A 57,671-nucleotide genomic window follows, 5' to 3' on the forward strand; every position below is an offset into this window, starting at 1 on the left:
TTGGCTTTCCGTTTCTGCTTCTATTAAATCAGCAAGACCTTCTGCTTGAACAAGATCTAATTTTCCTTCCATAAAAGCGCGACGTGAAAATTCACCTGCCTCTGCAATACGGCATCCAGAAAATGTTGACAATTCATCGAGAAAACGATTAACGACTGCTTTTCCTCCATGTAAATGGAATTCTGCACAATCCTCCCCCGTAAAACTATGAGGAGCAGGAAAAAAAACAGTTAAACCAGAATCTAAAAAACTACCATCACAAGCAGTAAGATTTCCATAATGCATAAAACGTGCTTTAGGTAAACGACCACAAAGCGTTTTAACTATATCCACAACATGAGGACCAGAAAGCCGAATGACTGCAACCCCTGAAGGTAACAATCCACTCGAAACAGCAAAGATTGTATCCACAGGTTTTATCCTAATAAAAACTTTAATGACTCTACGTATTCATTGAATCAAAAAATTCACTATTATTTTTTGTTTGCTTTAATTTATCAATCAAAAATTCAATTGCATCAGTTACATTCATAGATGCTAAAATACGACGAAGAACAAAAATTTTGTGTAAATCTTGTCGTTCTACCAGAAGTTCTTCCTTACGCGTTCCTGACTTTAAAATATCCATAGCAGGGAAAATACGTTTATCAGCAACTTTACGATCAAGAACAATTTCCGAATTACCTGTTCCTTTGAATTCTTCAAAAATAACCTCATCCATACGACTTCCTGTATCAATCAAAGCCGTTGCAATAATGGTTAAAGATCCGCCTTCTTCAATATTACGTGCTGCACCAAAAAAACGTTTTGGACGCTGTAGGGCATTTGCATCCACACCACCTGTTAAAACTTTACCCGAAGAAGGAACAACTGTATTATATGCACGCCCAAGACGTGTAATAGAATCGAGGAGAATAACAACATCACGCCCATATTCAACGAGACGTTTGGCTTTTTCAATGACCATTTCTGCCACTTGTACGTGACGTATTGCAGGTTCATCAAAAGTAGAAGAAACCACTTCTCCTTTTACTGAACGCTGCATATCAGTAACCTCTTCTGGTCGTTCATCAATTAAAAGAACAATGAGATAACATTCAGGATGATTAGTGGTAATAGAATGAGCAATATTTTGAAGTAAAACTGTTTTTCCCGTCCGTGGTGGTGCAACAATTAGTCCCCTCTGTCCTTTTCCCAATGGAGATATCAAATCAATCACACGTGATGACATATCTTTCTCTGTAGGATCTTGTATTTCCATTTGAAAACGTTCATTTGAATAGAGGGGAGTAAGATTATCAAAGTGAATTTTATAACGGATCTTTTCAGGTTTTTCAAAATTAATTGTATTAATTTTAAGGAGAGCAAAATAACGTTCTCCCTCTTTTGGACTACGTATGGGGCCTTCAATTGTATCGCCTGTTTTTAAAGAAAACGACTGTATTTGTGCAGGTGAAAGATAGATATCATCAGGTCCAGGAAGATAATTAGCATCAGCAGAGCGCAAGAATCCAAATCCATCTTGTAAAACTTCGACAACACCTTCTCCTATAATTTCAACGTCTTGTAGAGCAAGTTTTTTCAAGATAGCAAACATTAATTCTTGTTTGCGCATAAGGGAGGCATTTTCAACTTCTAATGTTTCAGCAAAAGAAACAAGCTCAACGGGATTTTTGCTTTTAAGTTCTTGTAGTTTCATTTTTTGCATGAAATATGCTCTTTGTAATTAAGGAGAAGATTGTTCTAAATAATTTATGGAAATTTATGAGTGAAATATTCTTTAAGAAAAAATATCCTACACTCAATTTTTTTAATCTGCAAGTACCATTTATATGAAATTTGTTCCTGTAATATTAAGTAATTATATGAAAAACTTGAAAAAATATAAAATCCAAATAGTATTTAATTATTTTAATAACAAAAATATGAGTTAAAATTATAGCATCAATGAAATGTTATTCAAAAGTATTTTTTACAGAAATTTATATTAATAAATTTATATTAAAGAAAGGATTATTCTTATTTATAACTGTGTTTAGTGTGGATTATTATTTATCCTCAATTTTATCCACAAAAGGAACTGAAAAAAGAATAAAAATAACACTATCTTAAAGATATTATCCCCTCTTTTTTATAAGAGGGGATAATATTATCACAAGCATTTAATTTGTGCATAAAAAAGGAGAATTTTTCATAAATTTTAGTTTTATAAAAAACAGTGAGGATATATACACATGTCTTAACAAGGAGTTAAAATTTTTGTGACAAAAGAAAAAAAATTCTTTCATTTACACATGCTTTCTGATGCAACGGGGGAGACATTAATTTCTGTTGGAAGAGCTGTAGCATCCCAATATGCAATGTGTCAGGCAACAGAGCATATCTATCCTATGATTCGTAATAAAATACAGTTACAAAAAGTTCTTGATGAAATACAACAAGAGCCAGGTATTGTTCTTTACACAATGATTGATGAAGAACTTAAACTACTCCTTCAAAAAAAATGCAAAAAAATAGAAGTTCCCTGTATTGATATATTGTATCCTGTTCTAAATGCTTTTCAGTCTTACCTTGGAATGCCAACTCATTTACGTGTTAGTGCACAACATGATCTTAATGCAGATTATTTTCGTCGTATTGAGGCACTGGATTTTACAATAGAGCATGATGATGGACAGTCTTCCAGTAGCTTATCTGAAGCGGATGTAATTCTTGTAGGAATTTCAAGAACCTCTAAAACGCCAACAAGCATCTATTTAGCAAATCGTGGAATCAAAACGGCTAATGTTCCTCTTATTCCAGGAATTGATTTGCCAGAATCTCTTTTAGAGGTAAAAAATTCTTTAATTATTGGTTTAATTGCTTCAGCTGAAAGAATCTCACATATTCGTCAAAATAGAGATTTAGGAGAAGGTTTTGCTCTTGATAATTATACTAATCGTATCAGCATAGCTGAAGAATTAATCCATGCAAAACGCATTTGCGAACGTTTTGGTTGGCCTATTATTGATGTCACGAGGCGCTCTATTGAAGAAACTGCTGCTGCAATATTTGAACTTTTATCACGATTTCGTGAAGGAAAGTGAGAGAAAATCCTCATGGACGCAGATACGTTAATATTAGCATCTCTTAGTTTTTATCGTGCACAGTTGTTGAAAAAGGCAGGTTTAAATTTTTTAATTGAAGGCGCTTCTTTTGATGAGAGAGAAGTAGAAAAAACAACAAAAGAAAAAACACCTAAAGAACTTAGCTGTTTTCTTGCAAGTGCAAAAGCAAAAAATGTTTCAGATCGTTTTCCTGATGCTTTCGTTATTGGTTGTGATCAAGTTCTTGATTTGGAAGGTAAAGTTTTTCATAAAGCAAGAAATATTAAGGAAGCACATCAACGTTTATGTGAGTTATCAGGAAAAACCCATTCTCTTCATAGTGCGGTAGCTTTATTTAAAAATGGTCAAAAAATTTGGGTTGAAGCTTTTAGTGCACATATGTCTGTACGTTTACTCTCGTTAGAATTTATTGAACGTTATTTAGCACGCGTAGGAAAAGATGTTCTAAACAGCGTAGGAGTATATCAAATTGAAGGAGAAGGGATTCATCTCTTTGAAAAAATTGAAGGAGATTTTTTTACCATTGTTGGTTTACCTTTGCTGCCTCTACTCATAAAATTGCGCCACTTAGGAATTATTGATGGTTAACTTAATAATAAAAAAGACAAATTATCCGCGTGCTTTTGTTGTTGGTTCTCCTATTCATCATTCAAAATCGCCAAGAATTCACAATTTTTGGCTTAAACAATATAGTTTACAAGGAGAATACCTTGCACAGGAAGTAACATCCGAAGAATTTAGTCATTTTATTGTTTCTTTACAAAAAATGGGCTTTTGTGGAGGAAATATTACTTTGCCTCATAAACAGGAAGCCTTTCGTTTAGCAGATTATAAAGACGAGAGAGCAACAATGATAGGTGCTGCTAATACACTTTGGTATGAAGGAGATAAACTTTGTGCCACAAACAGTGATGCCTATGGTTTTAGTGCTAATCTTGATGATTTTGCATCTGATTGGGGAGGGGAAACGGCTCTTGTTTTTGGGGCTGGGGGCGCTGCACGCGCTATCCTATATGCTTTAAAAAAACGCGGATTTGAACAAATTTATTTAATTAACCGTACAAAACAGCGCGCTGATAATTTAGCTCAGCATTTTGGAAAAATCATTAAAGTTTACGATTGGCATAAAATCCATGAAATACTTCATCAAGCTGATTTGATTGTTAATACAACCTCTATTGGCATAAAAAGTCCAGAAGAAAAAAGTGATTCTTTTTTTTGCGATTTTCATAAAGCAAAAACAACGGCATTAGTAACAGATATTGTTTATACACCATTGATAACTCCTTTTTTACAACAGGCAAAGGCTTGTGATCTCAAAACGGTTGATGGGCTTGGGATGCTTCTACATCAGGCTGTTATAGGATTTGAACGGTGGTTTGGAATAAAACCACAGGTAACAAAAGCGTTAAGGACAGCCATTTTAGAGGATATGAGTGAAGAAAGAGAATGAAAATTATAGGATTAACTGGATCAATAGCTATGGGAAAATCAACAGTTGCTGATTTTTTCAGACAAGCGGGTATTTCTGTTTTTAGTGCTGATGAGGCGGTACAACAACTCTATAAAAGTGAGCCAGTTTTGTTACTCATAGAGCGTATTTTTCCTAGTGTTGTTGAAAACGATGAAGTTAACCGTTTGAAACTTTCTGAAATTTTGATTGATGATAAGGAAAAATTACAAACATTAGAAAAAATAATTCATCCTTTGGTGCAAAAAAAAGAACAAGAATTTATTGATACAGCGCGCAATCAAGGGGAAAAATTAGTTATTCTTGATATTCCACTTCTGTTTGAAACAAATGGTGAAAATCGTGTAGATAGCGTTATTGTTGTTTCTGCTCCACCAGAAATGCAAAAAGAACGTGTCATGATTCGCCAAGGTATGAATGAGAAAAAATTTGCCTTTATCAATGCCCAACAAATGCCAGATGAAAAAAAACGAGAACGTGCTGATTTTATTATTTATACAGGGAAAGATTTAGAAAATACACGTAAACAGGTTTTTGATGTGATAAAAAAATTGCTAAAGAATTAAAATCATGCGTGAAATTATTTTTGATACAGAAACAACAGGTTTAGATAAAGAGAAAGATCGCATAATCGAAATTGGTTGTGTAGAAATGGTTGATCGTTATCTTACAGGGCGCCAATTTCATGTTTATTTAAACCCTGAAGGCGTTATTATTCCTGATGAAGTTGTAGCAATTCACGGATTAACCAATGAACGCTTAAAAAACGAGAAAAGTTTTAGTGATATTGTTGATGAATTTTTGGAATTTATTAATGGTGCGATAATGATTGCGCATAATGCGAGTTTTGATATTGGTTTTATTAATGCAGAATTAAAACGCGTCAATAAGCCGCTCATCAGTGTTGATAATATTCTTGATACATTGGCTATGGCACGGCGTAAATTCCCTATGGGTCCTAATTCTCTTGATATTTTATGCAAACGTTTTGGAATTGATAACAGCCATCGTGTTCTTCATGGTGCTTTACTTGATGCAGAGATTTTGGCCGATGTTTATATTGAATTGATTGGTGGAAAGCAGGGCATATTGGGTTTTGATAACAGAAAGAGTGTTGATGAACATACTCAAAGTGACAAAGATATGCCTTATGCAGTTAAATTTCGCCCACAGGCTTTACCTTCAAGATTGAGTGCGCAAGAAAAAAGATTGCATGCTGATTTTATCAATAAAATGGGTGAAAAAGCTCTGTGGAATAACTTCAAAGTTTATGAATAATATTCTTATCTTTTCTCTAAACAAGCTATTTAAGGTTAAAAATATAAAATATGGATACCAAAAAAACGGTCGTTGTGGGGAGGGGAACACCACAACGACCTTGTCGTCACATTGTACCTCAGCTATCATAGGAGGAGCAAAATGAAAGCTATTAATCCTGTAACAGCAAAGAAAAGCTCTAGGTACTTAATATAAAGTGCAACGACTTCATGTCTTATGGAAAGAAAAAATGGCTTTTTAGAGGCAAAGTAAAAAAATAAAATAAAAATGAAAAAAATATATACAGGTAATTTGTTTTTTAGCTGAAATGGAGAAATAAAATTGTCATGAAAGCAACAGATCATCTTTTGTTGGTTGACGGATCAGGCTACATTTTTCGTGCTTACTATGCTTTGCCGCCTTTAAAACGTAAAAAGGATGGACTCCCTGTAGGAGCGGTAGCTGGTTTTTGTAATATGTTATGGAAATTACTTTGTGATGCTCGTAATACAGCTATGGGTATTGTTCCAACACATTTTGCTGTTATTTTTGATTATTCATCTGATACTTTTCGGAAACAAATTTATCCTCAATATAAAGCGAATCGCGCTGAACCTCCTGAAGATCTAATTCCTCAATTTTCTCTGATACGCCAAGCAACAAAAGCTTTTAATTTGCCTTGTATTGAAAAGGAAGGTTTTGAAGCGGATGATTTAATTGCTACTTATGCAAAATTGGCAACGAAGGTTGGAGCAAAGACAACCATTATCTCTTCTGATAAGGATCTTATGCAACTCGTAAATACACATGTGTCCTTATATGATGGAATGAAAGATAAGCATATAGGTATTTCAGAAGTTATAGAAAAATGGGGTGTTGAACCTGAAAAAATGATTGATTTACAAGCTTTGATTGGAGATTCAACGGATAATATACCGGGTATTCCAGGCATTGGTCCCAAAACTGCAGCCCAGTTGTTAAATGAATTTGGTTCTCTTGATCTTTTATTGCAACGCGTAACAGAAATTAAACAAACAAAACGGCGTGAAAACATTCAAGCTTATAGAGAACAAGTTAAAATTTCCCGTGAGCTTGTTAGGCTTAAAACAGATGTCCCTATAGACAGTGATTTAGATGATTTTATTTTGGAGCCACAAAATGGTCCGCGTTTAATTGCTTTTTTGAAAGCGATGGAGTTTTCAACATTAACGCGTCGTATAGCAGAGGCAACAACATGTGATGCAGCTGTTATTGATGCACTTGATATAGATGTTGAATGGGAAAAACTAAGCTATGGACATGATTTAGATATAAAAAATACTGAACGTGCATCTTTTCATAATTTTTCTGAAAATTCTCCACAAGTTTTTGCACAAAAACGTAAAGATCAAGCACTGTCTCAAAAAATTACAAGAGATACTTACACAACGATTCTTGAGGAGGAAACTTTAAAAGAATGGTTATGGCAAGCACAAGAACAGGGCTTTTTTGCTTTTGATACTGAAACAACCTCTCTTGATCCGATGCAAGCAAAGCTTGTTGGTTTTTCACTCGCATTACAACCAGGAAAAGCAGCCTATATACCACTTGAACATTTTGAGGAAAAAGAGGACCTTTTAAGGGATGGGCGTATTGCCTCGCAGATTGAGACCCAAAAAGCTTTGGCACTTTTAAAACCGCTATTAGAAGATTCAGCGGTGTTAAAAATTGGTCAGAATATAAAATATGATTGGTTGGTGATGAAGCAATACGACATTGTTATACGTTCTTTTGATGACACTATGCTTTTGTCATATGCTTTTGATGCTGGAACTTTAACCCATAATATGGATGATTTGTCTGAACGTTGGCTTGGACATAAACCAATTGCCTATAAGGATTTAACGCATAAAGGAAAAAAAATTACTTCTTTTGCACAAGTAGATTTAAAACAAGCTACCCTTTATGCGGCGGAAGATGCCGATATAACGCTACGCCTTTGGCAAGTTTTGAAACCGCAACTTGTTGCTCAAAAAATGGCAAAAATTTATGATCGTCTTGATCGACCACTCATAGAAGTTCTTGCAAGAATGGAAGAACGTGGGATTCTTGTTGATAAGCAGATTTTATTGCGCCTTTCAGGAGAATTGGCGCAAGCTACTTTGATTCTAGAAGAGGAAATTTATAAACAAGCTGGTGAAAAGTTTAACCTTGCTTCACCAAAGCAATTGGGGGATATCCTTTTTGGCAAAATGGGATTACCTGGAGGCGCTAAAACCAAGGGCGGACAATGGTCAACTTCTGCACAGACCTTAGAAGAGTTGTCTGCTGAAGGTCATCTATTACCGCGTAAAATTATTGAGTGGCGTCAACTTGCAAAGCTAAAATCTACCTATGCCGATGCTTTGCCTTCTTATATTTTACCAAAAACAGGGCGTGTTCATACGAATTATTCTTTGGCAATAACATCAACAGGGCGATTGTCATCATCAGAGCCAAATTTGCAAAATATTCCAGTACGAACTGCTGAAGGACGTAAAATTCGAACAGCTTTTATTGCTCCCAAAGGGCACGTGTTGCTTTCTGCTGATTATAGTCAGATTGAATTACGCATTCTTGCACATATTGCGGATATAAAAGCATTAAAAGAAGCTTTTGCTAAAGGACACGATATTCACGCTATAACGGCGTCACAAATGTTTGGCGTTGCAATAGAGGGAATGCATTCAGATATACGACGGCGTGCAAAAGCGATTAATTTTGGTATCATTTATGGTATTTCAGCTTTTGGCTTAGCCAATCAATTAGGAATTTCACGCCAAGAAGCGGGTCGTTATATTCAATTGTATTTTGAAAGGTTTCCAGGAATTAAAGATTATATGGAAAAGACAAAAAACTTTGCACGTGAAAATGGTTATGTAGAAACAATTTTTGGACGTCGTATCCATTATCCAGAAATAAAAGCAAAGAACGTAAAAATTCGTTCCCTTAATGAACGGGCAGCTATTAATGCCCCGATTCAAGGCTCTGCTGCAGATATTATTCGCCGCGCTATGATACAGATGGAAGATGTTTTAAAAGGAGAAAATCTATCAGCAAAAATGTTGCTGCAAGTACATGATGAACTGATTTTTGAAGTACCAAAAGAAGAGAGTAAAAAAACCATGGACGTTGTTAAAAATGTTATGGAAAATGCTACAATGCCGGTTTTATCTTTATCTGTACCCCTTGAAGTAAAAGTCATGACAGCTCAAAATTGGGATGAGGCACATTAACTTTTTTTATTTATTTTATGTTCAAGAACATTCATGGCGTTGGCAAGATTAAGGTAGGCTTTTATAGGCAAATGATCTGAGGCAATACGTGCAAGTGGTGAATGATGATTTTCAATATTTGTTACCAATTGGTGGGGAAAAGCAAAAACGCGATCAAGGGCTAAAAGAGGAAAACGCGAAGGAAAGCTTGGCACAACTTCAAGTGTGTTATCAAAATAGGGAGAAAAATGGTTCAAAGATGAGCCTTTTCCTATCCGCCATTCATTAAAATCTCCAATGAGGAGTGTAGGCATAAGGGAGCGTTTTTGCAAAATTGCAAGGAGCATTTTTGTTTGTTGTTTACGAGAATAACGTAATAAGCCAAAATGAGCCGCAATAATACGAATAGGGCCTGCTTGCATTTCCAATTCTACAATTACAGCCCCACGTGGTTCAATACCAGGAAGAGTGACTTGTAAAGTTTCACGTACATATCCCTTTCGCAAAAAAAGAGCGTTCCCATGCCAACCATGACCATGAGGTGACATGGTATTGAGAGGCACAGGAATCAAGCCAGTTTCAGTTTTTAATAGCTGAAGATTAATCAAACCAACGCGCTCTCCAAAACGTTTATCTGCTTCTTGAAGAGCAAGGATATCAACTTGTAATTCATTAATAACACGTACAATACGTGTAGGATTAAAAATTTTATCAATACCTACACATTTATGCACATTATAGGAAGCAACGGTTAGATCATAATTATCATTTGGCTTGATGATGTTTGGTTGATGATAAGAGCGGCTATAGATTGCCTTTAAAAGGGAATTATGGAGCTTTTGTTGGATAAAACCGGTAAACCAAGGAAACTTTTGCTTATAAGGTATTTTTGTCATTTTGCGAAAAGAATACAATCTCTAAGAGGCAAAGGGTAAAAACTTACACTAAAAACAAAAGAACCTTGTTTCTTTTGGAAACAAGGTTCTTTCATTAAGCGATGATCTTTTAAAATCAATCACGGTTTGAACCAAGAAATTGTAGCAAGAAGACAAACATATTGATGAAATCAAGATAAAGATTCAATGCACCCATAATAACTTTACGTCCTCTTGTATCACCTTCATCTCCTTCGTAATACATCAACTTAATGTTTTGAGTATCGTAAGCTGTTAAACCAGCAAAGATAAAAACACCAATAACGGAGATAGCAAATTGCAAAGCACTTGATCCAAGAAAAATGTTCACAATCATAGAAAGTAACAAACCAATCAATCCCATAAATAAGAATGAACCGATTGCTGTAAGATCACGCTTTGTTGTGTATCCATAAAGTGAAAGAGCTCCAAAAGTTGCAGCGGAAATAACAAAGGTTTGTACAATACTTTCTGTCGTATAACGCAAAACGATTGAAGATAGTGAAAGACCAACCAGAGCAGCATAACCAAAAAAGAGGCTACGAGCAGTATTTGTGCTCAGTGTATTAATTTTAAAACTGAGAAATAAGACCGCTATGAGTGGTGCAAACATAACAATATAAGAGAATGGTGATGTATAAAATGTTACTCCAAAAGATGTTAAATAAACACTGCTATTGATTTGAGCTGCTGCTTGACTCATATCTGTTGTCGTTGCTAATGATACAATTGCATAAGCGGCAGCAGCTGTAATAAGCAAACCAATGGCCATTGTATTGTAGACACCCAACATATAGTCGCGCAATCCCAGATCAATTGATGCATCGGCATGAGAAGCAGGCGCCGAACGTAAATTTTTAAAATTAGCCATAATATAAAATCCTTTAGCATATGTTCCGTCAGATATTGGGGTTTAAAAGTACCTCTGTCATTACAGATAAACACTTCGTATAAGCCCTAAATTGGCTAACACAAAAACCCTAAGAATCACTGGCGGAATTCCAGCACATCTGCTCTTATTATGGAGATTTATTTAAAAATTACAAGAGATTTATCTGAAGAAGGAACCTTACAAATTGGTAAGGAAATAGTTTATTTTGATGAAATAATATTTCCATTTTTTGCCATATTTTTGCAAGATAAAAAGACTATACTTAAAATTTTTTTACTGTTCATAGAAATTGTGTAATATAATTCTCTGTAAGGTATCAACTGTCTTTGCTTTGATGAAGAGAGAGGCAAATGTCGTCGCACTGTTTTTCAACTTACAATATTGCATCTGCTCTATACGGTTAGAAGACCTATTGAATTGAATCTTTTTATATAAAAACTGATATATAATAATAAATTATCGTTTTGTATGCTAAATTCTTCTCCGAATATCGTAAGATTCTCTGATGACAAATTTTCTTATATTAAATCAATCAAGGTTATTTATTTGCTTGCTCCACACAAGCAAGATTGGTGTGTAAAAGACATGGTTTTAATTAATTCAACATGCGAAAGTTCGAAATAAAAGAAATTTAGGGTTCTCATTCAATATACAAAATGGTAAACTATCATTATATATCAATATGTTGTATTATAAATAAAACATTGAAAATAGTTAAAAGATGTTGCTTATTAAGCAATATAAATAAAAGAGGGGTGTTTTTACACGAAGCGCTTAAGAAAAACACTGTAAAAATGACGCCTGTAAAAACTAAAAAACATATGAAAAGTAATTGTTTTAAGCAAATGAACAGAATTTAAATGCTGTAAAATATTTCCTCTCAGAATGGGATATAGGACATATGAATAAAAAATTATTGGTTTCTATTTGAGTTCATTCCTTTTACACGGATCAAGTATATAAAGATCAAGTGAAAGTAAGGTCTTATAATTCCATGAAAAGAAATACATGAAATTATTAGAAACAAGAATTGATTGAGAAAAATCAATGCGTAATCAGACTTGTGATGATTAATAACCTCTGGTTTTTAAGGCGCTGAACATATCAATGAGAAGATGTGCTGTTGGAATGACGTTTTGCCTTCATCCAAGTACGCAATTCTTCAATAAGGATGGCAATAACACCAAGAGTGATAAAACTATCTGCAAGGTTGAAAATAGCAAAATGAAAGATATCATCAATATGAAAAAGGATATAATCAGTGACATGATGAAAGCGAATACGATCAATAAGATTGCCTATTGCTCCTCCAATAATAAGGATAAGACCAAAGCGCATTAAAGACTTATTATATTCAGTATTTTTCCATAACCATAGAAGAAAGATAATCACAATGATCGTGATGGCGATGATTCCCCAGTGAGAAAAGGAAGAAAAAAATGAAAATGCAATGCCAGAATTGCGCACATGATAAAGGGAAAGAAAAGGAATAAGCGAAATTTCTGTTCCTAAAGGCATATTGTGCATAATCCAGTATTTGACAGCTTGATCAAGTACTACTGTAAAAGCCAAGCCCAAGAGAAGAAAAGGGAGTGATTTACGAATCATGTTTTTCCTCACATGGTTCCAGTATTAAATAAGGGCGACGGATTTCATAAAGCATAACAGCTGTTGCTACTGCTAGATTAAGCGAATCAGCACGTCCACTTTGTGGAATACGCGCGAGTTTATTACACCGCCTTGTAAGAATATCTGATAATCCCTGTTTTTCATTTCCCATTAAAAGGATAACAGGACCATTTTTGAAATCAAGTGTCCGATAATCCAGAGATCCTTTAAGATGCGTGCCAACGATCATGCCTTTAAAGTGAGCAGACCAGTTTAAAAAGGCGCTTTCATCAAAACGATAAAGCGGTATAGAGAAAATTGATCCCATAGTTGCACGAACTGTTTCAGGCGAGAAAGGGTCTGTTGTTTCGCCAATTAAAATAACACCTTTAGCACCTACGGCATCGGCAGTTCGGATAATGGTACCAAGATTTCCAGGATCACGCACACGATCAAGCGCGATATAAACATCTTTAGTCTGTTCAGTTATCATTTCAAGAGGTTGCCATTTTTGTTTAAAAATACCAATAACTGTTTGTGGATTATCGCGTCGGGTAAGTGATTCCATAACCTTTTGTGAAGCTTTAATCACAAAACCACCATTGGCTACAACGCGTGCAGCAATATTTTCGATAGCAGCATTACCGATTTTGCTTTTAGAAAAAATAAGCGTCTGTATTGTCCAGCCGAGATCGAGAGCATCAATGACCAACTTCAATCCCTCTGCCATGAAAAGACCTTCTTTATTACGATTTTTCTTTTGGCTGAGCGCTTTAAGATCTTTTATAATGGGGTTGCTAAGAGAAGTAATTTCTTTCACTTTGCCAGTTTTAGGTCTAAACATATTCAAGCAATCCAACGGCTAAAAAGGGAAGTAGAAAGAGCGCGTCCTGCAACTTCTTCACGCAAAATAAGTTCTCCTGATTCGACCTTACCACCAAGATTTACAAATGCATCACGCATTAAAGCATGAAGTGCAAAGAAGGAAGCACGAATAGAGTAAGCTGTAAGCACAACAGAGAGCGGTTTATCAGAGAGAAGTTTACGACAATTTGTGATCATATCTGGTAAATGATCAAACAGTTGCCAAACTTCACCATGGGGTCCACGCCCATAAGCAGGGGGATCAAGGAGAATCATATCATAGCTTTTCTTACGACGCAGTTCACGCTCGACAAATTTCATAGCATCATCGCAAATCCAGCGAATAGAATGATCTGGTAATCCTGCTCTTTCTTGATTAGCTTTTGCCCACGCAATGGCTTTTTTAGAAGCATCAACATGGGTAACATTCGCACCCGCTCGTGCTCCAATCAAAGAGGCAATACCTGTATAGCCAAAAAGATTCAACAATTTTATAGGGCGTTCGGCTTTAACAATTTGTTCTTCCATAGAGCGCCAATGGGCATCTTGTTCAGGAAAAACTCCCACATGACGAAAAGAAGTAAAACGGCCTAGAAAAGACAGTCCATTCCAAGAAAGTGGCCATGTCTCATTAAGTGGCTTTTTAGGAAAATGCCAACGACCAACCCCTTCTTCATCACGATTTCCCGTGAAAATAGCGTCCACATCAGCCCATTGTTTCTGTGATAAAGCGGGTTTCCATAGTGCTTGACCTTCTGGTCGAATAATGCGGTAAGCTCCATAACGTTCTAATTTTTGTCCATGACCAGAATCAATGAGAGCATAGTTTTCGCTTATACCCGTTTCTAAAATAAGGGGCAGCTTTTCCTGCGGATATCTATTATTATGGGAGGATTGAAAGCATTGTGGGGGCATGTTTTGTATCACGGTATATGAGGTATAAAAATATATTATAAAGCTCTTAAATGTTTCGTAAAAGTGCAAAAAAGCTAAAGTCAATTAAAACATGTATAAAAAAAGAAAAAGAGCACTTTTAACTCTGTACTGAATATAGAATACAGAGAGAAAAGATTTCATTTAAATACCATTATACCAGATTTGTGATAGATGTTTTCAATTTTTCAATCTCGGCTTTACTTTTTTTGAGAGCTTTTTTGTATTTGTGATAGGAAAACCAACTGATCAGATTTCCTAATAAAATACCAAAACCAAAGAAAATAAAGAGCCATATAAAGAGGGGAGCATGATAAGTAAAACTTTCAGGATTTGCTCGAAAAGGATCAAGGGTTAACGGAACCATTTGACGATTAGCCACGATAAAAACAATCAAAACCGCTGCGAGAATCACACTGATACTTGTTAGAAGAATACGTTTAATTATCATAAGTTTCTCACTGATTAAGACGGTCGCGTAAATCCTTGCCAGTTTTAAAAAAAGGAATCCACTTTTCTTCAACAGAAACGGCTTCACCTGTTCGTGGATTACGTCCATTACGGGCTGAACGGCTTTTTACAGAAAAAGCTCCAAATCCACGAAGTTCAACGCGATTGCCATTTGCAAGTGCTGTTGCAATTTCCTCAAAAATAGCGTTTACAATATTCTCCACATCCCGTTGAAAAAGATGCGGGTTATGACGAGCAATAATTTGCACAAGCTCTGATTTTACCACAATAGCCTCACTTTCACACAAAAAAATTTCGTAATTGTGCACTCCATGCATAATATTACAATATATAAACGGATAAAAGCAAAATAAAATCAAGAAAAAACAAATTGCAAGAAACAAAATTTGAAAATACCTTCTATAAAGGGTATACAGATTAAAAATGCGGAGTATTTAAGAGATCAGGAGAGTATGTCCGTACACAAACATTATGAAGCCTTTTCAACGCAATCATCTTTTGGAGATGTTTTAAAAAAAGCATCCCGTCATTCGCGTCGCATTAGCGTATTAAAAATTTTTTTGCCTCTCTTAGCGTTGCTTTCAGCGCTGGTTTTTTGCTGGTTTACGTTTTTCTTGGTTCCCGTTACTTCTGATTCTATGCCTTTGAATAATGGAGAAAGTGGCGTGATGAATTTGACGATGCTTAATCCAAAATTAGAAGGGTATACGCGTGCTCATGAACCTTATTGGCTTAAAGCAGAAAAGGCATTTCAAGACCATACACACGCTGGAATGATTGGGTTGCAAAACATTACAGCTAGAGCATTTATGGGCCAACAAAGACAGGTTTTTCTTTCAGCACAAGGGGGGGTTTACGATAACATTAATGGTTTTTTACAGTTGAATAAGCCATTCACCATTACAACGAACGATGGGATGATGGTACAATTTATGTCAGCTAGTATTAACTTATCCGAGGGACAGTTAAAAACAGATCAACGTGTTAATATTCAGCAGGCCGGTTTGCATCTTGCTGCAAACGCCTTACAAATTCGAGAAAAAGGAAAAAACATATATTTCCATGGTGATGTGCATTTAGTGCTTCAAAAGCAATGACGGAATATCAATACAAATCTTTAAAGGATATTTATAAAGAGAAGTATGTGTATATACAAACAGAAGAATTGAAATAATGAAATCGTACAAAAGATGGATAGGTGTGATGTTAGCTTTTAGCATGGGAATGTTAGGAGAAGGAGCAGTTTTAGGATATGCTGAAGGGACTCATTTTGGAATAAGTCTATCAAACGACAAAGAACCGGTAGAACTTCATGCAGATTCTTTGGAAATACGTGATAAAGAAGGGATAGCACTTTTTAAGGGTGATGTTTCAGTGGTGCAAGGTGAACGTCTTTTAAGAACGGCAGAATTAGTTGTTTACTACGATAAAGCATATAAAGAAATTGATAAAAACAAGGAAGATACAAAGGCATCATCTGTTTCTTTATTTGGTTCGTCGAGTATACAAAAAATGGAAGCTTTAGGAAAAGTTTATATAAAAATTGCTACGCAAGTTGCTACGGGTGATAAAGGTGTTTTTGATGGAAAGTCAAAAATGATGAGTTTGACAGGGAATCATGTTGTGTTAACTGATGGTGATAATGTGGCAACGGGGTGCAAACTAACGGCAAATATGGAAAGCGGAAAGGCTTTTTTAGAAGGTTGTGAGACGCCTAAGAAAAAAGGTCGTGTTTCTATTATTTTAAAACAAAATCAAAAGAATGGCCATTAAGATTTCATGTTTGGAATCAAAAGAAAAAAACAGACTGATAGGTATAATCTTGAAAGTGAAGCTTCAAAAAATCCCTTAAAAGGGACCTTGATTGCCAGTAATTTGATTAAAGTTTATCGAGGAAGACGAACAGTTAATGGTGTTTCTTTTGGCATTCGTACGGGAGAAGCCGTTGGCATTTTAGGACCCAATGGGGCAGGTAAAACAACTTGTTTTTATATGGTGACAGGGCTCATAAAATCTGATGGAGGCTCGATTAAAATTGATGGATTTGATATTACGCATCTTCCGATGTACCGACGTGCGCGTCTAGGTATTGGATATCTTCCACAGGAAGCGTCTATTTTTCGTGGTCTTTCAGTAGAAAATAACATTAAAGCTGTTTTAGAGGTCGTTGAAAAAGATCGTCTTAAACAACGTGAAGAGTTAGATAGCCTTTTACATGAATTTAAAATTGATCATTTACGTAAAATGTCTGCGCTTTCGTTATCTGGAGGTGAACGTCGGCGACTTGAAATTGCGCGCGCTTTAGCTTCTCGTCCCCATTTTATGTTACTTGATGAACCATTTGCAGGAATTGATCCTATCGCTATTTTCGATATTCAACAACTTATTCGTCATTTAACGAGGCGTGGCATTGGTGTTTTAATAACGGATCATAATGTACGTGAGACATTAGGGCTTGTCGATCGCGCTTATATTATTCATACAGGGCGGGTGTTAGTTCACGGTTGTCCTAACGATATTATCAACAACGTTGATGTACGCAGAATTTATTTGGGAAATCAGTTTTCTCTTTGATTTTACAGCTTTCACAAGTTTCCATTTAAGTTTAACCAAACATTATTACTGAAAATCTCCTTATTTATGCCAAAACTTCTTTTATGACTATAACCTTAATGTTGTTATTGAGTGGTGAAAAAGGTTTTATCATTAGAGGTTAGTTTGTTGTTTTATAAGTTTAGCTTACTCATAATTATATCATAGAAAAGATATCACTAGATTAACGTGATAATGAGTGATAAATGAAGCTCTCAATAAATGTATGTATTATTGAAAGGTAAGAGATATTCACCATATTTTTTCTGTCGAATCAAATAACATATCGATAATGCTGTTTTAGGTATTTTGATGGGAGCACCGGTTATATATTGCGGTTATTCAATAGGAGTTGTCGTATTTTATTGGTTTATATCGCCTATTTGAAAATAGGAGCTTGGCTACAGATATCAGGCTAAATCTATAAATCTTTTAAAATAATCATTAAATTTCTAAAAATCTTTATATTCTTGTTATAAGTCGATGTTCAAGCTATACAGTAATTTTCAAAGTAAAGATCCATTTTGCTCAGTATGCTTTTCATCTTAATTTAAGGGCTCATTTTTAAAGAAAGAAAAACTCTGATGGCGGATTATACATCAACTCTTATGACAAGTTTAATAAATTTATGAATAATGGCCTTTTTTAGAGTCGTAAGGAAATTAACTTTATGAACAATTTCATTTCTTTGGTTTCTTATGCCGTTAATGATGATCCGAATACTATTTATTGTTGTTTTAGAAGTGATATGAGATGTATTGAGCTATCACCCATTATAAATTGAAAAGTAAAAACACATGCGATGTTGCGAAAAGTGAAAGAACATTAAGTATCTATAGCGTTTATAGGTTTATTGATGAGCATTTTAGCGTGTAAGAGGAAAATTAAAGTATGAATTTGAGTGAGTTAATAGCACCGGAAGCGATCATTCCGGCTCTTAATGCTAATTCGAAAAAACAGGTTCTGCAAATTTTAGCCGAAAAAGCTTCCAAGCTAACAGGTCTTAGTGAGCATGTGATTTTTGATGTTGTTTTACAACGCGAGAAGCTTGGTTCAACGGGTTTAGGTGGAGGTATTGCGATTCCTCATGGAAAATTACCTGATATTAATCGGATCATTGGTATATTTGCACGTCTTGAAAGTCCTGTTGATTTTGAAGCTCTTGACGACGAACCTATAGATCTCGTTTTTCTCCTTTTAGCACCTGAAAATGCTGGTGCAGATCACTTAAAAGCTTTATCACAGATCGCACGTGTTTTGCGTCACACTGATGTTGTACAAAAGTTGCGCAGTACGCATAATGCCAATGCGCTTTATGCTTTATTGATTCAGACTTCAGAATCAAATGCAGCTTAAAAGGTATTATGAGCGTATAAATTGCGAGCTATGCACTACAGAGCGTAGGAAAGAATATAATTTGCATCTTAAGACTAATAACAAAAGGTTGTGTCATGAGATTTAAGAAAATTACTTCTAAATGAACCTTCTTTTTAAAGAGCAACCAACAAAAACGAAGGGCTTTTCCTTTCTTGTTCTCGTATATTAAAGCATCTAATTATTATGTTCGTGGATTCTTTTATCCTGTTATACTGTAAAAACACTGTCATTTGAGATATAGTGAGATAAATTCTGTAAGTCTTCTTAATATATTAAGTGCTTTTAGAGTGCGTGGTAAATATTTTTAAGCAGGACTTGTCTGTAGAGCCTTTAGTTAAGTGAATCACATGAGTGGGAAGAAAAGAGGAGACCGCTCGACAAGAATCCAAACTTTTTCAGTCCAAATTGGATTAAGAATCTTCGTCCTTTGAAAGCGAGAAAGAAATCAACAGAAAAGTTTATTTGTGCATTGAATTTTTTTGTAAGTTGAGTTTGAGTGTTTAGGGATAATATTTTAATGCTCAAGAAGAAATAAGAAATATATTGTATCTTCAGTATAGCAAGATATTGATTTTAAATATAATTCACTATTTCGCATGTTAGATGAGAGATCCGAATATTGTAAAATTCTCTCATTCCAAACTTGTTTATGTTGAATCAATCAAAACCATTTCCTTGCACGTTGTAAACGGAATTAGCGTGTGGATAAAAACTGTACAAGAAAGGGGTAAAGATGCTTCTTATGAATCGTCTCAAGTATTGAGGGTTGCAGCAAAACATTGGGAGCTGGAAAATAGTGTTATGGTGCCATCTTTCTTCTTCACAAGTGGAGAGATCAACTATTTTATAGATATGATTTAGATGTCTGCTGTTGTATAGAGCTCATGCTAAAAAACAATTTTGTACGGTAAGAATGAAAATTATACCTTTAGGTTGGGTGAAAGAGTTTTTATACATAGGAAGATTTATTTAAGTGTCTTTAATTGATTAAAATATTGTTTAAAAAATGGTAATGTTAGAACTGCTATAGAAAAAAGTTTTATATTTCTTTTTATAAATTACTTAGAAATAAGATAAGGAGACTTTCCAAAAGAATTCTTAAGAAGTTTTTTATAACAGAAAGAAAAATATCGTCTGATACATTAAAATAATACGATTAAGCTATTATAAGCTACTAAAATCATTTTAGAAATTAATAATTGGAGATGAAATATATAGGGAAATAAGATCAAAAGAAACAAAGTTGTATGTGATTATTGAGATAGAATCTAAATTCTTTATGTTTTATTATTAATATCTTGATAATATTTTATTATTTTTACAAGGTCTTTTGAAGGTTGAGAAAAAGTGTTATCGGGACGATGTTGAATACGAAATATGAATGCACTATAATGAGTAAAAGGTGGAGTATTTTGCGAACATAAATGTATTGAATGCATAAAGTCGAGAAGTGATATTCGTAAGGCGATTAAGCTTTTTTGCGGGGAGTCCGGGGTGTATTTTCAAAATTTTGCATCAGATTGCTTGTGATATAATCAAAATTTTGCATCAGATTGCTTGTGATATAAAGAGTATGGTTTATTTCTTAATAGTGTGATGGTATGTTTTCATCTCGTTTTGAGGTTCTATAGCTTAAAGAAATCGTTTTTTATACAAAAACGAAATAAGTAGCGTAAAATGAAGATGTTATTTTTTAATGTGGTTATTGAATAAGAAGTTTATTTTTTGGTAACGATTAAAAGGTCATAATGAAACGTAGAAATCTATTTTGATTAGTTTGAAAATATTTCGCTTATTGAAGGAATTAGGACAATAACACATGAATATCGAGGAGTTTTTGTTGAATTTTTCCAATGAAGAAAATCTTGTTAGAGACTAAAGAAGTGAGCTAAATGAAGATGTTTGAAAAGACTGTTATTGCTGCATCTGTAATGGTTCTTGTTACAGCAGGAGTGGCATATGCACAAACGCCAAGCCGTTTAAATCAATTTGAAGCGTGGGGAGCCTATTCTTATAAATCGCCCAAAAATACGATTTGCTATGTGTTATCGGTACCTTTGAAGGCTCTTCCAACGACAGTTAATCATGGTGATAACTTTTTCTTGGTTACCAAGCGTTCTCATTCACCTATTTCGTTTGAACCGCAGTTCATGGCTGGTTATTCCCTTCAAGAAGGGTCTAGAGTGACAGTGACCATTGGAGGTAAGGATTTTGATTTTTTCACTAAAGATTCCTCAGCTTGGTTGGCGTCATCAGAGCTAGAAAAGCAGCTTGTTTCTGCTATGCGTGCTGGAAGCAATATGACAGTGAAAGCGATATCAAAACGAGGAACGCATACCACTTATACTTATTCCTTAAAAGGGGTCACTGCTGCATTAAATGCAACTCAAAAGTGCCATTAAGGTTTCGATAACTTCTAAAATAGTGATGTGAATTAGAAAGCAATGGCCATTTCCTATGACCTTAGACCAGTTGGTTCATGTTTTGCACGAAAAACAGATAATGTGGTCGTGAAGGAGAGTTCTAAGCTCTCTTTAATTGGTTTGTCGCAAGACGAAATGATGCAAGCTTTAAAGACAGTTGGTGTACCAGAGCATCAAACGCGTATGCGTGTGCGTCAGCTTTGGCATTGGCTTTATGTACGTGGTGTTTCAAATTTTGATGAGATGCTGAATATTTCTAAAGCAATGCAAGAAACACTTAAGTGTCATTTCTCCATTGCGCGCCCAGAAATTGTTGGAGAACAAATATCAAAAGATGGTACGCGTAAATGGCTCTTACGTTTTCCTGCACGTGGAGCTGGAAGGCCTGTTGAAATTGAAACGGTTTATATTCCTGAAGAAGGGCGTGGTACTTTATGTCTTTCATCGCAAGTAGGGTGTACGTTAACCTGCTCCTTTTGCCATACAGGAACACAGATGCTTGTTCGCAATCTGACTGCAGAAGAAATTTTGGCACAGTTATTGGTTGCACGTGATTGTTTGGGTGATTTTCCTGATAAGAATACTCCTGATGGGGCAATTGTTCCCATTGAAGGGCGCAAAATTACCAATATTGTTATGATGGGAATGGGAGAACCTCTTTATAATTTTGAAGCTGTTAAAAAAGCTTTATTGATTGCTTCTGATGGCGATGGACTTTCTTTATCAAAACGTCGAATTACGCTTTCAACTAGTGGGGTTGTTCCTGGAATTATCCGAACCGGAGAAGAAATTGGTGTTATGTTGGCGATTTCACTCCACGCAGTACACGATACATTAAGGGATATGCTTGTTCCCATTAATAAAAAATATCCGCTTTCTTTACTAATGGATGCTTGCCGTAATTATCCTGGTCTTTCTAATGCAAAGCGAATCACATTTGAATATGTTATGCTAAAAGATATCAATGATAGTTTAGATGATGCAAAGCGATTGATTCAGCTATTGAAAGGGATTCCTGCTAAGATCAATTTAATTCCTTTTAATCCGTGGCCAGGGAGTAACTATCAGTGTTCTGATTGGGATCAAATCGAGCGTTTTGCTGATGTCGTTAATCAAGCGGGTTATGCTTCTCCTATTCGGATACCGCGTGGACGCGATATTTTAGCTGCATGTGGACAGCTTAAATCGGCTTCAGAGCGCTTACGGAAATCTGAACGTTTGCGACTTGAAAATGCTGCTGGTCATTAGTTAATACAATTTTCAGCTATATAGCGAAGCGATATAAAGTCTGTGCTTTTTTGTTTGTAAATTAATATCCAAACCTCGTGCGATAGCATATGTGAGACAGAGATTAAGATTGGATAAGTGCTAGACGAACAGTTTCAGCGTTTATATGCTAAATGGGGTAAGAGATTGTCTATAGTCTGTTTGCATAATCTCTGAAATAAGAAGGAAGCCTAATTTAGAGGGAATATGAAGTCTTAAGGATTGTAACTAATTTCTACCTTATTATCATACTCATTAATTAGGTTTTGTGTCTTTTAAAAGCATCTACGGTAATACCTTTTAAAAAGTGGAGATTGTGCAGTGCCTCATGCTTTTGTTTATTATTCTTCTTAAATAAGATCACGCATCACAAGCAAAACAGAGAATCTAACATATAAATACCATTGAGTTATCCATTGATATGTTTTTTAAGTATCTCTTAGTGCACTCTTCATATCACGATAATGCTTGTGAGGAGTATAACAAAAAGCTTCTGTGAAATGTATTGTACTCCTACACCTTTATGTTTAATAAAGGTGTAAATTGGTACCACCATTCTATTTTTTAGCTCCCAATGTTGTAACAGCTTTTAGTACTTGAGATGGTTTATAAGAGGTGTTTTTATTCTTTTCTTAGATAGTTTTTATCCATACAAAAACTCCAGCTTCTCTTGTGATGTACAAAGGAAAGGTATTGTTTTATTCAAAATAAACAGGTTTGAAATGAAAAAATCTTATAATATTTGTTTTTTTATTTAAATTAAAAGCGATACATTACACTTATAAATCAATGTTTTGTAACCACAAGGAGATGGAGGGCAAAGCTGGTAAAAGTACCTGCAATAAGCCAATCGAGAAAGCGAAGATAAAGAGGGTTCTGTTTAAGGATTTTGGTAAGTTTATGCGCTGTAAAAACGACTGAAATTGTAATGGGGAAAGAAATAGGAATATAAGAGAGTCCTAAAAAGAGCAGCTTTTGTGTTGCCATAGGATCATTTGCATTGATAAATTGTGGTAAGAATGTTGCGTTAAAGAGTATGACTTTAGGATTGAGAAGATTAATTCCAATACCAGCAAGATAGTTACGTTTAGAGCTTTGAGGTTTAGAAGATGTTGGTTCAAAGGAAAGTGTCGGGTTTCTCCTTAATGCTTGAAAGGCAAACCATAAAAGATAAAAGGCGCCAACAATTTTCAGAAAAACAAAAGCGTGTGGCGCAGCAAAAATAAGCGCTGATAAACCAAGTGCTACAGCTGTAACCTGAATGGCAAATCCTGTTGCACTTCCCAAGGCGCACATAATTCCAGCTTTTTTGCTTTGTGTAATGGTTCGTCCTACAGAAAGCATCATATCAGGTCCTGGAATAAGTGCTAAAATCAACGATGCTAAAGCAAATTGTACAACAATAGACCACTCCGGTAGAAATGACACGTCAATCTCCTCTTATTTTTAAGTAATGTTCATTATTTATACTTTGAGGCGTCTTTATTTATGCTTTTTGAGTCTTTTTAATGTTGTTTAAAGAGAATTTATTTTTATATTTCTTGTGTCGTTTTAATTTTTTAGAAAAAAAGAACAATTCGTATAGAGCTTTAGAATGAAAAAGTGGAAAAGTATTAGAAAAGTTGTTTTGGCTTATTCGGGGGGATTGGATACGTCAATTATTCTCAAATGGTTACAAAGTACGCTAGGCGTTGAAGTTGTGACTTTTACAGCAGATTTGGGGCAGGGGGAAGAATTAGAGCTTGCTCGTCGTAAAGCTGAAATGCTAGGTGTTAAAGAAATCTACATTGAAGATTTGCGTGAAGAATTTGTGCGTGATTTTGTTTTTCCGATGTTTCGAGCCAATACCGTTTATGAAGGGACTTATCTTTTAGGAACATCAATTGCACGTCCACTTATTTCAAAACGTCTTATTGAAATTGCTAAGGAAACAGGGGCAGATGCCATTGCTCATGGAGCAACGGGCAAAGGCAATGATCAGGTACGCTTTGAACTTTCTGCTTATGCACTTAATCCTAATATAAAGATTATTGCTCCGTGGCGTGATTGGGATTTTAAGAGTCGGACAGATCTGTTTGAATTTGCGCGTATGCATCAAATTCCTGTAGAAAAAGATAAGCAAGGCGAAGCTCCTTTTTCAGTGGATGCAAATTTATTACATTCTTCATCAGAAGGAAAGATTTTAGAAAATCCAGCACTTCCTGCTCCTGAATATGTCCATATGCGTACTCTTTCGGTGGAAGATGCTCCAGATAAAGCAACCAGAATCACTCTTGGCTTTAAAAAAGGTGATGCTGTTTCAATCAATGGAAAAAATTTATCTCCTGCAACTTTACTTGCAGAACTAAATCATTATGGGCGGGATAATGGTATTGGTCGGTTGGATCTGGTAGAAAATCGCTTTGTAGGTATGAAATCGCGGGGTATTTATGAAACACCAGGGGGGACCATTCTTTTAACGGCTCACAGAGCTATAGAATCTTTAACGTTAGATCGTGGCGCAGCTCATTTAAAAGATGAATTGATGCCACGTTATGCAGAACTCATTTATTATGGATTTTGGTTTTCGCCGGAACGTAAGATGTTGCAGGCAGCGATTGATTTATCTCAAGAACATGTTGAAGGTGAAGTCACGTTAAAGCTTTATAAGGGGAATGTGATTGTTGAAGGGCGCCAAAGTAAAAAATCACTTTATTCCAGTGAGTTGGTAACTTTCGAGGATGATCAAGGTGTTTATGATCAAAGAGATGCGACTGGTTTTATTAAATTAAATGCTCTACGTTTGCGTACATTAGCAAGGCATCATCAAGATGATAAAGAAAAGAAATAGAAAGTTACAGTGACAAGTGTAATGTGGATTAGTGCTTTTGTATGAAATGCCTAGTTTAAGCATTTTTTTGTTGGTTTTTACCGTTCTTTCGTTCAATACTAGAAGCTTATCTTCTGCGCTAATAAATATAATAAGCAAAACCCATGATAATAATAGCAATGAAGGCTTCGATAATCAAAACAAGTCAATTTTGCTTTATAATATTGAATGTTTTTGATTTTTATCAGAACAAAATATGTTTACAGTGAGGGTGGTTTTTGTATTGTGACTTAAGAGTATAAAGAAATTTACATCTTTTTGCTTGCTATTATTGACGAATAAATTCAAGAACCATACACCCTATTTTGGAAGATTATAATTTTTAGGATAAATAATGATGCGTAATCAGTGTGATGCCCTTAGCCTTACGCCTGAATTAAAGGATGCGGCTGCTCAATCGAGAACTTGGCCATTTGAAGAAGCACGTAAGATTATCAAACGGTATGAAAAGACGGGTTACCCAGACAGTATAATATTTGAGACCGGTTATGGACCTTCTGGTTTACCGCATATTGGAACTTTTGGGGAAGTTGCACGTACAACCATGGTGCGTCATGCATTTCATATTCTCACAGAGAATAAAGTAAAAACAAAATTACTTTGTTTTTCTGATGATATGGATGGTTTGCGCAAGGTTCCTGAGAATGTGCCAGATCGCGAGAGGATGGAACATTATCTTGGTCAACCGTTGAGCCGTGTACCTGATCCTTTTGGAGATGATTATCCTTCTTTTGGAGCGGCAAATAATGCGCGGTTACGGGCTTTCCTTGATCGTTTTGGTTTTGATTATGAATTTGCAAGTGCTACGGATTATTACAATTCTGGTCGTTTTGATGAAACACTTTTAAAAATTCTTGCTTGTTATGACAAGGTGATGGCAATTATTTTACCAACATTAGGTGAAGAGCGACAGGCGACCTATTCTCTTTTTTTACCGATTTCTCCTTTTTCTGGAAAAGTATTACAAGTACCAATGATTGCGCGTAATGTTGAAAAAGGGACAGTTACTTATATTGAACCTGAAACAGGAGAAACCATAGAAACAGAGGTTACAGGGGGTAAAGTTAAGTGTCAGTGGAAGGTCGATTGGGCTATGCGTTGGGCAGCGCTTGGCATTGATTATGAAATGGCAGGAAAAGATCTTATCGATTCCACAAATCTTTCTTCTAAAATTTGTAAAGTACTGGGTGGAAAGCCTCCAGAGGGATTTAACTATGAACTCTTTTTAGATGATAAAGGGCAAAAAATTTCCAAATCCAAGGGAAATGGCTTAACCATTGATGAATGGCTTACATATGCTCCAACAGAGAGCTTAGGGCTTTATATGTTTTCAAAGCCCAAGACAGCAAAACGGCTTTATTTTGATGTTATTCCCAAAGCTGTGGATGAATATTATGCGCATCTTTCTGCCTATGGTCGTCAAAGTTGGCAAGAACGGCTCAATAATCCTGTATGGCATATTCATAATGGTTGTCCACCGCAGGTTGATTTACCTGTACCTTTTGCGATGCTTTTAAATTTGGTAAGTGCTTCAAATGCAGAGAATGCAGGGGTTCTTTGGGGTTTTATTTCTCGTTACGCTAAGGGAGCAAATGCGCAAACTTGTCCAGAACTTGATCAATTGGTGAAATTTGCCATTAAATATTTTGATGTTTTTGTTAAACCAAACAAAAAATTTCGTATACCAGATGACAGCGAACGAGCAACATTAGCACAAATTGATGCAAAATTAGCCAATTTGCCTGAAACTGTTGATGGCAACACACTACAAAATACACTTCTTGATGTTGCGCGGTTAACGGAACGCTATCAAGATCATAGCAAAAAAAGCCCTGAAGGTGGGCCTGGCGTTTCCAATGTTTTTTTTCAAATGTTGTATGAGGTCCTTTTAGGACAAGAGAGAGGTCCACGATGGGGATCATTTATAGCGCTTTATGGGATTAATGAAATGCGTGCACTGATTGCTGAAGCACTTGCACGACCTATGGAGGAATAATGGAACGAAGAGTACAGGAAGTAAAGCGGCGCCGTACATTTGCAATTATTGCTCACCCAGATGCTGGGAAAACAACATTGACGGAAAAGCTTTTATTGTTTGGTGGTGCTATTCAACTTGCAGGAGAAGTAAAAGCCAAAAAAGATCGTATTCAAACTCGTTCTGACTGGATGAATATTGAGCGTGATCGTGGTATTTCCGTTGTGACTTCTGTGATGACGTTTGAATATGAAAATCATATTTTTAATCTCCTAGATACCCCAGGCCATGAAGATTTTGCAGACGATACTTATCGCACGCTTACAGCGGTTGACAGTGCTATCATGGTATTGGATGGGGCCCGCGGGATTGAGCCTAGAACACTAAAACTATTTGAAGTGTGTCGGATGCGGGATATTCCTATTGTTACTTTTATCAATAAAATGGATCGTGAGGCGCGTGATCCTATAGAGCTTTTAGATGAAATTGAAGAAAAGCTTGCTCTTGATACCGCCCCCATAACATGGCCCATTGGGACGGGTAAAGATTTCGTTGGGACTTTTGATCTTCATCATAACCGTTTTCGCCAAAAAGATGATGAGATAACCCAGCGGATCGTTTCAAATCCCAGTGAGGTTGTCCATTTACTTCCCCAATATCAACGTTCCACTTTTCTTGAAGGAGTAGAACTCGCTCAAAGTGTTTGCAAGAATTTTGATCTTCAAGCTTTCCGTGAAGGTCATATGACTCCGGTTTATTTTGGTTCAGCTTTACGAAATTTTGGTGTTCGTGATTTGATCAATGCGCTTATTGATTTTGGTCAAAGTCCTCGTGATCAAAGTGCAGATCAGCGCAATATCATAGCAACTGAACCTAAAATGACGGGATTTGTTTTTAAAATTCAAGCGAATATGGACCCTAATCATCGTGATCGTATTGCATTTTTTCGGGTATGTTCGGGAACACTTGAACGTGGTATGAAGACAAAATTGGTCAGAACAGGAAAACCGATGACACTTTCTGCTCCACAATTTTTCTTTGCGCGTTCGCGCCAAATTGCTGATCAAGCCTATGCCGGTGATATCGTAGGGATTCCTAATCATGGAACATTGCGTATTGGTGATACTTTGACTGAAGGAGAAGATATTCTTTTTAAGGGAGTACCCAATTTTGCACCAGAGATTTTGCGTCGTGTTTGTTTGGGTGATCCAATGAAAGCAAAAAAGCTCAGAGAAGCTTTGCAACAAATGGCTGAAGAAGGGGTTGTGCAATTGTTTATTCCTGATGATGGGTCGCCTTCTCTCATTGGTGTTATTGGTGCTTTGCAAATTGATGTTTTAAAAGAGCGATTAAAAATAGAATATTCTTTGCCAGTGAATTTTGAGTCTGCACGCTTTAATTTATGCCGTTGGATTTCAGCGCAGAGCAAAGATGAGTTGCAAAAGTTTCTCAACAATCATCGCTCTGCTCTTGCGTATGATTTAGAAGGTGATCCAGTTTTTTTAGCGGAGAACCATTTTTCATTAAATTATGAAGCAGAAAGAGCTCCTAAGATAAAATTTTCTACTTTTAAAGATTATCAAGTAAGCTCTTAATGTAAAGAAGAATTTTTTATGTAACAATTTGGTTGATAATGATTTTTCATATCGAGTTAGGGATCTGAATATTGTTATTTTTTCTGAAAACAAAAGGAGTATGTAAAGAACACTTTCAGGTTGTATTATATAAAGAAAGAAGTAAATTTATTTATAATATTCAATAAGTTATAATATATTTGTAATTGTAACGTCTTTTAAAATTTTGATATATTTTTTCACAATAGCTTAAGACAAGGTCATATATTTAAGTATTTTGAATGTCAGTTAAAAATCTCCTGTATAAATAGAGCTTTTCAGTTTTTTCTTGTATGAAAATTGTATACAGTCAAAATAAAGCAAATAATCAATAAGATGAAATTTGTTATTCCCAATATGAGATCATATGACTTATAAGCCACGTGTCTTTTCTATATCTTCTGGAACGGCTTTTTTGCCTCACTTTGTTGATGCACTGCTCTCTGGTACCCTTATTGATAATTTTGCTCCCAATGGAGACATTCAAACTGCTCTTGCTGATAGCCTTATTTATGTTCCGACACGTCGTGCTGCGCGCGCTTTGCGTTTAGCTTTTGTTGAAAGAAGTAATACACACTCAACCTTTTTACCAACTATTCGTGCTCTAGGAGATGTCGATGAAGACAGTTTCCTTTTTGTTGAAAATCATACTAGCGCTTTAAATCCGCCTATTGGAGAAAGTGAACGCCTACTGCTTTTAGCGCGCCTTATTCGTCCATGGCGTGAAAATTTACCTGCGCATCTGCGTGCCATGTTTGGTACAGAAGATGTGCTTATTCCAGCTCATAGTGCTGATGCAATTTGGCTTGCTCAAGATTTAGCACACTTGATGGACGAAATTGAAACAGAAGGAGCAGATTGGTCGAAACTTAAAGATATTGCCCCTGACATGGTCGCTGAATGGTGGCAGATAACGCTCGATTTTCTGACTATTGTTACGCAAAATTGGCCACAAATCTTGACAGAAAGACAACGAAGTAATCCCGCTGAATGGCGTAATCAAGCACTCACAATGCATGCAGAGAATTTACGACGTACGAAGCCTGATAAACCGATCATTGCAGCTGGTGTGTCAGGTTCTATGCCCGCAGTTTCTCATCTTTTAAAGGTTATAGCTTCTCTGCCCAAAGGGGCTGTTGTTCTTCCTGGCCTTGATTTTTATATGGATGAAGAACAATGGAATGCATTAAGCACAAGCAATAAAGAAAAAACAGCTTGCGATTTTTTTGATCCTGCAGAAAATATTTTTAGCCATCCTCAATATCATTTAAAAAAACTTCTTTCTCTCATGGGGTGTCAACGTCGCCATGTTTGCGAAATTGGCCAACAAAGTAGCACAAAGAAAAGACGAATGGCTCTTTTATCGGAAGCATTGCGACCTGCTTCTACGACAGATAAATGGATACAAATTGTCCGTGATGATTATGAGGCTCTTTGTACAGACTGGTCATTTATTGAAGCTATCAATGAACGTGAAGAAGCTCTCGCTATTGCTGTTGCTTTACGCAAATCTATTGAAGAACCCCAAAAAACCGCAGCTCTTATTACAAATGACCGTAATTTAGCACGCCGTGTTACTGCGGAATTACAACGATTTGGAATTGAAGCAAATGATTCAGGGGGAATACCACTTGCCCAAACATTGCCTGTAACGCTTTTGCGGCTTATCTTAGAAAATGTATTACAACCTGATGATCCCATTGCTTTTCTTTCTCTTCTTAAACATCCCCTTACAACACTCCAACAAAACCGTCATCGTTTACGGGAAATGGCAGAAAATTTTGAACTTTTTGTTCTTCGAGGGAATACAGGGCGCATCAATCTTTGCGAATGTGATCAATTTCTTGAAAAATGGGTTGAAACATCTTTTCATAATAGTTCTGAAATCAACGCTCTTGATCAGCAGAAATGTGAAGAAGCACGTTTCCTTTGTCATCTTTTGAGGACAGCTGTTGAACCTTTAACATCTCTTATGAAACAAGAGAAAGAGTGCACCATCAACGAAGCTGCGATAGCAACTGTTGAAGTTTTTGAAAATTTTGGTCGCGATGAGGATAACTCTCTTGCACATCTTTATCAACACGAAGCAGGACAAGCCTTATCAAAGTTCTTACGTGAATTGGTCAGTGATCAATCAGGATTAACATTTCATCTTTGCGAATGGCCTGCTATGTTTTCTGCATTGATCGCAATGCGTTCCGTTACACCTTCTCCTGGAGGACATCCACGTTTATTCATCTGGGGTACTTTGGAATCGCGTTTGCAAACGGTTGATACAGTGGTCATCGGCGGTCTTAATGAAGGGTCATGGCCGATATCAACCCGAAATGATGCTTTTTTATCGCGACCGATGAAAATGATGTTAACTCTGGAGCCACCAGAGCAGCATATTGGTCTTTCCGCGCATGATTTTCAATGGGCGATGGGAATGGATAAAGTGGTGATGAGTCGCGCATTGCGCGTTAATCATACGCCTTCCATTCCTTCACGTTGGCTACAACGCTTAGAAACCGTCGTAGGACAACAAGTTTGGAAACAAATCCGTGCACGAGGTGAAATACTCCTTCATTGGGCAAAGATGCTTGATCATACAAACATGATTTCTGAGGTGAAGCGTCCCTGCCCTGTACCACCTCTTGATATGCGTCCACGTCATTTTTCAGTTACTGAAATAGAAATATTACGGTATGACCCTTATGCCATTTATGCTAAAAAAATCTTAAGGCTCAAACCACTTAAAGCCCTTATTCATAATTCTAGCGCTCCTGAACGTGGAACACTTTATCACGCTATTCTTGCAGATTTTTGCAGACAAATAAAAAATCTAAATGCTGCAAATGCATTAGATGTGTTGCTTGCTATTGGACGTAAAGAGTTTGATAAATTCAATTTTCCACCGGATATTGAAGTGATTTGGTGGGATAGTTTTGAAAATCTTGCTCCACGCTTTATTCAATGGGAACAAAGTTTAGGACTGCGAGAGCGATATTCGGAAGTGGTATCACAAAAAATCCCTATAGGAACAACAGGGGTAACCCTTTCAGGACGTGCTGATCGTCTTGATGTTTTGCCAGATAAAACGGTTGAAATTCTAGATTTCAAAACCGGAACCCCTCCTTCATCAAAACAAGTTCGTGAATTATTATTTCCGCAATTGGCTTTAGAAACAGCTTTACTCATACAAGGGGGATTCCCAGATTTTCAAGATTTTACCCCCTCAAATTTATTTTACATTCCTCTTAACAAAAAAGGTGAAATTAAATCCCAATCAATTCTTTTAAAGAAAAAAGACGGAAAAACTCATCTAAGTGCTGTTGATCTTGCTAACAATGCATGGGAAAATCTTATCGCACTCATAACTTATTATCAAAATCCACAACAAGGCTATCTTTCACACGCAGTCCCTATGTTAAAACAATATGAAAGTGACTATGATCATCTGGCACGCTTATGGGAATGGTCAAGTGGTTTTCATAAAGAAGAGTAATCATGACGTTTTTTTCTATTCCTGAAGCCGCTCTTGATGCACAAGCAACAGCAACACATCCCCAAAAAAACGTGTGGGTTTCTGCAAATGCAGGATCTGGAAAAACCCATGTTCTAACCGAACGTGTTATCCGTTTGCTTTTAAACGGTACGCCTCCAGCACGTATTTTATGCCTTACTTACACGAGAGCCGCCGCTGCTGTTATGCAATCACGAATTTTTCGCACACTCTCCAGCTGGAATGAACTCGATGATGCGCAGCTTAAAGAAATCTTATCGAAGTTTGAAAACAAACCTATCAGTGCAACAAAAATAACCTATGCGCGCCAACTCTTTGCTCGTGCTTTAGAAACACCTGGTGGTTTGAAAATACAGACTATTCACGCATTTTGCGAATCTCTCTTGCATCAATTTATGCTAGAAGCCAATATTGCTGGACATTTCGAACTCATAGATGATGTCAACCGCAAGAAATTACTACAAGAAGCTCGCTGCCAACTTTTGAAGCATCATGATGTACAACCCGCTCTAAAACAGCTGCTTAAGGTTATCAGTGAACATACTTTTAACCAATTGCTGTATGAAGCAGCTGAAAAGCAACATAAACTGTCTGATTTTTTGTCTTCTCTTCTGTCTGAAAATGGAGAAGAAAAATTGCGTGCGCTTTTTAACTTAGCGCCCGATGAAACAACCCAATACCTATTGGAACAAATGCAACAGATTGCGCGCCTTCCTGTTTATGCTCTTAATCATTGTGAAATCAATGGCAGTCAAAGCTTCAAGGATATGGTGGCAAAACTTTCCCAATTAGAAGAGGTACATGATGAGACAAATATTCTCAATAGTATTTCTGATATTTATTTTACAACAAAAGGTGAGCCACGGAATTTCTCAAATTTATCTCGTAAAAAATCAGACGAAATTTGGCCTTTTATTCAACAAATGCTTGAAGATAAACAAAGCGAGCTTTCTATTCTTTTAGAGAAATATCAATGCGCAAAAGTTGCGACCCTCAATATGGCGGCTTTTCAGCTTTGTGCCCTTTATCTCAAAATTTATGCAAATTTAAAAAAAACCAATGGTTTTTTAAACTTTGATGATCTCATTGAGCGCACACTCCATTTATTGCAACGTGAAGGTGCAAGCCAATGGGTGCACTATAAACTTGATAAGGGTCTTGATCATATTTTGCTTGATGAAGCACAAGATACGAACCCTGATCAATGGAAAATTATTCAATTTTTAGCGCAAGAATTTTTTACAGGTCATAGTCAACGTGACAATATACGTACTCTTTTTGCTGTTGGAGATGAAAAACAGTCTATTTATTCCTTTCAGGGCGCTGCACCAGAAAATTTTGCTGCAAATGGGAAAATTATTCAAAAAAAAGCACAACAAGCAAAGCAGAAATTCGAAAAAATACAACTGCATTACTCTTTTCGCTCTACAGCAGATGTTCTTAAAAGCGTTGATCTTGTTTTTGAAACACCAGAAAATTATAAAGGGCTTTCGGCAGAAAATACAAAAACCGTACACGAAGCTATCCGTACTCACAGTCCAGGTGAAGTTATTTTATGGGATGCTATTTCTAAAGAAAAAGACGAATTTCCTGATGATTGGCATGTAACTGTTGATCATTTAGATACACCAGCAGTACGTTTGGCAGAAAAAGTTGCTGAAACTATTGCAGGCTGGTTACAAAAAGGAGAAATGCTTCCAGCAAAAGGGCGGTTATTGCGTGCTAGTGATATTATGGTTTTGGTTCGTAAGCGTGATCAATTTGCCCTAGCGCTTTCTCGTGCCCTTAAACAACGCAATATACCTGTCGCTGGTGCAGACCGTTTACAGCTTATAAAACATATGAGCGTGCGTGATTTAATGGCACTCGGACGTTTTGTTTTGCAACCACAAGACGATTTGTCTCTTGCTTGTGTTTTAAAAAGTCCACTCTTTGCGCTTAGCGAAGAGGAACTTTATCAACTTGCCGCTCACCGTACAGGCTCTCTTTGGAAAAGCCTTTGTGAGCAGGCATCGTCGCATATTCCTTTTAAAGATGCTTTTGAAAGCTTGAGTCAATATCGTACTTTAGTGGATAAAATACCAGTCTTCGAATTCTATAGCCATATTCTGAATAATGATAAGGGAAGACAAAAAATTTTAGCGCGCTTAGGCTCGGAAGCCAATGATGTGCTTGATGCTTTTATGGACTACACACTCGCGATTCAAAAAACGGGGTTACCAGGATTACAAGCTTTTTTGGAAACATTAAGTGTCAGTGAACCAGAAATTAAACGTGAGTTTGACCAAAACCATGAAGAAATTCGCATCATGACTGTTCATGCTGCAAAAGGACTGGAAGCTTCCGTTGTATTTCTGGTTGATCCTGGTAGTGCAATCTGGCATCCTCAGCATTCACCTCACTTGCTTGAAGTTCCCTTGAACAATGCACATTTGAGTGATCAACAAGCTTTTATCTGGTGCCCTAATGCAGAATTCGATACAATGCCCTCTAAACAAGCAATTTTGCGTTTAAAAGAGCGTGCAGAAGAAGAATATAGGCGCCTTCTTTATGTAGGAATGACACGCGCTGAAGATCGCTTGTTTATTTGTGGATATAAAAGTCAGAAAACGCCATCTCATACATGGTTACAATTGGTAAAAAAAGCTCTTGAACCTCATGCGGTTTCTATAAAAGGCCCTGCGGAAGATATTGCAGCTTGGCGTTATTGCATTACACCGCCTTCTTCTACTTCTATAATCCCCGAAATCGCCTGTTCTGAATGCCAAACTTTACCGCCTTTGCCTGCTTTTTTCTCTCATAAAGTACCAGCAGAACCAATTCTCCCAAAACCGTTAAAACCCTCAGTAGCGAGCCTTTCTATTGAAGCTGATACAGAACCTTCCTCAAGTCCAAAACAATTTACTATTTCACCTGTTTTAGGAGAAACGAACACAAACAGAGCTTTTTCCATTGAATACGGTAATCTCATTCACCGATTGTTACAATATTTACCCGATTGTCCCCCACAAAAACGTCGAGATTATGCTCAAAACTATCTCAATATCAAAGCCTCTCATTGGCATGAGAGCCAAAGAGAAGATGCTCTTTGCCATATTTGGAAAATATTAGATCATGTTTATCTCAACCCCCTTTTTTCTGAGCATTCACGTGCTGAGGTTTCCTTAATGGGCATTGTAAAAATTCGTGGAAAAGAACAAGTAATCTCTGGTCAAATTGACCGTCTCTACATCACGCAAAACAGCATTATCTTTGCCGATTTTAAAACGGGAACCCCACCAGAAAATGAAGCCGCTATTGCTTCCCATCATTGGTTGCAAATGGCTCTTTATCGAAAATTATTGCAAGCTATTCATCCCGATAAAGATATACAAGCTCTGCTTATCTATAGTAAAGAAGCCAAAATTTTCAAACTTTCTCCAGAAAAACTTGAGGCATTTCTTAGTGAAGTTGCCTTATAAGTTAGTCTTTTCCTTGCAAAGCATTTTTACACTTTATTTACTTTCATAAAATCGCTCAAACAAACACAACGCACAATCTCTGATGTAAAAAAGTCCTTTAATAATTTATCTTTGCAATAACTTGATATGAATTGTTATTATACCAATCTATAAAAAGTGAATATAAAGGATAAATCAATGACGTGTATAAAAGTTGATAAGGATAATTTCGAAAGTGAAGTTCTAACCTCTTCCACCCCTGTTGTGGTTGATTTTTGGGCAGAATGGTGTGGCCCTTGCAAAGTGATTGCTCCAATTTTGGATGAAATTTCAATAGAAATGCAAAATCAAGTTAAAATTGCTAAGGTAAATATTGATGAAAATCCGGAACTGGCTACCCAATACGGAGTACGTTCTATCCCTACATTACTAATGTTTAAAAATGGAAATATTTCATCGAATATGGTTGGCGCTACCTCTAAAGGACGTCTTTCTGAGTGGATAAAAAATGGCCTTAGTTAATGCCATACACAGTAACGATAAAGGAGAGAAATTTTAGTCTCTCCTTTTGATTTTTTTACATTCCTTTTCTGTAATACATTGTAATAGCAATTCAATTAAATCAAAAATTCAAATGATTTTAAGAATCCACACTGTTATACGTAATTCAATAGATCATTTTTTATCAAAAAATTGTCCTGTATGAACAATGTAGGCAATTCCTTGTTTATATGCGTGCCAACGAATATTTAAGTGAATGATATTTTCTTCTTAGATAAGACTATTGAGATAGATAGTGCTTTCAACACATAAAAGGAGATTTTAAGCAAAAACTTTGCAAATTACTTTTTTGAAGCTCACAATTTTTAAGCAGAAAGAAACAAGCAATTCACTACAGGTTATATAATGCTCTTCTAAAGGGTTACCACTTCAATTTAAAATTCTCTTATACTATTCTCTAAAATCAAAATTGTAGGTATCAGATTCTCTAAAATAAATTGATGAATTCCTATAAATTAACGACTGTTCTTTGCAATTTATGTCATTGTTATATGAAAGAGTCAGCATTTCACTTCATCTTCCATGGTTGGTGCCTCCATTGAAGCCTTCTTTATGTTGTCCATCATCTCAAATTTCATAGGTAGTACTGAGGTATTATCAAATTAAAAATGATGATGTCCATGTTTTTTTTAAAATGTACGAATTGCGAAAGACTGTTGCAAACATTCAATGGAATGTTGCGCTGATTTAACTGTTACATGACGCCCATGTTCTTTATAATGTAAGGTGAGTGCAAAAGTGGCAAGCTCTAAAAGAGCTGTATTTCTTTCTGGCCATTCAACAAGTAAAATATTTTTCTCACGAGTTTCATGAAGCCCTAATTCATCAATTTCTTCTGCCATAGAAAGGCGATAAAGATCAGCATGAATAATTTCAAACTTTGGAAGTTGATAGCTTTGCACAAGAGTAAAAGTAGGGCTTGGAACATCCATAGTGTTATCGTTCGCAAGTGTTTGAATGATTGTACGTGCAATGGTTGACTTTCCAGTTCCAAGATCTCCTTGCAGCGTTACAAGATCTCCTGGCTTTAAAGAAAGAGCTAAATTTTGTGAAAAAAGCTTTGTTGCCTCTTCATTTTCAAGAAAAAAACTAAAATTCATTAAAAGTTCCATGAAATGGATGAAAAATTTTTGTTATCATAAAGGTTAAAATTAAAAAATCGTATCTCCTTTGGAGAGTGGGAAAAAACATTTAACTGTTGTTCCTTTTCCAGAACCGGTAAGAATTTCAACATGTCCACCGTGTAGTTCAACGAAACTTTTTACAAGGGAAAGGCCAAGACCCGCTCCCGCACGCCCACCATGGTGTGAATGGGAAGAAAAACGTTTAAAAATACGATCAAGGACATCTTCTGGGATGTCAGAGCCCTGATTGTGAACGCTAAAGACAATGTTATCATCTTGTTCATCAACGCAAAATTCAATAGTACTCGCCTCCGTTGCAAAATTAATAGCATTACTCAGGACATTCACAAAAATTTGATGCAAGCGCTTTTCATCAGCAGAAATAGAATTTAAGGAAGGAGAAATTTGTTGTAAAAGCGTAATATGACGTCCATTAAGGCGATCTTCTACACGTGCTACTGCTTGTATCATAGCATCGGCAATGTTAACCGATTTTATGTCCAACTCCATAATGCCTGCATCAAGGGTAGCAAGATCAAGAATATCGTTAACAATATTTAAAAGAGTTCCTGATTCTGAATGAATGTGTTCAAGATATTCTTGTTGACGTTCATTGATAGAACCGAAAATTTGATCACGTAAAATATCGGAAAATCCAATAATATTGGTGAGAGGTGTGCGTAATTCATAAGAAACATGTTGGACAAATTCATTACGCAAACGATCAGCACTTTCTAATGCTTCATTTTTTTCTTGAAGAGCACGCGCAACATGGACAGTGTCCGTAACATTCACAAAAGTAAGCATCGTTTGTCCATTAGGAAGAGGGACCAGAGTATAGTCAATAATCATATCATTTTTAAGATCTATACGACCTGAAAATGTTTCACGTTTTTCAGCAAAACCGGTAATGAACTTGGTAAATTGATCCCATTCTTGCCCCAAGGTTAAGGCTGAACAATGGCTTTGTAACTGTGTAATATGGGTTCCTTCTACCAGTAAATTATAAGGAAGAGACCACAATTTCGACAAGGCAGGATTCGATAAGCGAAGGCGTCCATCAGTACCAAAAACGACCACACCTTCAGAAAGTTTATCAAGTGTTTCACCTTGTATTTTAATAAGTGTATTATAACGGCGCTCAAGATCAATTTTTTCGGTAAGGTTTTCGTAAAGCCAAGTGACACCTCCTTGTGGATGAGGGTTCGAGACAACACGCACCGTACGCCCATCTGGAAGATTCCAAATTTGTTGGTTCGATTCTGTTTGCCAATAGGCTTTTAAAAGTTCTTCTTTCCATGCGCGCCAATCAGGGTGTTCAGCAATGAGCCCCTTTTCACGTAAACGTTCAAGAAACAATGTATGGCTTGGTTCACTTTCTAAAAAAGAACTCTCCAACGGCCATAAAATTTTGAAAGCGTGATTACAGAATTTTAATTTTTGGTTTGTATCAAAAATGGCTACAGCTGTTGAAATTTGGTCAAGTGTTTCACAATGACTTTGAAGAACATATCTTAATTCATGAGCAAGATTTTCATAGGCGCTGTCATCACGTGCAAAAGCTGCCATCCCTTCAGCTGTTGTAATACGTGTGAGATGAAAACGGTGCCGTTCTCCACCAATAACCGTATGAACATGTTCTTGAAAAATTGTTTCTGTTTCATCTGTTTTGCGTTGTGTATTTTCATTGAAAAGATCCCCCACGTCATCACTGTCTTCACGAAAGTCTGTCATTTCTCTAAAGGCGCGATTGATAAAACAAACTTTTCCTTCACAATCTTTTATCCATACGGGCTCTTGAATAAGATCAAGAAGATTACGCTGCATTCTCAGTTCAGTAAGAAGGCGGGCGATATCTTTCTGTAAACGAGCATTTTCACTCTGTTGTTTTGAGATATCTTGAAAACGAGCAATGGCGACTGTTCCTGCGATGACTCCTGTAACTTGTAGCAGTACATTGTTTGTGGTGGTGATAGAAAGATCAAAAGGGTGACATTTACAACGGAGTTGAGTCAATGCATAATCAAGTTCTCGCAGAGAATTTTCTTCAACCCAGAGCTCAAAACGCTGAAAATCTTTCTGATCGATTCCTATTTTTTGCAATGTGGAAAGAGCACCAACAACATGGGGTAAGGTTGTTGGATTTTCCCAAATAAGAAGGAATTGCTCGGTTTCTTCCAGAAGCCATTCATAATATTTAAGTTTTTCAGAAAAATTTGCCTGAATTATCTTCAAAGGCTTCTGTGCAGTTTTTTTTGCACGCACGGTAACAGCTATACATGAGAGAAGTGAAGCACAAGAAATTCCTCCACACAGCGCTAAAAGCAGCCATGGACCATTCGGCAAAGTGAAGAAAAATGGTAAATAACCTTCCAATGACTGAGAAAAAGCGCATGTTGGAGAAAAAAAGAAAAAAAGGCAAAGTATATACGTATAGATTCGGATCTCTTTTTGAGTTTTTTCTTTGGGGTTATAGTCACCAAAGCTGAGCACGACATCTTTCCCTTTTTTAACCCAAGGAAACGTATTAGTAACGGTAATGGTTTGGTTTATAAGGTCCTTGTGGTGAGACTCCAATATAAGCGGCTTGTTCTTCTGATAAAACACTTAATTTTATTCCTAACCGATCCAGATGTAGACGTGCAACCTTTTCATCAAGATGTTTAGGCAAAACAGTGACTTCATTTGTATAGTGTTCTGTACGGGTAAAAAGTTCAATTTGCGCTAAAACTTGATTGGTAAACGAAGCTGACATGACAAAAGAGGGATGCCCCGTCGCATTGCCGAGGTTTAACAATCGTCCTTCAGAGAGCAAAATGATGCGTTTTCCATCGGGAAAGGTGATCATATCAACTTGTGGTTTAATATTCGTCCATGGCAAATTTCTAAGGGCAGCGACTTGGATTTCGTTATCAAAATGACCAATATTTCCAAGAATACACATATCCTTTACTTGTCGCATATGATCTAAACGAACAACATCTTTATTGCCTGTTGTCGTGATGATAATATCAGCACTGGAAGCAGCATCATCCAAATTAACAACTTCATAGCCATCCATAGCGGCTTGAAGAGCGCAGATAGGATCAATTTCTGTTACTTTAACACGAGCCCCAGCACCAGAAAGAGATGCTGCTGAACCTTTTCCTACATCACCATAACCACAGACAATGGCAGTTTTACCAGCGATCATCACATCTGTTCCACGTCGAATACCATCGACCAATGATTCTTTACATCCATATTTATTATCAAACTTTGATTTAGTGACGCTATCATTAACATTAATAGCAGGAAAAGGTAGAAGTCCTTCTTTTTGTAACTGATAAAGACGGTTTACACCTGTTGTGGTTTCTTCGCTTACACCTTTAATTGCTGCGCGCTGTTGTGTAAAAAAACCTGGCGTTGCATCCATACGCTTTTGTATTTGTTTGAAAAAAATTTCTTCTTCTTCTGTTTTGGGATGCGATAAAATATCTTTATTTTGTTCTGCACGACTTCCCATTAAAATATAGTTTGTGGCGTCAGCTCCATCATCTAAAATAAGATTGGAAGGATTACCATCTGGCCATTGGAAGATTGCATCTATATAAGTCCAATATTCTTCCAATGTTTCACCCTTAACGGCAAATACAGGAATGCCAGTTGCGGCGATAGCTGCTGCTGCATGGTCTTGCGTAGAAAAAATATTGCTAGAGCTCCATCGTATATCGGCGCCAATTGCTTTTAATGTTTCAATTAAAACAGCTGTTTGAATTGTCATATGCAATGAGCCAGAAATACGCGCTCCGCGCAAAGGTTGGCTGGAAGAAAACTCCTTACGACAAGCCATCAAACCAGGCATTTCAGTTTCAGCAATATCAAGTTCTTTACGACCATAAGCGGCAAGTGCAATATCTTTGACAACAAAATCTTGAGCTGCCATTCTTCATTCCTTTAAAATAATTTTTTCCAAGACGGTAGGAGAAATTAAAAAAAAATGCAAGACAAGAAGAGGACTTCTTTATGTGAAAAAGCTCTTTTAAAATCTCCATAAATTTGTGCAACAAATATGCATTTATGGATCTGAGTAGTGATGTTACTGACAGAGTAGGAGATCTTCATGATAAGTTTTATTATATAAACAAAATTCTATCCTTTTCACGTAACTTTAAAGCTTTTAAAAGTTTCCAGAGGGAATACCTTTTAAATAATAAAAATGGTGCATTGCTTTACAGTTTTTATATCGATTTTTATGGGATAATATCGAAAGTAGTATACTCGTATTCTACTCACTTATGCGGTTTTTGAAAAAGGAAGAATTACTTTAATCTCATTATTAAGCTTTTTGGCAAAATAATATAAATGCAAAGCCATAGATTATCATGTTTATGGATAGGCAGTTCAGGATCGGTTCTTTAGGATTCCAATGTTGCACCTGCTCTTGGATAAAGACAGTTTATAAGAAGTGCTTTTCTCCTGTTTCCAACAGTTTTTATCAAAATACTATAGATGTGCGAGGAAACATGTTTTGTGATACTAAATGGAGCATTAAAAATGCAAAAACATCACTCTATTGAACACTCTGATTTTAAAACCGCTAACAACGCACTATGAATTATAAATCAAATAATTAACTCAGTTTTAGAAGAATTTATTCTAGACGAGTAGGTTTTGGGAAAATTGACCATGTGGACGAAATCGCCAGAGATAACTTGGCAAGAATGCAGTCATTGCTCTAGGAGTAATTCCTACTCCTTCTAGAGTATATCCATTCTCTATAGCTTCTTTAGAAACAATGTTATCCATTTGCAAAAAGCGTATTTGATTGGCTGTTACGAGCGTTGGCACAAGAGGCAACTTACCAATCGTTCCTAAAACTCCTCCAATCAATAGACCGACAGAAAGAGGCATAGATAGGATTGTTTTTTTACGATGAATGATTTTAAGTATATTTTCAAGAGCATTTTGGAGGGTGATAATCTGGGGACCACCAAGATCATATTTTTTTCCCCAAGCTACCTGTCCATCTAAAGCACGTGCGATAAACTCAGCAACGTCACCAACATATACGGGTTGCAATTTGCTTTTCCCACCTCCAAAAAGAGGCATAATTGGTAAAAAACGTGACAAATCTGCTAAGGTATTAAAGAAACAATCTTCTGGTCCAAAGATAATGGATGGACGTATAATAATTGCCTGAGGATTCTTGTTATGAATGATTTGTTCACCCATAAACTTAACACGTGCATAAAGACATGCAGTGTTTTCGCTAGCCACAAGAGTCGACATATAGATGAGAGGAATACCAGCTTCTACTGTTAATTCAGCAACATTGTAAGCACCATCAATTTGTGTGCTTTTAAAATTCGATTGATTTGCTTGTTTTAAGCTACCGGGTAAAAACACTGCTGCATCAGCTCCAAGCAATGCGCGTGCAACAGAGGCACGATGCTTGATATCTGTTTTAAGCATTTGGGTTTGTCCTACTTCTCCTATTTGTAGCATGTAATAAGCTTTTTGTGGACAACGAACAGCGATGCGAACGCGATATCCCCGCTTAGTCAAAGTTTCAACGACATGTCGTCCTACAAAACCGGATCCGCCAAAAACAGTAATGAGTTTAGGATGTTGATAAAGTGCACAATCAAGTTGCATGATTAAAAGGTCTATCTTTCAAAGCTTTAAAAATAGCTAATTATCTAGCACGGTGGTGTTTTATTGTCACGCAAAATATCACCCGCAAGATAAAGAGAACCACTAATAAGGACAATAGCCTCTTTATATTCCATTTTAATTTTATACAAAGCATCTTGTAGATGTGCTTGTGGAGTAGCAAAGATTCCTGCTTTTTGGGCTGATTCAGCTAAGTTTATTGGAGAGAGACTGGCGTCATTGTTAATAAGCGGTATCGTATATACTTTATCGACAAGGTTTGCTAAAGGACGAAAATAACCGACAGCATCTTTGGTATTAAGCATGCCAGCAATCATAATAATGGGACGATCTGTTTTTTTTCTCCATTGTGTAAGTTCTGCCGCAATAACTTTTCCTGCAGCAGGATTGTGACCACCATCTAACCATAAATCAATATCAGGAGATAGTTGATCAACCAAAAGCCCTTGGGTAAGACGCTGCATTCGTGCGGGCCAATAAATATTCTTCAAAGCGTCATTTATGGTTTGTTCTGAAAGTTGAAAACCCGCTTGATAAACTGCTTCAAGAGATGCACCAGCATTAGCAATTTGGTGGTCTCCAATAAGGTTAGGAAGAGGAAGGTCCATGAGACCTTGATGGTTTTGAAAAACCATACGTCCATGTTCTTTATAGCTTTGATAATCTTGATCAAAGAGAGCATAAGATGCTTTATTTTTATCGGCAAGGGGTATTAAAGTAGCAAGAGTTTCTTCATAATTCTGCTTTCCGATGACCACTGGAACGTTTGGTTTTATAATCCCCCCTTTTTGAAAAGCGATTTGAGCAATTGTGTTTCCAAGAAAATTCTCATGATCATAATCAATGGGCATAATAAGCGATACAGCTGTTTTGTTAACGACATTGGTAGCATCAAAACGTCCTCCCAATCCAACTTCTAAAATAACAACATCAGCTGGATGTATACTAAACAGCATAAAGGCAGCGGCTGTAAAAATTTCAAAAATAGTAATCGGCTCTTGACGATTTACTTTTATAATTTCACGGATTGTCTCAGCCAATTGGTTTTCTGTAACAAGTTGACCACCTCCTTTTTGACCTAACCGGCAGCGTTCATTCCAGTTGACGAGATGAGGTGAGCTATAAACATGAACGCAGTATCCTTCACTTTCCAAAAGAGCACGACAAATTGCGGAGGCAGATCCTTTGCCATTTGTTCCAGCGATGTGAATAACAGGTGGAAGTTTTAAATGTGGATTACCAAGACGCTCTAAAAGGTGAACAATACGCTCTAAAGAAAGATCAAATTTTTTCGGATAATTTTTTAGTAAATCATCCACCACCCTTTGTATTTGACTCTGTTGCATAAACTTAAGCTGCTTTTGTCCTAGAAAGCGATGTTTGAGAGTCTGTTGGGGATGGATCGGAAGGGTTAAAAACAGCAGGGCGTTTCATCATCAAGCGTAAAATACGCGCAATTGTTGTTTTCATTTCTAAACGCGATACAACCATATCAATCATACCATGTTCAAGCAGATATTCACTACTTTGAAACCCTTCTGGTAGGGTTTCACGTATCGTTTGTTGAATCACACGTGGACCAGCAAAACCAATCATAGCGCCAGGTTCGGCAATGTGAATATCACCAAGCATGGCGTAAGAAGCAGTAACACCACCGGTGGTTGGATTAGTCAGCACAACAATATAGGGAAGTTTTGCTTCTTTCAACATTTCAATCGCTACTGTTGTACGGGGCATTTGCATCAATGAGAGTGTTCCTTCTTGCATGCGTGCACCACCAGAAGCAGTAAAAAGAACCAAAGGGCATCTTTCGGCAATGGCAGTATCAAAAGCTTTGATAATAGCTTCTCCTGAGGCCATACCGAGTGATCCCCCCATAAAGGCGAAATCTTGAACGGTTGCAATAATTGGCAAACCCTCAATCGTACCGCGTGCACTCAAAATATTGTCCTCAACACCGAGTTTAGAACGGTACTCTTTTAACCGATCAATATAGCGTTTTTCGTCGCGAAACTTTAAAGGGTCTGTCACAACTTTTGGATTTTCAAGAGCTGTATAAATACCATCATCAAAAAAATGCATGAGACGATTTTTGGCACTGATACGCATATGATAGCCAGAATTAGGAGCCACAAATTGATTAGCTTCCAAATCTTTATGGAAGATCATTTCACCACTGGTAGGATCTTTAATCCATAGATTTTCTGGAATTTCACGGCGTCCCAATATAGAATTAATTTTAGGGCGAACATAATTTGTAATCCAGTTCATCTTTATAACCTTCCTTTAAAATATTATACACCTTTTGCATGATTTGAAAGAATATAGAATTTAAGCAGTCACATTTGCTTTGCCGGCTGACCAAACGAGTCTATTTAATACTTTTATCAGTATACGTATAGCTCTCACTCCACTGTTTTTTAATTTTTCCAATTTTACAACAATCATATGCATGAAGAGTATTTCCTATAACAAACTTCTCAGAAGTTTTAAGAACTGACATGTTTTTATTTTTACTTTGGTATTAAAATTTACTCCTTGCGATGGTTAACAAACGCCTTATTTTCTTTTAATAAAAATGGATATCCAATTAATCATTCGTATCAACAATTTTTAAATCAAGAAACCTTATAATATAAGCCACACTCATTCCATTAAAGATAATGACTATGATAATGTTATGTTAGCGAAACGCCAACACCAGAGCAATATTTTTTCAGAATGGTTTTTCAAAGCGCACGCTTTTCACATAAAATAGAACGTCAAAAACAAAATATTGTTCTTGTTATGTATTCACGCGTTGCTAGATTTAACAGTCTCAATATTCCCAAAACTCTCTTATGACGGTACCCATGAAGAGTATAATAATCATTTCTCTATGAAGGGTATCTCTATGAAGGGTATAAAATACATTATGCTCTCCATTTTTACTGAAATATAAGGTAGAAAGCGGCACCATAATACTCTTTTTCAGTTTTCAATGCGACGATAATGTTTGCATTGAGAGGATTCATATAAAGATATTTCACGCCTTTTTGAAAGTACTTTTATCCGCATACCACCTTCATTTATGATACATAAACAAACGATTTCAATTGATCCAATATGAATAGGATTAAAATGAGAAACCCTCATGATATTTAGGTTTTTCACTCATATTGTGAAACAATAAATTATCATTATAAATCAATATATTGCTTTAATAAAAGAGAAAGCATAAAATTTTATATTATGCTTTCTTTGGCTGGCAAGTTTTATTAACCTTAAAGTCAAGGAAACTATTTTTGTGTAATGCGTGCCATGGTCTTTTGGGAAAGCATTTTGTGTAAATATGTCATAAAGGCGGCTGCAAAAAGCGGTGTTGCTAAATTAAGAATTGGAATCGAAACAAAAAGCGCTATCAATAATCCTGCACCAAAAACCGTTGTGTAATGAGTATGTAAAAAAGTACGTGCATCTTGCTCTGTTCGAAAACGATAAGCAGCAAACAAGAAATATTCATGACCGAGCAAATAACCATTAATAAGATAAAAAGCAATTAAATTAATACCTGGTATGAAGAATAAAATAAAAGCAATTCCATTACCAAGAAGGCTTAAAATAACAAATTTAAAGGAAATGATAAGAGAACGCTGAAACGGCAAAGCTTGTCCAATAGGCTCATTTGGGTAATCCTCTTTTTCAATGATTTCAGCAGCAGAATCAATGAAAAAACCACCAATCATAGCGGTGATTGGTGCAATCAAAAAAGCTAACAAAAGAGCCAAACCAAGATTAAAAATGATAAGCATGCTAAAACCAATCCATCCCGCCCAACTAGGGAGTCCAGGAAGAAATTGAGCAATCCAGGGCCAAAAGTAAGACACAAAAAGTTGGTGCACACATAACCATAAAATGGTGAGAATGAAAAAAGTAACCCCCAATGCTTTCAGTATCATAATACGATATTGCGAGGTCAGAAGACGTTGTAAAGCACGATAAGCAGCAGTAAAAATCATAGATTAATAAACTAAGGAAAGAAGCAAAAAAAACAAGAAATATATTTAAAGTATGTACAGTGTAATTTTTTCTTTCTTTGAATTACAAGATTTTTTTCAAAAACATTATAAAAAACGGATAAGGCTCCTTTATTTAAAATAAAGTTTGAATAAATAGAAATTTTGATTTTTAAAACAAAGAAGAATTTAAAAAGCAGCTGTTGTAGAAGAAGTTTTTATTATTTTTGTACATAGTGTAGATTATTGCGTTTATATGATATATGTAAAAAATTAAGGAATAAGAACTTTGGGGAGGAAAGTTATTTACTTCTATTTATTCAGTAGATTTATCTAACTTAGTTTATTTAAGTGCTTAATTGTTTTACACAATTCCTAAAATTCTGTACTTTTCTACTATTTGGCAGCATGTTTTTGCCTCTCGCTTTCAAAAAAATATTGAGTTCAATGGAATAGGGGTAACGTAGTAGCTCCGTAGATATTCTAATTTTGGGCAACAGAATGATTAATATGATAGAAGTGGAAAAAATAAGCTTAGGCGATTGACCGTCCGATTCCATGGAAGAGCAGTTTTTTGAGAAGAAGCAAAGAAAGGGAGATGTCACTGATGCTTAAAAATGATGAGATTTTGAATTTTAAAAGCCATAAGTGCAATGAAGTAAGAATTCATTGAAGCACTTTTCATACAAGTGGTGCACTGTATCAAATAATTTTTAGATAATAACACCATTAATTTATGAAGAGAATTGATCATTTTCAACTTGAATAAGAATCCAAAATATAGAAATATTCTTTAATTTCAAAGTCTCTATTCAACATCAAAAAATTATTTACGTGCACATTATAGGCGAGACCAATGTATGGGTACAAAGCTTTCGATAAAAGAATAAAAATGCTTCTCATGAATCGTCACAATGTGAGGATATCATGGATAAAATTCTAGTCTTTGTGGTCTTGGTATGCTGGAGAGAGGAGACAGACATTTAATCTTAAAGACCGATCACTGAGGAAAATAATAAAAGCGTCAGTTTCATAAACTTATAGACAGTGGTACAATGAATTTTGTCTACACTCTTTATGAGCGTCAGTGTGAGGTATGCTTAAAATTGCATTGAGATATTATAATATATTAATTTATACATCATTTTCATAGTGAATAAGAGCTTCAAATAAAGTTGTCATATTTTCTCATGAGCTGTTCTCATCATGAAACAATCAAAATCATTTATTCGTATATCATAAATAGGACCAATATGGGGATAAAAACATTGAAGAGAGAAAATGCTTTTTATAAATTTTATCCAGTGCAAGAGCTTTCTCAAAATTAATGTTAGGCAAAGTGAATGATAGCTTGTTTTTTTATAAGCTGGGGAGACAGTAGTGCAATAGATCCTACTTTTATGAAGGCTAGAGTGAGATGTGATTTTTTTAAAAAATATTTTCCAACGCTTGTCACACCCATTTCGCAACAGCGCTTGTGAATGGTCTATGGGTAAAGCTCTCGTGAATAATATAAAACTTATAGGGCATCACTATACTCTTAATAAAAAGAGTACGTTGGTGCCATCATCCTTAGTGTTGTCCGAGACAAGCTCTTGGTTCTTGAGACGGTCCATTATAAGCGCTTTTAGTTCTTTCTTAAACGTTTTGTATTCATACAGTTATCCTTGTTTAAAACGTGCAAGAAAATGATTTTTATTGATTCAATATGAGAGAGATTGGGAATGAGAGAATCTTACGATGTCTGGGATTCTAATTTAATATGAACAATGCTAGGTTATCATTATAAATCAAAAATATTATATACTAATTGAGATGGATAGACACCTATTATCAGTTCTATTTTATAAGGTGTTTTAATATCAACGCGTTTGAAGAGTTCTTATTTGCAAAGGGGTATATTTTTCTCATGAGGAGTAGATGTTTGGGGGGCAAAAAATGATACAATCACGTTTGCTAATTTTTGCGCTACGTGTTGTTTACTCATATGAGGCCATTGTTCAACTTTTTTTCTACTTACGAGATAAACTTGATTTGTATCAGAACCCATGACACTTGTACCATCTACTTGAAGAGAAATATCATTAGCAAGAATGAAATCAGCTCCTTTTTCAACGCATTTCTTTTGCGCATTAGCAATAATATCGCATGTTTCAGCAGCAAAACCAATGACCAATGAGGGGCGTTTTGGAGCGTGTCCAATCGTTGCTAAAATGTCAGGATTTTCAACCATTTGAAGGGATGGTGGTGTTTTATGAGCATCCTTTTTAATTTTGTGTAAAGATTGGGTTTGACTACGCCAGTCACAAACAGCGGCAACAAAGATGGCACCATCAGCAGGCAATGCGGTTTGAACGGCTTTTAACATCTGTTGTGCTGTTTCAACATGAATTGTTTTTACTTCTTGTGGGTCTGCAAGATGAACAGGTCCACAAATAAGTGTTACTTTTGCACCCAAATGTGCAAGAGCGGTTGCAATGGCATGACCTTGTTTACCTGAGGACCGATTAGCAAGATAACGTACTGGATCAATTGGTTCATGGGTAGGGCCAGAGGTAACGATGAAATGGCGGTCAAAGAGAGGTTTTTCATGCACGTTCAAAAGATTCTCTATAGCAGCGACAATAGTTAAAGGTTCGCTCATACGTCCATATCCAATCTCGTCACGTTCAGCCATATTTCCGATTTCTGGTCCGATGATATGAACGCCATCTGCGTGCAATTGTGCAACATTACGAATAGTTGCTGGATGCACCCACATGGCTGGATTCATGGCGGGTGCAATCAAGAGTGGACAGCGTGCTGCTAAAAGGACACAATCAGCCAGATCATCTCCTATGCCATTGGCTATTTTTGCAATGCGGTTGGCTGTAGCAGGAGCTAAAATAATCAGATCAGCATCACGTGCTAATCGGATATGTCCGATATCATGTTCTTCTTCGCGTGAAAATAAATCAGTATATACAGTACCACCGCTTAAAGCTTCAGCGGCTAAAGGCGTAATAAATTTTTGCGCCGCTTTTGTCATCACAACTTTTAAATCTGCTCCACGTTCTTGTAAACGGCGAATCAAATCAAGGGCTTTATAAGATGCAATACTTCCACCAATAATAAGAAGGAGAGATTTTGATTTCAATGATTGCACTTCAACAGCACTGGCATGAGAGGGGAGTGTGGTGTGAGTAGGGGGATTGCTTAAAAGACGGCGGGCTTCTTCTTCCATAGAAATACCATTTTGCGCGGCGCGTATGCGCAAAGCTTCTTTGGTTTCAAGAGACAGGTTACGAATAGTAATACTGGCCATAAAATACCTCCAAGAAGTAAAAATGATTTCAATGATTTCATTGTTGATATTTTTAGCATATTAAGGAGATTAGAAAAGATGAAAAAAGTAAAAAGTAAGACAAGCGCAACAAAGTGCAATGATGAAAAGACTATAACGACCATAACGGTTTCTGTGACTTTGTTCCACAGCAAGTTGTTTGAGGGTAGCAGGAGAAAGATTAAAACCTGTTTTTCTCATTTGATTGAAATCTTCTTCTATTCGTTGGAAATTTTGAACCAATTGTGGTGTTTTGCGTGCCAGCGAAAGGAGAGCTTTTGCTCCTTCACTAAAGTCTTTTGCAACGCCTACGGGTCCTAAATTTTTACTAATCCATTCTTTGACAACGGGTTCAGAAGCTTTCCACATATTAAAAGTGGGGTCTAATGTACGGGCAACACCTTCCACGACAACCATTGTTTTTTGCAGCAATAAAAGTTCAGGTCGCGTTTGCATGTCAAATAATTCAGTGACTTCAAATAATAAAGTGAGCAATTTAGCCATGGAAATGCTTTGTGCTGATTGTCCGTGAATTGGTTCGCCAATAGCACGGTTGGCTTGCGCAAAGCTTTCGATATTATGGTGTGAAGGAACATAGCCGGCCTCAAAATGGGCACGTGCAACTCGATGGTAATCGCGGGTAATAAAGCCGTAAAGAATTTCAGCAAGGAAATGCTTTTCTTTTTTGCCAAGCCTTCCTGTAATGCCTAGATCAACAGCAACAATACATCCTTTTTCATCTACAAATAAATTACCAGGATGCATATCGGCGTGAAAAAAACCATCACGCAGTGTATGACGAAGAAAAGATTGAATAAGCGTAATAGCAAGCACCTTCAAATCAAAACCTGCTTCTTTGAGTTTGGAAGTTTCGGATATTCTTATACCATCAATCCATTCCATTGTAAGAACATTACGTCCTGTCCGTTCCCAGTCAATACGTGGAACCCGAAAGCCTGTATCATGTTGAATATTTTCAGCCATTTCAGATATAGCTGCTGCTTCTAAGCGTAAATCCATTTCAAGTCGTGTTGTTTGTGCTAAAGTATCCACCACACAAACAGGACGAAGCCTTCGAGAGGCAGGGATATAGCGCTCTTGTAAATGAGCAATGAGATAGAATCCTCTAAGATCTTTAGAAAAACGTGCTCTGATATTGGGACGAATAACTTTTACAGCACATTTTTTCTTATGGCCAGTTTCATCACTATATTCAGCTGGATGAACTTGAGCAATAGACGCGGCGGCAATGGGGGGATAAAAATTTACGAATAAATCATCAATAGAGCGACCAAGAGAACTTTCAATTTGAGCAATAGCGGCAGTGCAAGAAAATGTTTGGACGCGATCTTGTAGCTGTGACAAATCTTCCGCAATATCACGCCCAACAATATCAGGTCTTGTGGCAAGAAATTGACCAAGTTTTATGTAAGAGGGTCCAAGCTTATTAATGGCATATGAAATATTTTCAGATCGTTGTTTCTTTTTTGTTTTGCGTCGTGCTAATGCACTCGCTATACGATGACATAGCGCTGGAAATCCTTGAAGATCATCATGAGGGAGAGCACTTAAAACACCTTCACGTGTTAGAACCCATCCTGCACGCATCAATTGAAAGTAAGGGGAAATTTGCACCATTTTTAAATTTTCCAACCTGAATGCAGCGCTGCAATCGCACCGGTGAGATTGCGGTACGATACCCGCGAAAACCCCGCATGCTTGATCATATGGGCAAAATCATCTTGCTTAGGAAATTTGCGGATAGATTCAACCAAATAACGATAAGCATCGCCATCATTTGCGATAAATTGACCCAGCTTAGGGATAGCATGGAAAGACCAAAGATCATAAATTTTATCCAACAGAGGCATCTCGACATTTGAAAATTCTAAACATAAGAAACGTCCACCGGGCTTTAAGACACGAAAAGCTTCTCTAAGGGCTTGATCAATATGAGGAACATTGCGAATTCCAAAAGCAATCGTGTAAGCGTCAAAGCTTTGATCTTCAAAAGGTAGATGTTCTGCATTGGCTTCAACAAAATCAATCAGAGGGGCAAGACCATTTTTTTGTGCGCGTTTTTTACCAACGCTGAGCATTGAGCCATTAATATCAAGCACTGTAGCATGGGCTTTTTGGCGTGAAGCATTAAGAATACGAAAAGCAATATCACCTGTACCGCCAGCGACATCAAGAACTTTCCAATGAGAAAGTGCTGGTGGGGAAAGCCAAGCAATCATGGAATTTTTCCACACACGATGTAGCCCCAATGATAGGATATCATTCATCTTGTCATAATTTTCAGCGACAGAATGAAACACACCATCCACCATGGATTGTTTTTGTGTTTCATCTACTCTTGTAAAACCAAAAGAGTGCTCCATGCCACCCTTGGTTCCTACACGTTCTGTTTCAGCTGTCATATGGATGACCTTTCTTATTTTTCTTTTATCGTAAATGAAAGAGAGATGAAATGTTCAAATACGAAAAAACAACGTATAAAACTACGACGTTTACACAGCCAAAAACAGAAGAGTATCTTTAGATATCAAGATTGGCAACGCTTAAGGCATTGTCTTGAATAAAAATACGTCTAGGTTCAACTTCATCACCCATGAGACGAGAAAAGAGTGAATCTGCATCGGTTGCATCATTAATTTTTACTTGTAAAAGAGAACGTGCATTGGGATCAAGCGTTGTTTCCCAAAGTTGTTCAGCATTCATTTCCCCAAGACCTTTATAACGTTGAAGAGTAACACCTTTTTTACCGTTTGTAAAAATGCTCTCTAAAAGGCTCATAGGACCAAAAATACGCTCTGTTTTATCTTTGCGACGTAAAAGAACAGGAGGATGATATATGTCGATAAAATTTTGGGAAATGCGATCAATTTGGCGTGCGTCAGTTGAATTTATAAGTCCCACATCAAGCGTAACAACATCTTTAACACCACGTAAAATACGCTCAAAACATAAACTTCCATCTGCTGTATATTGTCCACTCCAACCTTGTTCCATATCATCAGCAATCAGATTAAGGCGGAGTGCTACAGTATCTGCTATTTTTTGCGCTTTTTCTTGTGTTGCAAAGACTTCAAGATTAAAAGCGCCAACAATTGCTGCTTGTTCAACAATATTACGGTCATAACGGGTATGAAGACCATTTAAAAGTTGACGTAATATACGAGCATCTTTAGCGAGTTGATACAAATCAGCTCCTGCACGAACTTCTCCCGTTGAAAGCTCAAGCGTTGTTTCTTCTAATCCAGTATCGATCAAGAATTCTTCAAACGCTGCTTCATTTTTAATATATTGGGAAGATTTTCCACGCGATACTTTATAAAGAGGAGGCTGAGCAATATAAAGATGTCCACGTTCAATCAACTCGGGCATTTGTCTAAAAAAGAAAGTGAGCAGCAGCGTACGAATATGGGCTCCATCAACGTCCGCATCTGTCATGATAATAATCTTATGATAACGTAATTTATCGGGTGAAAATTCATCCTTACCGATAGACGTTCCAAGAGCTGTAATAAGTGTTCCAATCATATCAGATGAGAGCATGCGGTCGAAACGTGCTCGTTCAACATTGAGGATTTTACCACGAAGGGGTAAAATTGCTTGATTTTGACGTGAGCGCCCACTTTTTGCTGAACCGCCAGCCGAATCCCCCTCGACAATAAAGATTTCTGATTTTGCGGGATCTCGTTCTTGGCAATCGGCAAGCTTTCCTGGTAGAGAAGTGATATCAAGCGCCCCTTTTCGTCTTGTGAGTTCACGTGCTTTGCGTGCTGCTTCACGTGCTGTTGCAGCTTCTACCACTTTACTAATGAGAAGTTTTGCTTCATGAGGATGTTCTTCCAGCCATATTGAAAGACCTTCATTGACCAAACTTTCAACAATAGGGCGCACTTCAGAAGAGACTAACTTATCCTTTGTTTGTGAAGAAAATTTTGGATCAGGAACTTTGACAGAAAGAATAGCTGTTAATCCTTCACGGCAGTCATCACCGGTTAAGTTCACTTTTTCTTTTTTAGCAATACCTGAAGATTCAGCATAGCCATTAATTTGGCGTGTAAGGGCACTTCTGAAACCTATCAAATGAGTTCCACCGTCACGCTGAGGGATATTATTGGTAAAACACAAGACCTTCTCATGATAGGAATCATTCCACCATAGGGCAACATCAACGCTCATACCATCCTTTTCACTTGTAATATAAATAGGAGTATCAAGCAGCGCTTTTTTTGATTGATCAATATATTTCACAAACTCTATTAATCCACCTTCATAATGCAATTCAACGGATTTAATATCAGCATGACGCTCGTCAACAAGAAGAATATAAACCCCAGAATTTAGAAAGGCTAATTCCCGTAAACGACGCTCTAAAGTTTCAAAATCAAACTCAACCATAGTAAAGGTTTCAGAGCTTGGTAAAAATCTAATTTCTGTTCCACTTTCTTGATCGCAATCGCCAACAACTTTTAATGGAGCATCAGCTACCCCGTGGGTAAATGATATTTCATGAATTTTACCATTGCGTTTGATTTGCAATTTAAGCCAAACAGAGAGTGCATTCACAACAGAGACGCCAACACCGTGTAATCCGCCTGAAACTTTATAAGAGTTTTGATCAAACTTTCCGCCGGCATGAAGCTGTGTCATAATAACTTCAGCTGCAGAAATACCTTCTGTTGGATGGATATCTGTCGGAATTCCACGTCCATTATCACGAACAGAACAAGAACCATCAGCATGGAGTGTGACGTTTACAAGAGTTGCATGACCGGCTAAAGCCTCATCGATAGCATTGTCTACAACTTCATAGACCATATGATGTAACCCCGATCCATCATCAGTGTCACCGATATACATCCCAGGACGTTTGCGTACAGCATCAAGACCTTTGAGAACTTTGATAGAAGCCGCATCATAGTCATGGCTTTGTGCCGGTGAGGTTATTTCATCACTCATAAGTTAGTCCATTCCTGTGTTCAATTTCAATATTTTATCCGCTTTTTTAAAGCTCAATGTTCTGATAAGTTATTTATGGAATAACCACATTAAACATTTACCGTATATCAGATCTAGATTCAATATCTGTCGATATATAATGGAAAGAATGATGAAATGATATGACACAATTATACAGTAAAATACCGTCATTTAGGGTGATAATATAAGACAAGTAAGCACCTCTTTGGTATATTTAAGTATTTTTACAGTGCGTGGTGAATATTCAGGGCAGGGCTTAAACGCCTTTAGTTAAGTGAATCACAATGAGAAGACTAAAGAAATTAAAAGCGTAATTTATCGAGAGAAGCTGACTGTTTACAGAACAACGTTGGTACGAATCCTTTTCCTTTAAAATTTGAGGACGAGGCCAATTATGCTTTACGTAAACTTTAAACGTAAATTTTAAAATTATGTAAAGAGTAGTATTATTGTTTATTTTTGCATATGCATAATATTTCAAAATTAGTTGTGCATCTTTATGTTACACTAACGAGACTTTTACTTTCTTACCTATAAATCAATCTTCAATCTTAATGAAGTTAATATTACGCGTTCTCTAAGTTTTTTAACTTTTTGTATGTTAAATTGAGGTGAGAATATTGTGTATATTTGTTTGTATTATTCCTGTCCATGGAGGTTACATTTCTTATTCAAAATAAAACGCTATTGTGCGGCTTATTCACGCAATTTTTTAAGAAGTATTTTCAATGGTTTCAAAAAAAATATATGAAAACTGTTAAATTTTTTAACAGTTTTAAAAAATAGCAAGAATTTTATTTATTAAACGCCAGATATTTTGGTGAAGTGCGTTAGATAATAATTAAGGAGAGTTGCATCTTAGTTTTGAAAATGGGGGAGAGATTTTGAAAATAAAAAAATCTATATATGTAAAACATCTTCAATTGCGTCTACGGTATCTTTTATTCAATAATCCATACAATATTTTTATTCGTATTTTATTTGTAGCAGGGGGGGTTCTATTTTCCTCTTACGCAGAAGCTGAAAGGCTGCCTTCTTTTTTTGATTCGCATGAACATTTGGTACAACCTGATACAACGGATATCTTTCGTTTGCGTTTTGTAACAACTTTTGATTTTCCTCCTTTTAATTTTCTTGATCAAACGGGGCATCTTGCAGGTTATAATATCGATTTATTGCGTGCTATTTGCTCAAAATTAGAATTAGAGAAGTTTTGTGAAGTAGAAGTTGTTCCTTGGAAAGAGCTTGTAGAACATGTTAACAATGGTGGTGCAGAAGTTATTATTGCAGGTTTAAAAGAAACAAATAAAACCCAGCAAGATCTTGTTTTTACAAAGCCATATTTGCGTTTTCCAGCGCGATTTGTTGCTACTCGACGTTTAAATCTCGATGAGCCAATAAGTGATCAATTGGTACATTTAACCAGTGGTGTTTTATCTAAAAGTGTTCACGAAAAGCTCTTTCATCACTATTTTCCTGAAGCCAAAGGACAAGAATTTAGAGGCAGGGCGGAGCTCTATAAAGCGTTACAGGAGCGTAAAATTGATCTTATTTTTGATGATGGATTTGCTTTATCTTTATGGCTAAACGATTCAAAAACCGCGAATTGCTGTCATTTTGTTGGGGGGGCATATATGGCGCCACAGTTATTGGGGCAAGGAATGCAGCTTGCTGTTGCAAAAAAGAATGAAAAATTGGTTGATATACTCAATTATGCGCTGAAATCTTTAGAAGAGGATGGTAAACTTACAGAACTTTATTTGCGTTATTTTCCAATAAGTTTTTATTGATGAGTAGTTTTTTAGTTAAGGGCTGTTAATCTTTCTGCGCCTAGTCGATAGGAAATAGCTTCTGCGAGATGATAGCGTGAAAGAGTATCTGATCCGTCAAGATCAGCAATTGTGCGTGCAACTTTGAGAATGCGATGATAAGCGCGTGCAGAGAGGTGCATTTTTTCACTCACATCTCGTAAGAGTATGGTCGCACTTTTATCAGGAATGGCAATCTGTTCTATAATTTTGGCAGGGCAATCGCCATTGGTACGAATATGATCAAACCCCATTGTTGAAAAACGTTTAGCTTGAATGGTACGGCACCGTGCGACGCGTTTGGCAACGTCGCAGCTTTTTTCTGATTGTTCTGGTTGCATAAGGTCCATAGCCGTCAAAGCAGGGACATCAATCCGTAAATCAATTCGGTCAAGCAGAGG

General features: G+C 36.5%; 41 protein-coding genes (2 of these 41 cut by a window edge). 19 read left to right on the top strand and 22 right to left on the bottom strand.

Annotated elements, in window-relative coordinates; all coding sequences use genetic code 11:
* Nucleotides 1-411: the beginning of a tRNA uridine-5-carboxymethylaminomethyl(34) synthesis GTPase MnmE gene (gene mnmE, locus ACFIML_RS02065; RefSeq protein WP_375687265.1), read on the bottom strand. 897 nt of this gene lie to the left of the window's left edge; 411 of the gene's 1,308 nt are visible here — the first part of the coding sequence; the start codon lies at nucleotides 409-411; the stop codon falls past the left edge of the window.
* 31 nt (nucleotides 412-442) lie between these two features.
* Nucleotides 443-1,708, bottom strand: coding sequence for a transcription termination factor Rho (rho, locus tag ACFIML_RS02070; protein ID WP_015857121.1), 1,266 nt, complete (start codon nucleotides 1,706-1,708; stop codon nucleotides 443-445).
* Nucleotides 1,709-2,261: 553 nt separating this feature from the next.
* On the opposite strand from rho, the gene ACFIML_RS02075 reads away from it, so the two are divergent.
* From ACFIML_RS02075 to polA, 6 genes are all read left to right on the top strand, one after another.
* Nucleotides 2,262-3,086, top strand: coding sequence for a pyruvate, water dikinase regulatory protein (locus ACFIML_RS02075; protein ID WP_375606095.1), 825 nt, complete (start codon nucleotides 2,262-2,264; stop codon nucleotides 3,084-3,086).
* Nucleotides 3,087-3,098: 12 nt separating this feature from the next.
* On the top strand, nucleotides 3,099-3,695 hold the full coding sequence (locus ACFIML_RS02080) for a Maf family nucleotide pyrophosphatase (protein WP_375606096.1): 597 nt from the start codon (nucleotides 3,099-3,101) through the stop codon (nucleotides 3,693-3,695).
* Nucleotides 3,688-4,560 carry a shikimate dehydrogenase gene (locus ACFIML_RS02085; protein WP_375687267.1) on the top strand — a complete coding sequence of 291 codons (873 nt, stop codon included), beginning with the start codon at nucleotides 3,688-3,690 and terminating at the stop codon, nucleotides 4,558-4,560. The genes ACFIML_RS02080 and ACFIML_RS02085 overlap by 8 nt, the downstream gene beginning before the upstream one ends.
* Entirely contained in the window at nucleotides 4,557-5,144 is a 588-nt protein-coding gene (gene coaE, locus ACFIML_RS02090) for a dephospho-CoA kinase (RefSeq protein WP_375687269.1), read from the top strand. The genes ACFIML_RS02085 and coaE overlap by 4 nt, the downstream gene beginning before the upstream one ends.
* A 4-nt stretch (nucleotides 5,145-5,148) precedes the next feature.
* Nucleotides 5,149-5,856: a DNA polymerase III subunit epsilon gene (gene dnaQ, locus ACFIML_RS02095; RefSeq protein ID WP_375608997.1), complete on the top strand. Its 708-nt coding sequence runs from the start codon at nucleotides 5,149-5,151 to the stop codon at nucleotides 5,854-5,856.
* Nucleotides 5,857-6,182: 326 nt separating this feature from the next.
* Nucleotides 6,183-9,089, top strand: a complete 2,907-nt coding sequence (gene polA / locus ACFIML_RS02100; protein WP_375687271.1) for a DNA polymerase I — start codon at nucleotides 6,183-6,185, stop codon at nucleotides 9,087-9,089.
* On the opposite strand, the gene ACFIML_RS02105 is transcribed toward polA, so the two are convergent.
* From ACFIML_RS02105 to ihfB, 7 genes are all read right to left on the bottom strand, one after another.
* The gene (locus tag ACFIML_RS02105; RefSeq protein ID WP_375687273.1) at nucleotides 9,086-9,964 is read right to left on the bottom strand and encodes an endonuclease/exonuclease/phosphatase family protein; all 879 of its coding nucleotides are present in this window, start codon (nucleotides 9,962-9,964) and stop codon (nucleotides 9,086-9,088) included. The two genes, polA and ACFIML_RS02105, sit on opposite strands and share 4 nt — an antisense overlap.
* A 115-nt stretch (nucleotides 9,965-10,079) precedes the next feature.
* On the bottom strand, nucleotides 10,080-10,853 hold the full coding sequence (locus tag ACFIML_RS02110) for a Bax inhibitor-1/YccA family protein (protein WP_375615662.1): 774 nt from the start codon (nucleotides 10,851-10,853) through the stop codon (nucleotides 10,080-10,082).
* 1,125 nt (nucleotides 10,854-11,978) lie between these two features.
* A complete protein-coding gene (gene lspA, locus ACFIML_RS02115; protein ID WP_375606103.1) occupies nucleotides 11,979-12,482 on the bottom strand; it encodes a signal peptidase II in 504 nt (167 codons plus the stop codon).
* The gene (locus tag ACFIML_RS02120) at nucleotides 12,472-13,326 is read right to left on the bottom strand and encodes a TrmH family RNA methyltransferase (RefSeq protein WP_375606104.1); all 855 of its coding nucleotides are present in this window, start codon (nucleotides 13,324-13,326) and stop codon (nucleotides 12,472-12,474) included. Before ACFIML_RS02120 ends, lspA begins: the two co-directional genes overlap by 11 nt.
* 2 nt (nucleotides 13,327-13,328) lie before the next feature.
* Nucleotides 13,329-14,261 (bottom strand): class I SAM-dependent methyltransferase, encoded by a 933-nt coding sequence (locus ACFIML_RS02125; RefSeq protein WP_375606105.1) that lies wholly within the window; start codon nucleotides 14,259-14,261, stop codon nucleotides 13,329-13,331.
* Between the two features lie 172 nt (nucleotides 14,262-14,433).
* Nucleotides 14,434-14,730 carry a lipopolysaccharide assembly protein LapA domain-containing protein gene (locus tag ACFIML_RS02130; protein WP_375606106.1) on the bottom strand — a complete coding sequence of 99 codons (297 nt, stop codon included), beginning with the start codon at nucleotides 14,728-14,730 and terminating at the stop codon, nucleotides 14,434-14,436.
* Nucleotides 14,731-14,737: 7 nt separating this feature from the next.
* On the bottom strand, nucleotides 14,738-15,016 hold the full coding sequence (gene ihfB, locus ACFIML_RS02135) for an integration host factor subunit beta (RefSeq protein WP_273790186.1): 279 nt from the start codon (nucleotides 15,014-15,016) through the stop codon (nucleotides 14,738-14,740).
* A gap of 186 nt (nucleotides 15,017-15,202) precedes the next feature.
* Between ihfB and lptC the strand changes: the two genes are divergently transcribed.
* The 6 genes from lptC to rlmN all read left to right on the top strand — a co-directional run bounded on the left by lptC (nucleotide 15,203) and on the right by rlmN (nucleotide 22,390).
* On the top strand, nucleotides 15,203-15,847 hold the full coding sequence (gene lptC, locus ACFIML_RS02140; protein WP_375606107.1) for an LPS export ABC transporter periplasmic protein LptC: 645 nt from the start codon (nucleotides 15,203-15,205) through the stop codon (nucleotides 15,845-15,847).
* A 76-nt stretch (nucleotides 15,848-15,923) separates the two neighbouring features.
* Nucleotides 15,924-16,523 carry an LptA/OstA family protein gene (locus ACFIML_RS02145; protein WP_375606108.1) on the top strand — a complete coding sequence of 200 codons (600 nt, stop codon included), beginning with the start codon at nucleotides 15,924-15,926 and terminating at the stop codon, nucleotides 16,521-16,523.
* A gap of 6 nt (nucleotides 16,524-16,529) precedes the next feature.
* Nucleotides 16,530-17,324: an LPS export ABC transporter ATP-binding protein gene (gene lptB / locus ACFIML_RS02150; RefSeq protein WP_012754448.1), complete on the top strand. Its 795-nt coding sequence runs from the start codon at nucleotides 16,530-16,532 to the stop codon at nucleotides 17,322-17,324.
* A 909-nt stretch (nucleotides 17,325-18,233) separates the two neighbouring features.
* A complete protein-coding gene (gene ptsN, locus ACFIML_RS02155) occupies nucleotides 18,234-18,698 on the top strand; it encodes a PTS IIA-like nitrogen regulatory protein PtsN (RefSeq protein WP_375606109.1) in 465 nt (154 codons plus the stop codon).
* A 1,919-nt stretch (nucleotides 18,699-20,617) separates the two neighbouring features.
* Nucleotides 20,618-21,121, top strand: a complete 504-nt coding sequence (locus tag ACFIML_RS02160) for an invasion associated locus B family protein (protein ID WP_375606225.1) — start codon at nucleotides 20,618-20,620, stop codon at nucleotides 21,119-21,121.
* Nucleotides 21,122-21,163: 42 nt separating this feature from the next.
* On the top strand, nucleotides 21,164-22,390 hold the full coding sequence (gene rlmN, locus ACFIML_RS02165) for a 23S rRNA (adenine(2503)-C(2))-methyltransferase RlmN (protein ID WP_375614332.1): 1,227 nt from the start codon (nucleotides 21,164-21,166) through the stop codon (nucleotides 22,388-22,390).
* A gap of 804 nt (nucleotides 22,391-23,194) precedes the next feature.
* Here rlmN and ACFIML_RS02170 read toward each other — a convergent pair.
* Entirely contained in the window at nucleotides 23,195-23,836 is a 642-nt protein-coding gene (locus ACFIML_RS02170; RefSeq protein ID WP_375606111.1) for a LysE family translocator, read from the bottom strand.
* A 166-nt stretch (nucleotides 23,837-24,002) separates the two neighbouring features.
* Here ACFIML_RS02170 and ACFIML_RS02175 point away from each other — a divergent pair, with 166 nt between their 5' ends.
* The 6 genes from ACFIML_RS02175 (at nucleotide 24,003) to trxA (ending at nucleotide 36,332) form a co-directional block, all read left to right on the top strand.
* On the top strand, nucleotides 24,003-25,238 hold the full coding sequence (locus ACFIML_RS02175) for an argininosuccinate synthase (protein WP_375608991.1): 1,236 nt from the start codon (nucleotides 24,003-24,005) through the stop codon (nucleotides 25,236-25,238).
* A 373-nt stretch (nucleotides 25,239-25,611) separates the two neighbouring features.
* Nucleotides 25,612-27,273: a lysine--tRNA ligase gene (locus ACFIML_RS02180; RefSeq protein ID WP_375608990.1), complete on the top strand. Its 1,662-nt coding sequence runs from the start codon at nucleotides 25,612-25,614 to the stop codon at nucleotides 27,271-27,273.
* Entirely contained in the window at nucleotides 27,273-28,847 is a 1,575-nt protein-coding gene (locus tag ACFIML_RS02185; RefSeq protein WP_375607918.1) for a peptide chain release factor 3, read from the top strand. The genes ACFIML_RS02180 and ACFIML_RS02185 overlap by 1 nt, the downstream gene beginning before the upstream one ends.
* 385 nt (nucleotides 28,848-29,232) lie before the next feature.
* On the top strand, nucleotides 29,233-32,352 hold the full coding sequence (gene addB / locus ACFIML_RS02190) for a double-strand break repair protein AddB (protein ID WP_375687277.1): 3,120 nt from the start codon (nucleotides 29,233-29,235) through the stop codon (nucleotides 32,350-32,352).
* Nucleotides 32,353-32,354: 2 nt separating this feature from the next.
* Complete coding sequence (gene addA, locus ACFIML_RS02195) at nucleotides 32,355-35,831, top strand: double-strand break repair helicase AddA (RefSeq protein WP_375687279.1); 3,477 nt, start codon at nucleotides 32,355-32,357, stop codon at nucleotides 35,829-35,831.
* A gap of 177 nt (nucleotides 35,832-36,008) precedes the next feature.
* Nucleotides 36,009-36,332, top strand: coding sequence for a thioredoxin (gene trxA / locus ACFIML_RS02200; RefSeq protein WP_375606117.1), 324 nt, complete (start codon nucleotides 36,009-36,011; stop codon nucleotides 36,330-36,332).
* A gap of 668 nt (nucleotides 36,333-37,000) precedes the next feature.
* On the opposite strand, the gene tsaE is transcribed toward trxA, so the two are convergent.
* From tsaE to gyrB, 11 genes are all read right to left on the bottom strand, one after another.
* The gene (gene tsaE / locus ACFIML_RS02205) at nucleotides 37,001-37,471 is read right to left on the bottom strand and encodes a tRNA (adenosine(37)-N6)-threonylcarbamoyltransferase complex ATPase subunit type 1 TsaE (protein WP_375606118.1); all 471 of its coding nucleotides are present in this window, start codon (nucleotides 37,469-37,471) and stop codon (nucleotides 37,001-37,003) included.
* A 51-nt stretch (nucleotides 37,472-37,522) separates the two neighbouring features.
* The gene (locus ACFIML_RS02210; protein WP_375606119.1) at nucleotides 37,523-39,988 is read right to left on the bottom strand and encodes an ATP-binding protein; all 2,466 of its coding nucleotides are present in this window, start codon (nucleotides 39,986-39,988) and stop codon (nucleotides 37,523-37,525) included.
* A 34-nt stretch (nucleotides 39,989-40,022) separates the two neighbouring features.
* Nucleotides 40,023-41,420 carry an adenosylhomocysteinase gene (ahcY, locus tag ACFIML_RS02215; protein WP_375606120.1) on the bottom strand — a complete coding sequence of 466 codons (1,398 nt, stop codon included), beginning with the start codon at nucleotides 41,418-41,420 and terminating at the stop codon, nucleotides 40,023-40,025.
* A 713-nt stretch (nucleotides 41,421-42,133) separates the two neighbouring features.
* Nucleotides 42,134-43,132, bottom strand: a complete 999-nt coding sequence (locus ACFIML_RS02220) for a complex I NDUFA9 subunit family protein (RefSeq protein ID WP_375606121.1) — start codon at nucleotides 43,130-43,132, stop codon at nucleotides 42,134-42,136.
* Nucleotides 43,133-43,176: 44 nt separating this feature from the next.
* Nucleotides 43,177-44,496, bottom strand: coding sequence for a bifunctional folylpolyglutamate synthase/dihydrofolate synthase (locus tag ACFIML_RS02225; RefSeq protein ID WP_375614328.1), 1,320 nt, complete (start codon nucleotides 44,494-44,496; stop codon nucleotides 43,177-43,179).
* A 4-nt stretch (nucleotides 44,497-44,500) separates the two neighbouring features.
* Nucleotides 44,501-45,421 carry an acetyl-CoA carboxylase, carboxyltransferase subunit beta gene (accD, locus tag ACFIML_RS02230; RefSeq protein WP_375606123.1) on the bottom strand — a complete coding sequence of 307 codons (921 nt, stop codon included), beginning with the start codon at nucleotides 45,419-45,421 and terminating at the stop codon, nucleotides 44,501-44,503.
* Between the two features lie 1,007 nt (nucleotides 45,422-46,428).
* A complete protein-coding gene (locus ACFIML_RS02235; protein ID WP_375608984.1) occupies nucleotides 46,429-47,148 on the bottom strand; it encodes a sulfate transporter family protein in 720 nt (239 codons plus the stop codon).
* 1,879 nt (nucleotides 47,149-49,027) lie between these two features.
* On the bottom strand, nucleotides 49,028-50,449 hold the full coding sequence (gene coaBC, locus ACFIML_RS02240) for a bifunctional phosphopantothenoylcysteine decarboxylase/phosphopantothenate--cysteine ligase CoaBC (protein WP_375606125.1): 1,422 nt from the start codon (nucleotides 50,447-50,449) through the stop codon (nucleotides 49,028-49,030).
* Between the two features lie 69 nt (nucleotides 50,450-50,518).
* Entirely contained in the window at nucleotides 50,519-52,105 is a 1,587-nt protein-coding gene (ubiB, locus tag ACFIML_RS02245; RefSeq protein ID WP_375614325.1) for a 2-polyprenylphenol 6-hydroxylase, read from the bottom strand.
* A 2-nt stretch (nucleotides 52,106-52,107) separates the two neighbouring features.
* Nucleotides 52,108-52,890, bottom strand: coding sequence for a bifunctional demethylmenaquinone methyltransferase/2-methoxy-6-polyprenyl-1,4-benzoquinol methylase UbiE (gene ubiE, locus ACFIML_RS02250; protein WP_375606127.1), 783 nt, complete (start codon nucleotides 52,888-52,890; stop codon nucleotides 52,108-52,110).
* Between the two features lie 118 nt (nucleotides 52,891-53,008).
* A complete protein-coding gene (gene gyrB, locus ACFIML_RS02255; protein ID WP_375614324.1) occupies nucleotides 53,009-55,441 on the bottom strand; it encodes a DNA topoisomerase (ATP-hydrolyzing) subunit B in 2,433 nt (810 codons plus the stop codon).
* Between the two features lie 905 nt (nucleotides 55,442-56,346).
* On the opposite strand from gyrB, the gene ACFIML_RS02260 reads away from it, so the two are divergent.
* Complete coding sequence (locus ACFIML_RS02260) at nucleotides 56,347-57,252, top strand: transporter substrate-binding domain-containing protein (RefSeq protein ID WP_375606129.1); 906 nt, start codon at nucleotides 56,347-56,349, stop codon at nucleotides 57,250-57,252.
* An 11-nt stretch (nucleotides 57,253-57,263) separates the two neighbouring features.
* Here ACFIML_RS02260 and ACFIML_RS02265 read toward each other — a convergent pair whose 3' ends face one another.
* Nucleotides 57,264-57,671, bottom strand: partial view of a YifB family Mg chelatase-like AAA ATPase gene (locus ACFIML_RS02265; protein WP_375606130.1) — the 3' end only. The gene runs 1,125 nt beyond the window's last position; the window shows 408 of its 1,533 coding nt (coding positions 1,126-1,533); its start codon lies beyond the right edge, outside the window; its stop codon occupies nucleotides 57,264-57,266.

Origin of the sequence: Bartonella sp. AC62GZZY (assembly GCF_042196525.1) — a bacterium.
GTDB lineage: Bacteria > Pseudomonadota > Alphaproteobacteria > Rhizobiales > Rhizobiaceae > Bartonella.

Bases quoted from the DNA above. Each gene is read 5' to 3' on its own strand.
- rho (WP_015857121.1), bottom strand. From the start codon at position 1,708: ATGCAAAAAATGAAACTACAAGAACTTAAAAGCAAAAATCCCGTTGAG.
- ACFIML_RS02080 (WP_375606096.1), top strand. From the start codon at position 3,099: ATGGACGCAGATACGTTAATATTAGCATCTCTTAGTTTTTATCGTGCA.
- ACFIML_RS02085 (WP_375687267.1), top strand. From the start codon at position 3,688: ATGGTTAACTTAATAATAAAAAAGACAAATTATCCGCGTGCTTTTGTT.
- coaE (WP_375687269.1), top strand. From the start codon at position 4,557: ATGAAAATTATAGGATTAACTGGATCAATAGCTATGGGAAAATCAACA.
- dnaQ (WP_375608997.1), top strand. From the start codon at position 5,149: ATGCGTGAAATTATTTTTGATACAGAAACAACAGGTTTAGATAAAGAG.
- polA (WP_375687271.1), top strand. From the start codon at position 6,183: ATGAAAGCAACAGATCATCTTTTGTTGGTTGACGGATCAGGCTACATT.
- ACFIML_RS02105 (WP_375687273.1), bottom strand. From the start codon at position 9,964: ATGACAAAAATACCTTATAAGCAAAAGTTTCCTTGGTTTACCGGTTTT.
- ACFIML_RS02110 (WP_375615662.1), bottom strand. From the start codon at position 10,853: ATGGCTAATTTTAAAAATTTACGTTCGGCGCCTGCTTCTCATGCCGAT.
- lspA (WP_375606103.1), bottom strand. From the start codon at position 12,482: ATGATTCGTAAATCACTCCCTTTTCTTCTCTTGGGCTTGGCTTTTACA.
- ACFIML_RS02120 (WP_375606104.1), bottom strand. From the start codon at position 13,326: ATGTTTAGACCTAAAACTGGCAAAGTGAAAGAAATTACTTCTCTTAGC.
- ACFIML_RS02125 (WP_375606105.1), bottom strand. From the start codon at position 14,261: ATGCCCCCACAATGCTTTCAATCCTCCCATAATAATAGATATCCGCAG.
- ACFIML_RS02130 (WP_375606106.1), bottom strand. From the start codon at position 14,730: ATGATAATTAAACGTATTCTTCTAACAAGTATCAGTGTGATTCTCGCA.
- lptC (WP_375606107.1), top strand. From the start codon at position 15,203: ATGTCCGTACACAAACATTATGAAGCCTTTTCAACGCAATCATCTTTT.
- ACFIML_RS02145 (WP_375606108.1), top strand. From the start codon at position 15,924: ATGAAATCGTACAAAAGATGGATAGGTGTGATGTTAGCTTTTAGCATG.
- lptB (WP_012754448.1), top strand. From the start codon at position 16,530: ATGTTTGGAATCAAAAGAAAAAAACAGACTGATAGGTATAATCTTGAA.
- ptsN (WP_375606109.1), top strand. From the start codon at position 18,234: ATGAATTTGAGTGAGTTAATAGCACCGGAAGCGATCATTCCGGCTCTT.
- ACFIML_RS02160 (WP_375606225.1), top strand. From the start codon at position 20,618: ATGTTTGAAAAGACTGTTATTGCTGCATCTGTAATGGTTCTTGTTACA.
- rlmN (WP_375614332.1), top strand. From the start codon at position 21,164: ATGGCCATTTCCTATGACCTTAGACCAGTTGGTTCATGTTTTGCACGA.
- ACFIML_RS02175 (WP_375608991.1), top strand. From the start codon at position 24,003: ATGAAAAAGTGGAAAAGTATTAGAAAAGTTGTTTTGGCTTATTCGGGG.
- ACFIML_RS02180 (WP_375608990.1), top strand. From the start codon at position 25,612: ATGATGCGTAATCAGTGTGATGCCCTTAGCCTTACGCCTGAATTAAAG.
- ACFIML_RS02185 (WP_375607918.1), top strand. From the start codon at position 27,273: ATGGAACGAAGAGTACAGGAAGTAAAGCGGCGCCGTACATTTGCAATT.
- addB (WP_375687277.1), top strand. From the start codon at position 29,233: ATGACTTATAAGCCACGTGTCTTTTCTATATCTTCTGGAACGGCTTTT.
- addA (WP_375687279.1), top strand. From the start codon at position 32,355: ATGACGTTTTTTTCTATTCCTGAAGCCGCTCTTGATGCACAAGCAACA.
- trxA (WP_375606117.1), top strand. From the start codon at position 36,009: ATGACGTGTATAAAAGTTGATAAGGATAATTTCGAAAGTGAAGTTCTA.
- tsaE (WP_375606118.1), bottom strand. From the start codon at position 37,471: ATGAATTTTAGTTTTTTTCTTGAAAATGAAGAGGCAACAAAGCTTTTT.
- ahcY (WP_375606120.1), bottom strand. From the start codon at position 41,420: ATGGCAGCTCAAGATTTTGTTGTCAAAGATATTGCACTTGCCGCTTAT.
- ACFIML_RS02220 (WP_375606121.1), bottom strand. From the start codon at position 43,132: ATGCAACTTGATTGTGCACTTTATCAACATCCTAAACTCATTACTGTT.
- ACFIML_RS02225 (WP_375614328.1), bottom strand. From the start codon at position 44,496: ATGCAACAGAGTCAAATACAAAGGGTGGTGGATGATTTACTAAAAAAT.
- accD (WP_375606123.1), bottom strand. From the start codon at position 45,421: ATGAACTGGATTACAAATTATGTTCGCCCTAAAATTAATTCTATATTG.
- ACFIML_RS02235 (WP_375608984.1), bottom strand. From the start codon at position 47,148: ATGATTTTTACTGCTGCTTATCGTGCTTTACAACGTCTTCTGACCTCG.
- coaBC (WP_375606125.1), bottom strand. From the start codon at position 50,449: ATGGCCAGTATTACTATTCGTAACCTGTCTCTTGAAACCAAAGAAGCT.
- ubiB (WP_375614325.1), bottom strand. From the start codon at position 52,105: ATGGTGCAAATTTCCCCTTACTTTCAATTGATGCGTGCAGGATGGGTT.
- ubiE (WP_375606127.1), bottom strand. From the start codon at position 52,890: ATGACAGCTGAAACAGAACGTGTAGGAACCAAGGGTGGCATGGAGCAC.
- gyrB (WP_375614324.1), bottom strand. From the start codon at position 55,441: ATGAGTGATGAAATAACCTCACCGGCACAAAGCCATGACTATGATGCG.